The 57098-nt window shown below is 57.4% G+C and carries 51 protein-coding genes (2 of these 51 running past the window's edge); 27 read left to right on the top strand and 24 right to left on the bottom strand.

What is annotated here, in order from left to right; genetic code table 11:
* The 6 genes from bcsB to BFV67_RS20965 all read left to right on the top strand — a co-directional run.
* On the top strand, nt 1-1744 hold the 3' portion of the coding sequence (gene bcsB / locus BFV67_RS20990; RefSeq protein ID WP_069598867.1) for a cellulose biosynthesis cyclic di-GMP-binding regulatory protein BcsB. 677 nt of this gene lie to the left of the window's left edge; the window shows 1744 of its 2421 coding nt (coding positions 678-2421); its start codon lies beyond the left edge, outside the window; its stop codon occupies nt 1742-1744.
* A 6-nt stretch (nt 1745-1750) separates the two neighbouring features.
* The gene (gene bcsZ / locus BFV67_RS20985) at nt 1751-2857 is read left to right on the top strand and encodes a cellulose synthase complex periplasmic endoglucanase BcsZ (protein WP_069598866.1); all 1107 of its coding nucleotides are present in this window, start codon (nt 1751-1753) and stop codon (nt 2855-2857) included.
* On the top strand, nt 2839-6321 hold the full coding sequence (gene bcsC / locus BFV67_RS20980) for a cellulose synthase complex outer membrane protein BcsC (RefSeq protein ID WP_069598865.1): 3483 nt from the start codon (nt 2839-2841) through the stop codon (nt 6319-6321). The genes bcsZ and bcsC overlap by 19 nt, the downstream gene beginning before the upstream one ends.
* 119 nt (nt 6322-6440) lie before the next feature.
* Nucleotides 6441-8447 (top strand): biofilm formation regulator HmsP, encoded by a 2007-nt coding sequence (gene hmsP, locus BFV67_RS20975; RefSeq protein ID WP_023294766.1) that lies wholly within the window; start codon nt 6441-6443, stop codon nt 8445-8447.
* Nucleotides 8448-8606: 159 nt separating this feature from the next.
* On the top strand, nt 8607-9893 hold the full coding sequence (locus BFV67_RS20970) for a dicarboxylate/amino acid:cation symporter (RefSeq protein ID WP_021242141.1): 1287 nt from the start codon (nt 8607-8609) through the stop codon (nt 9891-9893).
* A 227-nt stretch (nt 9894-10120) separates the two neighbouring features.
* A complete protein-coding gene (locus BFV67_RS20965) occupies nt 10121-11614 on the top strand; it encodes a M16 family metallopeptidase (RefSeq protein ID WP_008503229.1) in 1494 nt (497 codons plus the stop codon).
* 57 nt (nt 11615-11671) lie between these two features.
* Here the strand turns inward: BFV67_RS20965 and kdgK are convergent, their stop codons facing one another.
* Nucleotides 11672-12601 carry a 2-dehydro-3-deoxygluconokinase gene (gene kdgK / locus BFV67_RS20960; protein ID WP_044597503.1) on the bottom strand — a complete coding sequence of 310 codons (930 nt, stop codon included), beginning with the start codon at nt 12599-12601 and terminating at the stop codon, nt 11672-11674.
* Between the two features lie 229 nt (nt 12602-12830).
* Between kdgK and pdeH the strand changes: the two genes are divergently transcribed.
* Entirely contained in the window at nt 12831-13604 is a 774-nt protein-coding gene (gene pdeH / locus BFV67_RS20955) for a cyclic-guanylate-specific phosphodiesterase (RefSeq protein ID WP_008503227.1), read from the top strand.
* Nucleotides 13605-13669: 65 nt separating this feature from the next.
* Nucleotides 13670-15712 (top strand): AsmA family protein, encoded by a 2043-nt coding sequence (locus BFV67_RS20950; RefSeq protein ID WP_069598864.1) that lies wholly within the window; start codon nt 13670-13672, stop codon nt 15710-15712.
* 93 nt (nt 15713-15805) lie between these two features.
* Here BFV67_RS20950 and BFV67_RS20945 read toward each other — a convergent pair whose 3' ends face one another.
* The 3 genes from BFV67_RS20945 to BFV67_RS20935 form a co-directional block, all read right to left on the bottom strand.
* Nucleotides 15806-17128, bottom strand: a complete 1323-nt coding sequence (locus BFV67_RS20945) for an MFS transporter (RefSeq protein ID WP_008503129.1) — start codon at nt 17126-17128, stop codon at nt 15806-15808.
* A 260-nt stretch (nt 17129-17388) separates the two neighbouring features.
* Nucleotides 17389-18414 carry an inner membrane protein YhjD gene (gene yhjD / locus BFV67_RS20940; protein WP_023345067.1) on the bottom strand — a complete coding sequence of 342 codons (1026 nt, stop codon included), beginning with the start codon at nt 18412-18414 and terminating at the stop codon, nt 17389-17391.
* 50 nt (nt 18415-18464) lie between these two features.
* Nucleotides 18465-19364 (bottom strand): LysR family transcriptional regulator, encoded by a 900-nt coding sequence (locus BFV67_RS20935; RefSeq protein ID WP_008503127.1) that lies wholly within the window; start codon nt 19362-19364, stop codon nt 18465-18467.
* 119 nt (nt 19365-19483) lie between these two features.
* On the opposite strand from BFV67_RS20935, the gene BFV67_RS20930 reads away from it, so the two are divergent.
* Nucleotides 19484-20242: an SDR family NAD(P)-dependent oxidoreductase gene (locus BFV67_RS20930; RefSeq protein ID WP_069598863.1), complete on the top strand. Its 759-nt coding sequence runs from the start codon at nt 19484-19486 to the stop codon at nt 20240-20242.
* 154 nt (nt 20243-20396) lie between these two features.
* Nucleotides 20397-20999: a response regulator transcription factor gene (locus BFV67_RS20925; protein WP_023294761.1), complete on the top strand. Its 603-nt coding sequence runs from the start codon at nt 20397-20399 to the stop codon at nt 20997-20999.
* Here BFV67_RS20925 and BFV67_RS20920 read toward each other — a convergent pair.
* Together BFV67_RS20920 and BFV67_RS20915 are read right to left on the bottom strand one after the other, a co-directional pair.
* Nucleotides 20978-21316, bottom strand: a complete 339-nt coding sequence (locus tag BFV67_RS20920) for a lysozyme (protein WP_008503124.1) — start codon at nt 21314-21316, stop codon at nt 20978-20980. The genes BFV67_RS20925 and BFV67_RS20920 overlap by 22 nt on opposite strands.
* 71 nt (nt 21317-21387) lie before the next feature.
* Nucleotides 21388-21927, bottom strand: a complete 540-nt coding sequence (locus tag BFV67_RS20915; protein WP_069598862.1) for a GNAT family N-acetyltransferase — start codon at nt 21925-21927, stop codon at nt 21388-21390.
* 147 nt (nt 21928-22074) lie between these two features.
* Between BFV67_RS20915 and BFV67_RS20910 the strand changes: the two genes are divergently transcribed.
* A complete protein-coding gene (locus tag BFV67_RS20910; RefSeq protein WP_069598861.1) occupies nt 22075-23664 on the top strand; it encodes an STY4199 family HEPN domain-containing protein in 1590 nt (529 codons plus the stop codon).
* Between the two features lie 59 nt (nt 23665-23723).
* Here the strand turns inward: BFV67_RS20910 and BFV67_RS20905 are convergent, their stop codons facing one another.
* The 3 genes from BFV67_RS20905 to BFV67_RS20895 form a co-directional block, all read right to left on the bottom strand.
* Nucleotides 23724-25373 carry an alpha,alpha-trehalase gene (locus tag BFV67_RS20905; protein ID WP_008503121.1) on the bottom strand — a complete coding sequence of 550 codons (1650 nt, stop codon included), beginning with the start codon at nt 25371-25373 and terminating at the stop codon, nt 23724-23726.
* A 183-nt stretch (nt 25374-25556) separates the two neighbouring features.
* The gene (gorA, locus tag BFV67_RS20900) at nt 25557-26909 is read right to left on the bottom strand and encodes a glutathione-disulfide reductase (RefSeq protein ID WP_046092611.1); all 1353 of its coding nucleotides are present in this window, start codon (nt 26907-26909) and stop codon (nt 25557-25559) included.
* A gap of 71 nt (nt 26910-26980) precedes the next feature.
* Nucleotides 26981-27823 (bottom strand): 23S rRNA (adenine(2030)-N(6))-methyltransferase RlmJ, encoded by an 843-nt coding sequence (locus BFV67_RS20895; RefSeq protein WP_008503119.1) that lies wholly within the window; start codon nt 27821-27823, stop codon nt 26981-26983.
* 207 nt (nt 27824-28030) lie between these two features.
* On the opposite strand from BFV67_RS20895, the gene prlC reads away from it, so the two are divergent.
* On the top strand, nt 28031-30073 hold the full coding sequence (gene prlC, locus BFV67_RS20890) for an oligopeptidase A (RefSeq protein ID WP_046092612.1): 2043 nt from the start codon (nt 28031-28033) through the stop codon (nt 30071-30073).
* Between the two features lie 7 nt (nt 30074-30080).
* The gene (rsmJ, locus tag BFV67_RS20885; protein ID WP_025910206.1) at nt 30081-30833 is read left to right on the top strand and encodes a 16S rRNA (guanine(1516)-N(2))-methyltransferase RsmJ; all 753 of its coding nucleotides are present in this window, start codon (nt 30081-30083) and stop codon (nt 30831-30833) included.
* A gap of 92 nt (nt 30834-30925) precedes the next feature.
* On the opposite strand, the gene uspA is transcribed toward rsmJ, so the two are convergent.
* Nucleotides 30926-31363, bottom strand: coding sequence for a universal stress protein UspA (gene uspA / locus BFV67_RS20880; RefSeq protein WP_003861223.1), 438 nt, complete (start codon nt 31361-31363; stop codon nt 30926-30928).
* Nucleotides 31364-31645: 282 nt separating this feature from the next.
* On the opposite strand from uspA, the gene uspB reads away from it, so the two are divergent.
* Nucleotides 31646-31981 carry a universal stress protein UspB gene (gene uspB, locus BFV67_RS20875; RefSeq protein WP_003861224.1) on the top strand — a complete coding sequence of 112 codons (336 nt, stop codon included), beginning with the start codon at nt 31646-31648 and terminating at the stop codon, nt 31979-31981.
* Between the two features lie 43 nt (nt 31982-32024).
* Here the strand turns inward: uspB and BFV67_RS20870 are convergent, their stop codons facing one another.
* Together BFV67_RS20870 and pitA are read right to left on the bottom strand one after the other, a co-directional pair.
* Nucleotides 32025-32432 (bottom strand): hypothetical protein, encoded by a 408-nt coding sequence (locus tag BFV67_RS20870; RefSeq protein ID WP_069598860.1) that lies wholly within the window; start codon nt 32430-32432, stop codon nt 32025-32027.
* Nucleotides 32433-32611: 179 nt separating this feature from the next.
* A complete protein-coding gene (gene pitA / locus BFV67_RS20865) occupies nt 32612-34111 on the bottom strand; it encodes an inorganic phosphate transporter PitA (RefSeq protein ID WP_008503116.1) in 1500 nt (499 codons plus the stop codon).
* A 228-nt stretch (nt 34112-34339) separates the two neighbouring features.
* Here pitA and BFV67_RS20860 point away from each other — a divergent pair, with 228 nt between their 5' ends.
* On the top strand, nt 34340-35536 hold the full coding sequence (locus BFV67_RS20860; protein WP_023345061.1) for a BaiN/RdsA family NAD(P)/FAD-dependent oxidoreductase: 1197 nt from the start codon (nt 34340-34342) through the stop codon (nt 35534-35536).
* Nucleotides 35537-35568: 32 nt separating this feature from the next.
* Here the strand turns inward: BFV67_RS20860 and BFV67_RS20855 are convergent, their stop codons facing one another.
* Both BFV67_RS20855 and BFV67_RS20850 read right to left on the bottom strand, forming a co-directional pair.
* On the bottom strand, nt 35569-36507 hold the full coding sequence (locus tag BFV67_RS20855) for an NAD(P)-dependent oxidoreductase (protein WP_069598859.1): 939 nt from the start codon (nt 36505-36507) through the stop codon (nt 35569-35571).
* A complete protein-coding gene (locus tag BFV67_RS20850; protein ID WP_023345059.1) occupies nt 36507-37199 on the bottom strand; it encodes an RraA family protein in 693 nt (230 codons plus the stop codon). The genes BFV67_RS20855 and BFV67_RS20850 overlap by 1 nt, the downstream gene beginning before the upstream one ends.
* A 169-nt stretch (nt 37200-37368) precedes the next feature.
* On the opposite strand from BFV67_RS20850, the gene BFV67_RS20845 reads away from it, so the two are divergent.
* Nucleotides 37369-38106: an IclR family transcriptional regulator gene (locus BFV67_RS20845; RefSeq protein ID WP_023294748.1), complete on the top strand. Its 738-nt coding sequence runs from the start codon at nt 37369-37371 to the stop codon at nt 38104-38106.
* A gap of 34 nt (nt 38107-38140) precedes the next feature.
* Here BFV67_RS20845 and BFV67_RS20840 read toward each other — a convergent pair whose 3' ends face one another.
* The gene (locus BFV67_RS20840; RefSeq protein ID WP_045336746.1) at nt 38141-39478 is read right to left on the bottom strand and encodes an MFS transporter; all 1338 of its coding nucleotides are present in this window, start codon (nt 39476-39478) and stop codon (nt 38141-38143) included.
* A 315-nt stretch (nt 39479-39793) separates the two neighbouring features.
* Here BFV67_RS20840 and BFV67_RS20835 point away from each other — a divergent pair, with 315 nt between their 5' ends.
* Nucleotides 39794-40192, top strand: a complete 399-nt coding sequence (locus BFV67_RS20835; protein ID WP_008503110.1) for a potassium channel family protein — start codon at nt 39794-39796, stop codon at nt 40190-40192.
* A 163-nt stretch (nt 40193-40355) separates the two neighbouring features.
* The gene (locus BFV67_RS20830) at nt 40356-41381 is read left to right on the top strand and encodes a TerC/Alx family metal homeostasis membrane protein (RefSeq protein ID WP_008503109.1); all 1026 of its coding nucleotides are present in this window, start codon (nt 40356-40358) and stop codon (nt 41379-41381) included.
* A gap of 84 nt (nt 41382-41465) precedes the next feature.
* Here BFV67_RS20830 and BFV67_RS20825 read toward each other — a convergent pair whose 3' ends face one another.
* Nucleotides 41466-42125 carry an HAD family hydrolase gene (locus BFV67_RS20825; RefSeq protein ID WP_084833302.1) on the bottom strand — a complete coding sequence of 220 codons (660 nt, stop codon included), beginning with the start codon at nt 42123-42125 and terminating at the stop codon, nt 41466-41468.
* A 320-nt stretch (nt 42126-42445) separates the two neighbouring features.
* Between BFV67_RS20825 and BFV67_RS20820 the strand changes: the two genes are divergently transcribed.
* Entirely contained in the window at nt 42446-42892 is a 447-nt protein-coding gene (locus tag BFV67_RS20820; RefSeq protein WP_008503106.1) for an NlpC/P60 family protein, read from the top strand.
* 5 nt (nt 42893-42897) lie between these two features.
* Here the strand turns inward: BFV67_RS20820 and BFV67_RS20815 are convergent, their stop codons facing one another.
* Together BFV67_RS20815 and BFV67_RS20810 are read right to left on the bottom strand one after the other, a co-directional pair.
* The gene (locus BFV67_RS20815; RefSeq protein ID WP_021242161.1) at nt 42898-43692 is read right to left on the bottom strand and encodes an SDR family NAD(P)-dependent oxidoreductase; all 795 of its coding nucleotides are present in this window, start codon (nt 43690-43692) and stop codon (nt 42898-42900) included.
* 32 nt (nt 43693-43724) lie between these two features.
* On the bottom strand, nt 43725-44606 hold the full coding sequence (locus BFV67_RS20810; protein WP_069598858.1) for a LysR family transcriptional regulator: 882 nt from the start codon (nt 44604-44606) through the stop codon (nt 43725-43727).
* Nucleotides 44607-44705: 99 nt separating this feature from the next.
* Here BFV67_RS20810 and BFV67_RS20805 point away from each other — a divergent pair, with 99 nt between their 5' ends.
* The 8 genes from BFV67_RS20805 to arnF all read left to right on the top strand — a co-directional run bounded on the left by BFV67_RS20805 (nt 44706) and on the right by arnF (nt 52902).
* Nucleotides 44706-45209, top strand: a complete 504-nt coding sequence (locus BFV67_RS20805; RefSeq protein ID WP_008503103.1) for a phenolic acid decarboxylase — start codon at nt 44706-44708, stop codon at nt 45207-45209.
* 326 nt (nt 45210-45535) lie between these two features.
* On the top strand, nt 45536-46675 hold the full coding sequence (gene arnB / locus BFV67_RS20800) for a UDP-4-amino-4-deoxy-L-arabinose aminotransferase (protein ID WP_059362387.1): 1140 nt from the start codon (nt 45536-45538) through the stop codon (nt 46673-46675).
* A gap of 1 nt (nt 46676) precedes the next feature.
* Nucleotides 46677-47660, top strand: coding sequence for an undecaprenyl-phosphate 4-deoxy-4-formamido-L-arabinose transferase (gene arnC, locus BFV67_RS20795; RefSeq protein WP_069598857.1), 984 nt, complete (start codon nt 46677-46679; stop codon nt 47658-47660).
* Nucleotides 47657-49639 carry a bifunctional UDP-4-amino-4-deoxy-L-arabinose formyltransferase/UDP-glucuronic acid oxidase ArnA gene (arnA, locus tag BFV67_RS20790; RefSeq protein WP_008503100.1) on the top strand — a complete coding sequence of 661 codons (1983 nt, stop codon included), beginning with the start codon at nt 47657-47659 and terminating at the stop codon, nt 49637-49639. Before arnC ends, arnA begins: the two co-directional genes overlap by 4 nt.
* Nucleotides 49636-50538 carry a 4-deoxy-4-formamido-L-arabinose-phosphoundecaprenol deformylase gene (gene arnD / locus BFV67_RS20785; RefSeq protein WP_023294743.1) on the top strand — a complete coding sequence of 301 codons (903 nt, stop codon included), beginning with the start codon at nt 49636-49638 and terminating at the stop codon, nt 50536-50538. The genes arnA and arnD overlap by 4 nt, the downstream gene beginning before the upstream one ends.
* Entirely contained in the window at nt 50535-52190 is a 1656-nt protein-coding gene (arnT, locus tag BFV67_RS20780; protein ID WP_069598856.1) for a lipid IV(A) 4-amino-4-deoxy-L-arabinosyltransferase, read from the top strand. The genes arnD and arnT overlap by 4 nt, the downstream gene beginning before the upstream one ends.
* Nucleotides 52190-52525, top strand: coding sequence for a 4-amino-4-deoxy-L-arabinose-phosphoundecaprenol flippase subunit ArnE (gene arnE / locus BFV67_RS20775; protein WP_069598855.1), 336 nt, complete (start codon nt 52190-52192; stop codon nt 52523-52525). The genes arnT and arnE overlap by 1 nt, the downstream gene beginning before the upstream one ends.
* Complete coding sequence (gene arnF, locus BFV67_RS20770; protein WP_032675597.1) at nt 52522-52902, top strand: 4-amino-4-deoxy-L-arabinose-phosphoundecaprenol flippase subunit ArnF; 381 nt, start codon at nt 52522-52524, stop codon at nt 52900-52902. The genes arnE and arnF overlap by 4 nt, the downstream gene beginning before the upstream one ends.
* On the opposite strand, the gene acpT is transcribed toward arnF, so the two are convergent.
* The 6 genes in view from acpT to BFV67_RS20740 are tightly spaced (at most 2 nt apart) and all read right to left on the bottom strand, a layout consistent with a single transcriptional unit that may run on beyond the window.
* On the bottom strand, nt 52859-53467 hold the full coding sequence (gene acpT / locus BFV67_RS20765) for a 4'-phosphopantetheinyl transferase AcpT (RefSeq protein ID WP_021242167.1): 609 nt from the start codon (nt 53465-53467) through the stop codon (nt 52859-52861). The two genes, arnF and acpT, sit on opposite strands and share 44 nt — an antisense overlap.
* 2 nt (nt 53468-53469) lie before the next feature.
* Nucleotides 53470-54699, bottom strand: coding sequence for a beta-ketoacyl-ACP synthase (locus BFV67_RS20760; protein WP_058654976.1), 1230 nt, complete (start codon nt 54697-54699; stop codon nt 53470-53472).
* The gene (locus BFV67_RS20755) at nt 54696-55427 is read right to left on the bottom strand and encodes a 3-ketoacyl-ACP reductase FabG2 (protein ID WP_008503093.1); all 732 of its coding nucleotides are present in this window, start codon (nt 55425-55427) and stop codon (nt 54696-54698) included. The genes BFV67_RS20760 and BFV67_RS20755 overlap by 4 nt, the downstream gene beginning before the upstream one ends.
* Nucleotides 55424-55897 carry a hotdog family protein gene (locus BFV67_RS20750; protein ID WP_069598854.1) on the bottom strand — a complete coding sequence of 158 codons (474 nt, stop codon included), beginning with the start codon at nt 55895-55897 and terminating at the stop codon, nt 55424-55426. The genes BFV67_RS20755 and BFV67_RS20750 overlap by 4 nt, the downstream gene beginning before the upstream one ends.
* The gene (locus BFV67_RS20745) at nt 55894-57063 is read right to left on the bottom strand and encodes a beta-ketoacyl-[acyl-carrier-protein] synthase family protein (RefSeq protein ID WP_063618186.1); all 1170 of its coding nucleotides are present in this window, start codon (nt 57061-57063) and stop codon (nt 55894-55896) included. The genes BFV67_RS20750 and BFV67_RS20745 overlap by 4 nt, the downstream gene beginning before the upstream one ends.
* A 1-nt stretch (nt 57064) precedes the next feature.
* On the bottom strand, nt 57065-57098 hold the final stretch of the coding sequence (locus BFV67_RS20740; protein WP_008503090.1) for a DUF3261 domain-containing protein. It continues 545 nt past the right edge of the window; only the last 34 of its 579 coding nucleotides appear in the window; the start codon falls outside the window, past its right edge — the gene reads right to left on this strand; its stop codon occupies nt 57065-57067.

Raw genomic sequence — 57098 nt, 5'->3', positions numbered from 1 at the left:
CTCGCTGCAGATGACCTACCAGTCGCTGGCGCTGAAAAACGATCTCTCAGCCTTCCCGGTTCCGTTCTTCGATCCGCGTGATAACCGCCCGCTCACGCTGCCGATGGTATTTGCCTCGTCCCCGGACGTGACCGAGCAGCTGGCGGCGACCATTGTGGCCTCCTGGTTTGGTTCACGAGCGGGCTGGCGCGGCCAGAGCTTCCCGGCGATGTATGACAAACTGCCGGACAGAAATGCCATTGTGTTTGCCACCAATGCGAAACGTCCGGCCTTCCTGCGCGATCATCCGGACGTCAACGCGCCGACCGTTGAGATGATAAGCCACCCGGAAAACCCGTACGTGAAGCTGCTGGTGGTCTTTGGTCGTGATGATAAAGATCTGGTTCAGGCAGCAAAAGCCATTGCCCAGGGCAACGTCCTTTTCCGCGGCAACAGCGTCGTGATAGATGAGGTCAAACCGCTGCTGGCGCGGAAACCTTATGATGCGCCAAACTGGGTACGTACCGACCGTGCGGTCACCTTTGGCGAGCTGAAAACCTATGAAGAACAGCTGCAGGCGACGGGGCTTGAGCCAGCGCCGATTAGCCTGTCGCTGAATCTGCCGCCGGATCTGTACCTGCTGCGTACCAACGGCATTGATATCAATCTGAACTACCGCTATACCGCGCCAGCCACCAAAGACAGCTCGCGCATGGATATCAGCCTGAACAACCAGTTCCTGCAATCCTTCAGCCTGCAAAGCACGCAGGATACGAACCGCCTGATGCTTCGCCTGCCGGTGCTGCAGGGGCTGCTGGACGGTAAAACGGATGTCTCTATTCCGGCACTGAAGCTGGGTGCGATAAACCAGCTGCGCTTTGATTTCCAGTACATGAACCCAATGCCTGGCGGCTCGGCGGAAAACTGCATCACCTTCCAGCCGGTGCAGAACCACGTGGTGATTGGCGATGAGTCGACCATCGACTTCTCGAAGTACTATCACTTCCTGGCGATGCCGGACCTGCGCGCCTTTGCTAACGCGGGCTTCCCGTTCAGCCGTATGGCCGATCTCTCTGAGTCCATTGTGGTAATGCCAAAAGCGCCAAACGAAGGTCAGGTTACGACCCTGCTCGACACCATGGCGACCGTTGGAGGACAAACAGGATTACCGGCCATTAACGTCACGTTGACGGACGATGGCAGCCAGATTCAGAACAAAGATGCTGACATCATGGTGATCGGGACCATCCCGGATAAGCTGAAGGATGACAAACGTATCGATCTGCTGGTGAAAGCGGCCCAGTCCTGGGTTAATACGCCGCTGCGACAGACCGAGTTCCCGAGCATTATGCCGGATGTGAACGATCGTCAGGCCAGCGCGCAGACGACGGTAACGTCTCAGGGGGCGATGGCCGCGGTGGTGGGCTTCCAGTCGCCTTACAACGAACAGCGCAGCGTGGTGGCTCTCCTCGCTGACAGCCCGCGCGGCTATGAACTGCTCAATACGGCCATGAACGACAGCGGTAAACGTGCCGCGATGTTTGGTTCCGTGTCGGTGATCCGTGAGTCCGGCGTCAATAGCCTGCGCGTGGGGGATGTGTACTACGTGGGCCATCTGCCGTGGTTCGAACGCCTGTGGTATGCGCTGGCTAACCATCCGGTTCTGCTCGCTATCCTGGCTGCGGTCAGCGTGGTCTTGCTGGCATGGGTGCTGTGGCGTCTGCTGCGAATCATCAGCCGTCGTCGTCTGAACCCGGATGAGTAAGATGTGATGAAAGCCTTTCGCTGGTGTGTATTAGCAGCGGTGATGCTGGCGGCGCTTCCTCTTCGCGCCGCCTGTACCTGGCCTGCCTGGGAGCAGTTTAAAAAGGACTACATCAGCGAGGGCGGGCGCGTCATTGATCCCAGTGACACGCGCAAAATTACGACCTCGGAAGGGCAAAGCTATGCCCTGTTCTTTGCCCTGGCGGCGAACGATCGCAAATCCTTTGACCTGCTACTGACGTGGACGCGCGATAATCTCGCCAGCGGCGATCTCAACGCCCATCTGCCTGCCTGGCTATGGGGTCAGAAAGATAAAGACGCCTGGGCGGTGATTGATACCAACTCTGCCTCTGATGCCGATGTCTGGATCGCCTGGTCACTGCTCGAAGCGGGTCGGCTGTGGAAAGATCGGGACTATACCCGCACGGGTAAGGCGCTGCTGAAACGCATTGTCAGCGAGGAAGTGGTCAACGTCCCGGGGCTCGGCGCAATGCTGCTTCCTGGTAGAGTCGGTTTTGCCGATGAGAACGCCTGGCGTTTTAACCCCAGCTATCTTCCTCCGCAGCTAGCGGCTTATTTCACGCGCTTTGGTTCCCCGTGGACCCAGCTTCGTGAAACTAACCTGCGCCTGCTGCTTGAGAGTGCGCCGAAAGGTTTTTCGCCGGACTGGGTGCAGTATCAGAAAAACAAAGGCTGGCGGTTACAGCAGGAGAAAGCGCTGGTGGGCGGCTACGACGCCATCCGCGTCTATCTCTGGGTGGGCATGATGAGTGATAAAGATCCTCAGAAAGCCCGGCTCCTGACGCGCTTCCAGCCGATGGCGGCAAAGACCATAAAACGGGGTGTGCCGCCGGAGAAAGTGGATGTGGCGACGGGGAAACGTACCGGTGACGGCCCGGTCGGGTTCTCTGCTGCTATGCTGCCGTTTTTACAACAACGTGATGCCCAGGCGGTTCAGCGCCAGCGCGTTGCAGACCATTTTCCCGATAACAATGCCTATTACAGCTATGTGCTGACGCTTTTTGGGCAAGGATGGGATCAGCATCGTTTTCGCTTCACCGCAAAAGGTGAATTAATACCGGATTGGGGCCAGGAATGCGCAAGTTCACAGTAAATCTACTCAGTTTATCGCTTGGCCTGGCGCTTATGCCGTGGGCACAGGCCGCCAACTCTCCGCAGCAGAAACAGCTGCTGGAGCAGGTCAGGCTGGGCGAATCGACACAGCGAGAGGATTTGGTTCGTCAGTCGCTCTATCGCCTTGAGCTGATTGACCCCAACAACCCTGACGTCATTGCCGCCCGCTTTCGCTACCTGCTGCGTCAGGGCGATAACGCCGGCGCGCAAAAAGAGCTGGATCGTCTGAAAGGGATCGCCCCGGGTTCGAGCGCTTACCAGTCCTCACGCAACACCATGCTGCTTTCTACTCCGGATGGCCGACAGCAGCTCCAGCAGGCGCGACTGCTCGCCACTACGGGGCACACGCAGGAAGCGATTGCCGCCTATGACAAGCTGTTTGACGGCAACCCTCCGGGTGGCGATGTGGCGACGGAATACTGGAACGTCGTGGCGAAAGATCCAGCTCGCCGCGGTGCGGCCATTAACCAGCTGAAAAAAATTAACAGCAGCAGCCCCGGGAATACGCAGCTGCAGACAACGCTGGCCCAGCTTCTGTTCCAGAGCGGACGACGTGATGAAGGCTTTGCGGTACTGCAGGAGATGGCCAAATCCACCAATGGCCGCAGCCAGGCGTCTGATATGTGGTACGACCAAATCAAAGACCTGCCTGCCAGCAGCGCCAGCGTCAGCGCGCTGCAAAAATATCTGAGCGTATTCAGCGACGGGGATAGCGTCGCTGCGGCGCGTGCCCAGCTTGAAGCGCAGCAAAAACAGCTCGCCGATCCGGCGTTCCGCGCGAAAGCGGAAGGTCTCGCGGCGGTGGATGCCGGGCAGGGCAGTAAGGCGGTGGCCGAGCTGCAAAAAGCCGTCAGCGCCAACCATGCCGACAGTGAAGCGGTGGGTGCCCTGGGGCAGGCGTATTCCCAGAAAGGCGACCGTGCCCGCGCGGTAGCCCAGTTTGAAAAGGCGATTGCCCTCGATCCGCAGAGCGATAACCGGGGTAAATGGGACAGTCTTCTGAAGGTTAACCGCTACTGGCTGCTGATCCAGCAGGGCGATGCGGCGCTGAAGGCGAATAACCCGGCGCAGGCAGAGCGTTACTATCAGCAGGCGCGTAACATCGACAATACCGACAGCTACGCGGTGCTGGGGCTGGGCGACGCCGCCGCGGCGCGTAAAGATAACGACGCGGCGGAGCGTTATTACCGTCAGGCGCTGCGAATGGACAGCGGCAACAGCAACGCGGTTCGCGGCCTGGCCAATATTTACCGCGCGCAGTCCCCGGAGAAAGCCTCGCAGTTTATCCAGTCGCTCTCCGCCAGCCAGCGTCGGAGCATTGATGATATCGAGCGTAGTCTGACCAACGAGCAGCTCTCCGCCCAGGCCGAACAGCTTGAGAACCAGGGGAAATACGCGCAGGCAGCAGACATTCAGCGTCGTCGTCTGGCGCTCTCTCCCGGCGACGTGTGGATAACCTATCGTCTTTCGCGCGATCTCTACAGCGCGGGTCAGCGCAGCCAGGCGGATACCCTCATGCGTCAGCTTGCTCACCAGAAACCGTCCGACCCGGATCAGGTGTATGCCAACGGGCTCTACCTTTCCGGAAACGATCAGGACCGGGCCGCGCTGGCGCATCTGGAGACGCTGCCGCGCAGCCAGTGGAACGGCAATATTCAGGAGCTTGCCGACCGCCTGCAAAGCAACCAGGTGCTGGAAACCGCCAACCGCCTGCGCGACAGCGGCAAAGAGCAGGACGCAGAGAATCTTCTTCGCCAGCAGCCGACCTCCACCCGTATCGACCTCACGCTGGCGGACTGGGCACAGCAGCGTGGCGATCTGGACTCGGCGAAAACGACGTACAACGCCGTCCTGCAGCGTGAGCCGCAGAATGAAGACGCGCTTCTCGGCCTGACCGAGATTTACAGCGCCCAGGGTAGCAAAGATGCCGCGCGCGCGGAGCTGGCGAAGCTGCCCGCCGCGCAAAACGGCCAGCCGCTGTCGCTCAATATGCAGCGCCGCATCGCGATGGCGCAGGCGGGTCTGGGCGATGCCGCTGCCGCAGAGCAGACCTTCAATAAAATTATTCCGCAGGCTAAATCGAAGCCTGGCTCCATGGAAAACGCGCTGGTGCTGCGTGATGCCGCACGTTTCCAGGCGCAGAACGGCCAGCCTCAGCAGGCGCTGGAAACCTACAAAGATGCGATGGTATCGACGGGTATCACCACGACGCGTCCGGCTGACAACGACAGTTTCACCCGTCTGACGCGTAACGATGAAAAAGACGACTGGCTGAAGCGCGGCGTGCGCAGTGATGCCGGTGAGTTGTACCGTCAGCAGGATGTTAACGTCACGCTGCAGCACGATTACTGGGGTTCGAGCGGTACGGGCGGTTATTCCGATTTGAAAGCGCATACCACCATGCTGCAGGTGGATGCGCCGCTCTCTGACGGGCGCATGTTCTTCAGAAGCGATCTGGTCAATATGGATGCCGGGTCATTTGATACCAGGAACGGGACTTACGATCCTAAATGGGGAACCTGCTACGAAACGCCGTGTAGCGGCAACACCCATCAGTCAGACAATGGCGCGAGCGTTGCCGTCGGCTGGCAGAATAAAACCTGGGCGATGGATATTGGCACCACGCCAATGGGCTTTGACGTCGTCGACGTGGTGGGCGGCATCAGCTACAGCAGCGATCTGGGGCCCATCGGCTATACCGTTAACGCCCATCGTCGGCCAATCTCCAGCTCTCTGCTGGCCTTCGGCGGGCAAAAAGATACCAATACCGGCACCACCTGGGGCGGCGTACGCGCCACCGGTGGCGGCGTAAGTATGAGCTATGACAAAGGGGAAGCGAACGGCGTCTGGTCAAGCCTGAACGCGGAAACGCTGACGGGTAAAAATGTGGAGGATAACTGGCGCGTCCGCTGGATGACGGGTTACTACTACAAGCTCATTAATAAAAACAACGAGCGCCTGACGGTCGGCGTGTCCAACATGATCTGGCACTACGACAAAGACCTGAGCGGTTATACCCTGGGCCAGGGCGGCTATTACAGCCCGCAGGAGTATGTCTCCTTCGCCTTGCCGGTGACATGGCGTAAGCGCACGGAAAACTGGTCCTGGGAGCTGGGGGGCTCGGTCTCCTGGTCCCACTCCAAAACCAAAGACGAGCTGCGCTACCCGATCCAGAATCTGATCCCGACCGATGAGCCAGACCGCTATACCGACCGGGGCGCGATGGAAACCGGCAGCAGCTCCTCCGGTACGGGTTATACCGCACGGGCCATAATCGAGCGGCGGGTCACGTCCAACTGGTTTGTTGGCATGGGCGTGGACATTCAGGAAGCGAAAGACTATACCCCAAGCCATGCGCTGATCTATGTGCGCTACTCTGCTGCAGGCTGGCAGGGCGATATGGACTTACCGCCGCAACCGCTCATCCCTTACGCGGACTGGTAATCGGATTTTCCTTAATCCATTTGTAAGTCTCTCTTAACAGCGCAGCAATCGGGTATACTCAGGCGCGCCAGGTTTACACCCTGGCGCGCCCTGCGCTTCGAGTTTTGTGGAGAGTCATTTTGCGTGTCAGCCGTTCCTTAACAATCAAACAGATGGCGATGGTCTCTGCCGTCACCATGCTGTTTGTCCTGCTCTTCTGCGTAATTTTGCTGTTTCATTCCGTACAGCAGAATCGCTATAACACGGCTTCGCAATTAGAAAGTATCGCCCGCTCGGTACGCGGCCCGCTGTCTGCCTCTATCCTGAAAGGAGATATCCCCGAAGCGGAAACCATTCTGAAACGTATTCAGCCAGCCGGTGTTGTGAGCCGGGCGGACGTCGTGCTACCCAATCAGTTTCAGGCGCTGCGGATGAGCTTTATCCCGGAGCGTCCCGTCCCGATGATGGTGATGCGCCTGTTTGAGCTGCCGGTGCAAATTTCGCTACCCGTCTATTCGCTTGAGCGCCCTGCCAATCCGCAGCCGCTGGCCTACCTGGTGTTACAGGCAGACTCCTACCGCATGTATAAATTCGTCATGAGTTGGGTGGTTACGTTAGTGACCACTTGCTTACTTATGACACTTATTCTCAGCGTGGCGCTGACCTGGTGCATTAACCGGCTGATTGTCCATCCCCTGCGCCGTATCGCCCGCGAGCTGAACACGCTTGCGCCGCAGGATCAGATGGGACACCAGCTTGAGCTGCCGCGTCTGCATCATGACGATGAGATCGGCATGCTGGTGCGCAGCTACAACCTCAACCAGCAGCGCATCCAGCGTCAGCAGGATGAGATGAACAGTAGCGCCACCCGTTTTCCGGTATCGGAGCTTCCCAATAAAGCGTTCCTGATGGCGATGCTGGAGCAAACCGTTGAGCGCCAGCAAACCACCGCGCTGATGGTCATTGCCTGTGAAACCCTGCAGGACACGGCTGGCGTGCTTCAGGAGAGTCAGCGCGAAATGCTGCTGCTCACCCTGGTGGAAAAGATCAAATCTGTCCTTGCCCCGCGCATGGTGCTGACCCAGGTCAGCGGTTACGACCTGGTGGTGATTGCCAACGGCGTAAAAGAACCCTGGCATGCGATCACGTTAGGTCAGCAAGTACTCACTGTCATTAATGAGCGGCTGCCGATTCAGGGTATCCAGCTTCGCCCGAGTGCCAGTATAGGGATTGCCATGTTCTATGGCGACCTGACCGCGGAACAGCTTTATCGCCGCGCCTTCTCGGCGGCCTTTACCGCCCGGCGCAAAGGGAAAAACCAAATCCAGTTCTTCGACCCGGCGCAGATGGAAAAGGCGCAGCAGCGCCTGACGGAAGAGAGTGACATCCTGACCGCGCTGGATAACCGCCAGTTTGCCCTCTGGCTGCAGCCGCAGGTGGATCTGCGGACGGGAGAGGTAAAAAGCGCCGAGGCCCTGCTGCGTCTGCAGCAGCCGGATGGCACATGGGAGCTGCCGGAAGGGCTGATTGAGCGCATCGAGTCCTGCGGCCTGATGGTCACCGTCGGCTACTGGGTGCTCGAAGAGTCCTGTCGTCAGCTTGCCGCCTGGCAGGAGCGCGGCGTAACGCTGCCGCTGTCGGTCAATTTGTCTGCCATGCAGCTTATGCACCCGACCATGGTTTCTGAGATGCTGGAGCTGATCCATCGTTACCGCATCAAACCGGATACCTTGACCCTGGAAGTGACGGAGAGTCGACGCATTGACGACCCCAATGAGGCGGTCGCGATTCTTAAGCCGCTGCGTAATGCCGGCATTCGCATTGCCCTGGACGATTTTGGCATGGGCTACGCCGGGCTGCGCCAGCTTCAGCACATGAAGACGCTTCCGGTGGATGTGCTGAAAATTGACAAAGCGTTTGTCGACGGTCTGCCGGACGACAGCAGCATGGTGCAGGCGATTATCCAGATGGCGCGCAGCCTCAACCTGCATCTTATTGCCGAGGGAATTGAAACCGACGCGCAACGCGCCTGGCTGGCAGAGGCGGGCGTGGAGAGCGGGCAGGGTTTCCTGTTTGCCCCCGCAGTGCCTTCGGATGTCTTTGAAGAACGATACCTTTCTGGTGCTGACAATAACGCAAAAGTGTAATTTTGTTGCTGGCTTGTGCGAGCCAGCTCAAATTTCTTAACATTTGTGTTTCAAATTTGAACTGAGTTTATTTCTGTCCTGTTATGCGGGTGTTATTTTAAAGCCGCAGGTTAACCATAACCTTACAAAGCCTGTGGTTTTTCTTCCCAAGGACACCCTATGAAAACCTCACTCTTCAAAAGTCTTTATTTCCAGGTCCTGACAGCCATCGCCATCGGTATTCTGCTGGGTCACTATTACCCTGAACTGGGCGCGCAAATGAAACCGCTTGGCGACGCGTTCGTTAAGCTCATCAAAATGGTCATCGCTCCGGTGATCTTCTGTACGGTCGTCACGGGCATCGCTGGCATGGAAAGCATGAAGGCGGTTGGCCGTACCGGTGCAGTGGCGCTTCTCTATTTTGAAGTGGTCAGTACCCTTGCGCTGATTATTGGTCTGGTCATCGTTAACGTGGTGCAGCCAGGTGCGGGGATGAACGTCGATCCCTCGACGCTGGATGCCAAAGCGGTTGCGGTCTATGCCGAACAGGCGAAGGATCAGGGCGTGGTGGCCTTCCTGCTGGACGTCATTCCTGGCAGCGTCATTGGCGCGTTCGCCAGCGGAAACATCCTCCAGGTGCTGCTGTTCGCCGTGATGTTTGGCTTTGCCCTGCACCGCCTGGGGAGCAAAGGCCAGCTTATCTTTAACGTGATCGAAAGCTTCTCGCAGGTCATCTTCGGCATCATCAATATGATCATGCGCCTGGCGCCCATCGGTGCTTTCGGTGCGATGGCCTTCACCATCGGTAAGTATGGCGTCGGTACGCTGGTCCAGTTGGGTCAGCTGATTATCTGTTTCTATATCACCTGTATTCTTTTCGTGGTGGTGGTGCTGGGCTCCATCGCCCGCGCGACCGGTTTCAGCATCTTCAAATTTATCCGTTACATCCGCGAAGAGCTGCTGATTGTTCTGGGAACCTCCTCGTCAGAATCGGCGCTGCCGCGCATGCTCGATAAGATGGAGAAACTCGGGTGTCGTAAATCGGTGGTGGGGCTGGTGATCCCGACGGGCTACTCCTTCAACCTGGACGGCACCTCGATATACCTGACGATGGCGGCGGTGTTTATCGCACAGGCGACCAACAGCCATATGGATATTTTCCATCAGATCACTCTGCTGGTGGTTCTCCTGCTCTCCTCTAAAGGCGCGGCGGGCGTAACGGGCAGCGGCTTTATCGTGCTGGCAGCCACTATCTCTGCAGTGGGGCACCTGCCGGTGGCGGGCCTGGCATTGATTCTCGGTATTGACCGCTTTATGTCAGAGGCGCGTGCGTTAACCAACCTGGTGGGTAACGGCGTGGCAACGGTAGTGGTCGCGAAATGGGTGAAAGAGCTGGATCACAAAAAGCTCGACGATACTCTGAATAATCGTTCAACTGACAGCAAAAATCCTGGCTTATCCTCTTAATCTTGTCACAAAAGCCCGTATTCCCTTGTGGGGATGCGGGCTCCTGCGCATAATAACTGTTCATACCTGTCATAATTCGACAAGATTTTTTTTGGGTATATTTCACTTCGGACCGTGACGTTTTGCCGAACGCGCGGTCTAATCGACGTGTTTTCATCGTCATCTTTAAGAGTGAAGCGCGTCGCGAGGCACTCTTTTTTAACCAGGAATGTTGATCAGGGGTTCACATGCAGGGCACAAAAATTCGACTCTTAACCGGCGGTTTGCTGATGATGGCAGCAGCCAGTTATGTGCAGGCAGATGCGCTCCAGCCAGACCCGGCCTGGCAACAAGGGACACTAGCGAACGGTTTTCAGTGGCAGGTGTTAGCCACGCCGCAACGTCCCAGTGACCGTATTGAAATCCGTCTGTCTGTTAATACCGGTTCCCTCACGGAAAGCACCCAGCAAACCGGTTTCAGCCACTTTATTCCCCGGCTGGCGCTCACGCAGAGCGGCAGCCTGCAAGCGGTTCAGGTGCGTTCGCTCTGGCAACAGGCCATCGATCCGAAACGCCCGCTTCCTCCGGCTGTGGTCTCGTATGACTACACCATGTTTAACCTGAGCCTGCCTAATAACCGCAACGATCTGCTTAAAGAAGCCCTGACGTATCTCTCCGATGCCTCCGGCAATCTGGCAATTACGCCGGACACCGTCAACTATGCGTTGAGCAACAGCGACATGGTGGCGACCTGGCCTGGTGATACCAAAGAGGGCTGGTGGCGTTACCGCCTGAAAGGCTCGACGTTGCTGGGACATGACCCTGCCGAGCCGCTAAAACAGCCGGTGGACGCCGAACAGGTGAAATCGTTCTACCAGAAGTGGTACACCCCGGACGCGATGACGCTGATCGTGGTGGGTAACGTGGACAGCCGCGCGGTGGTGGAGCAGATCAACAAAGCGTTTGGCGATCTGAAAGGCAAGCGTGAATCGCCTGCCCCTGTTCCGACACTCTCCCCGCTGCGTGCAGAGCCTGTCAGCATTATGACGGACACCGTGCGTCAGGACCGACTCTCCGTGATGTGGGATAACGCCTGGCAGCCCATCCGTGAGTCCGCGGCGCTGTTGCGATACTGGCGTGCCGACCTGGCGCGTGAAGCGCTGTTCTGGCACGTTCAGCAGACGCTCAGTAAGAATAACGTGAAGAATATCGGTCTTGGCTTTGACTGCCGCGTGCTGTTCCAGCGTGCGCAATGCGCCATTAACGTTGAATCACCGGGCGATAAGCTGAATGCCAATCTGGGTGTCGTCGCGAAAGAGTTGGCAAAAGTGCGTAAAGAGGGGCTTTCCGAAGAGGAATTCAACGCGCTTGTGGCGCAGAAAAAACTCGAGCTGCAGAAGCTGTTTGCGACCTACGCGCGCGCCGATACCGATATTCTGATCAGCCAGCGTATTCGTTCCCTGCAGAATCAGGTGGTGGATATTGCGCCGGAACAGTACCAGAAGCTTCGTCAGGATTTCCTGAACGGTCTGACCGTCGAAATGCTCAACCAGGATCTCCGACAGCAGCTGTCGCAGGAGATGGCGTTGATCCTTCTGCAGCCGAAGGGCGAGCCGGAATATGACATGAAGGAACTTCAGAAGACCTGGGATTCCATCATGGCGACCGCGCCGCAGCCGACGCAGGCCGCGACGGCTGATGATTTACACCCGGACGCGACGGATATCCCGCAAGGGCAGTAATATGTAGACTAACCCTCTCCCTGTGGGAGAGGGTTAGGGCATCAGCCCGCACCCTACTTAAACAGGCATCGCCTCACGCGGAATAATCGCCCCGCGATACTGAATCACCGTGCTGGCCGTCAGATGTCCACGCTGTGCCGCCGCTTCCGGCGTTCCGCCCGTCAGGCGTACTGCCAGATAGCCCGCGCTGAATGAATCACCCGCCGCCGTGGTATCAATCACTTTCTCTTTGGCAAGCTTCACCGCCGGAACCTCAATCGCCGCTTCACCCGTAATCGCGACCAGGCACGACTCCGCACCGCGCTTAATCACCACTTCGCTCACGCCAGCCGCTTGCGTGCGTGCAATCACGTCCTCTACCGGTTTCTCCCCCCAGAGGGCGTCTTCATCGTCGAGCGTCAGGAAGGCGATGTCGGTGGATTGCAGCATCTGCTGATAGACCTGCTGCGTCTCTTCACGGCTGGCCCACAGGCGCGGGCGGTAGTTGTTATCGAAAATGACCTTGCCGCCGTTAGCACGGCATTCGCGCAGCAGCGAGAGCAGCTTTTCACGGCTGGTGGGGCTCAGGATCGCCAGGCTGATCCCGCTCAGATAGAGATAGTCGAAGGTCGCCAGCGCTTCGCAGATGGCCGCGGCATCCTCGCTCTCCAGCCAGAATTTGGCCGCGGCTTCGTTACGCCAGTAATAAAACGTGCGTTCGCCGGTGTCGTCGGTCTCAATGTAATACAAACCCGGCAGGCGGTTTTCCATACGCTGGATCAGCGAGGTATCAATATGTTCACTTTGCCAGGCCTCAAGCATCTGCTGGCTGAAGCTGTCCGTCCCCAGGGCGGTAACGTAGTTCACGGTGAGCGCCTCAGGCGCAACCTGGCGGGCAATATAAACGGAGGTGTTTAACGTATCGCCACCAAATCCGCGGCTCACTTCCGCGCCTTTTTGTGACAGCTCAATCATGCATTCGCCAATCACGGCAATTTTTTTAGACATAATCGTGAACCTGAACAGAAGAATGATCAGCAGTGTGCGCTGAGTGAATTAACAGGTCAACTATATTAAAACAACGTTCCATTATTTTATTTGAGCCAGCGCGTGTTCCTGCGCATTTCTGTCATCTTAATTTCATTTTCCCGGTGAATTGAACATAAAGTTCTCAATTGTCGCGCCGATAATCCTGTGACGAGTCCAGAAAGGCCATCCCAACAACAGGACATCTGAAATGAAGTCAGAGCAGGTTATCCAGCGGCTGAGCACCACGCCTGAGGCAAGTATTGAGAACTTGCAGGAGCATCGCTACTGGCTGCAATGTGAGCGTGCGTATACCTATCAGCCGATATACCGAACAGACGGTCGACTGATGGCCATTGAAATTTTGACCGTCGTGACGCATCCCTCAAACCCTACCCAGCGCATCGCACCGGATCGCTATTTTGCCGAAGTGGCCGTTCGCCAGCGTCTTGACGTGCTGGAAGAGCAGCTCCGTATGCTTGCAACGAAGCAGCCCTTTTTCGAACAGCACGATATCCTCGCCTCGGTGAATGTTGATGGCCCCACTCTGCTGGCGCTGCGTCAGAACGCGAAATTGCAGGCGCTGATCGCCACCCTGCCGTGGGTGCGCTTTGAGCTGGTGGAGCATGTCCGCCTGCCGCAGGACTCCTCGTTCGCCTCCATATGCGAATACGGCCCGCTATGGCTGGATGACTTTGGCACCGGCATGGCAAACTTTTCGGCCCTGAGTGAAGTGCGTTATGACTACATTAAAGTGGCCCGCGATCTGTTCATTATGCTGCGTCAGACCCCGGAAGGGCGGAACCTGTTTACGCTGTTATTACAGCTGATGAACCGCTATTGCCAGGGCGTGATTGTTGAAGGTGTGGAAACGCTGGAAGAGTGGCGTGATGTGCAAAGCTCGCCTGCCGCGGCGGCGCAAGGCTATTTCCTCTCCCGACCGGTACCCATGGATCGCCTCGATAGCGTGATAACAACCCTCTGATAAGCCCGCTTCCCTTTGTCTGGACTATAGTTTTACAGGACAGGTCATCAGGAAAGGGGACAAAAATGACAAGAACAACCAGGGTGATCTCCTGGACAGCAGGGATTTTCTTGTTGTTGATCGTGGTCGTCGCCATCATTATTGCGACGTTTGACTGGAACCGTCTTAAGCCGACCATCAACCAGAAAGTCTCAACCGAACTGAACCGCCCCTTCGCCATACGCGGTGATTTAGGGGTCGTGTGGGAGCGTCAGAAAGAGGAGCCCGGCTGGCGAAGCTGGATCCCCTGGCCGCACGTCCACGCCGACGACATCATTCTCGGTAACCCGCCGGATATCCCCGAAGTGACCATGGTGCATCTGCCGCGCGTGGAAGCCACGCTGGCGCCGCTCGCGCTCCTGACCAAAACCGTCTATCTACCGTGGATCAAGCTCCAGCAGCCCGATGCGCGCCTGATTCGCCTCTCTGAAAAAAACAATAACTGGACGTTTAACCTTGCCAGCGACGGCGAAAAAGATCCGAATGCCCAGCCCTCTTCGTGGTCATTCCGTCTGGACAATATTCTTTTCGATCGCGGGCGGATCGCCATCGACGATAAGGTCAGCAAGGCCGACGTGGAGATCCTGGTCGATCCGCTGGGCAAGCCGCTGCCGTTTAGCGAGGTCACGGGGACGAAAGCCAAAGGTGAAACGGCAAGCGTGGGCGACTATGTCTTCGGCCTGACGGCAAAAGGACGCTACAACGACCAGCCGCTCAGCGGTAAAGGGAAAATAGGCGGCATGCTGGCGCTCCGGAGCGAAGGCACGCCGTTCCCGGTGCAGGCGGACTTCCGCTCCGGTAACACCCGCGTGGCGTTCGTGGGAACGGTTAACGACCCGATGAACATGGGCGGCGTCGATCTTCAGCTTAAATTTGCCGGTGATTCGCTGGGCGAGCTGTATGAACTGACCGGCGTGCTGCTGCCGGATACCCCGCCGTTCGAAACGGACGGGCATCTGGTCGCCAAAATCGACAGCGAAAAATCGTCGGTTTTTGACTACCGTGATTTTAACGGCCGCATCGGCGACAGCGATATCCACGGCTCGCTGACCTACACCACCGGAAAACCGAGACCGAAGCTGGAAGGGGACGTTGAGTCCCGCCAGCTGCGTCTGGCCGATCTCGGCCCGCTGATCGGCGTGGATTCCGGTAAAGGTACGAAGTCAAAAGAGGTGAAAAAGGACATTCAACCTGCGGGAAAAGTGCTGCCTTACGATCGCTTTGAAACCGATAAGTGGAACGTGATGGATGCGGATGTGCGCTTCAAAGGGCGTAAGATTGAGCATGGCAGCACGTTGCCGTTGAGCGATCTCTCGACGCATATCATCCTCAAAAACGCCGACCTGCGCCTGCAGCCGCTGAAGTTTGGCATGGCGGGCGGGACGATTTCCTCCAACATTCACCTGGAAGGCGATAAAAAGCCGATGCAGGGGCGCGCGGAGATTCAGGCGCGCAGGCTTAAGCTGAAAGCGCTGATGCCGAACGTCGAGCTGATGCAGAAGACGCTCGGCGAGATGAACGGCGATGCCGACATCCGCGGCGTGGGGAACTCCGTGGCGGCGCTGCTGGGCAGCGGTAATGGCAACCTGAAGCTGCTGATGAACGACGGGCTGGTGAGCCGCAACCTGATGGAAATCCTGGGCCTGAACGTCGGGAACTATATCATCGGGCAAATCTTCGGTGATGATGAGGTGCGGGTGAACTGCGCGGCGGCCAATCTGGATCTGGTTAACGGCGTGGCGCGTCCGCAGATTTTTGCCTTCGACACGGAAAATGCGGTGATTAACGTGACCGGTACCGCCAGTATGGCGTCCGAACAGCTGGATTTGACCATCGATCCGGAAAGTAAGGGGATCCGTATCATCACCCTGCGCTCGCCGCTGTACGTGCGCGGAACCTTCCAAAATCCGCAGGCGGGCGTGAAGCCCGGACCGCTGATTGCGCGTGGCGCGGTGGCCGCAGCCCTCGCGACGCTGGTTACCCCCGCCGCAGCGCTGCTGGCGTTGATTTCGCCGTCAGAAGGCGAGGCGAATCAGTGCCGGAACATTTTGTCACAGATGAAGAAGTAAGGAGCGGCCTGTTTTTGCCGGGTGGCGCTGCGCTTACCCGGCCTACATTTGAATCGCAGGCCGGGTAAGGCGTAGCCGCCACCCGGCATTAGCTTACAGAGCCTGGTGCTTCGTCTCGTGCGTCAGCAGCAGCGCAATCAGCGTCAGCGCCGCCATGGCCGCCAGATAAACGCCCACATAGAACAGGCCATAGTTTGCCTGCAGCCAGGTGGCGATATACGGCGCAACGGAGGCGCCCAGAATAGACGAGACGTTGTAGGAGAACGACGCGCCGGTATAACGCACTTCCGTCGGGAACAGCTCCGGCAGCAGCGCACCCATCGGGCCGAAGGTCAACCCCATCAGGCTCAGGCCAATCAGCAGATAGGCCATCACCAGCGCCGGGCTGCCTGAACCCAGCAGCGGCGGGAAGACGAACAGAGCAAACAGAACGATCAGCGTGGTGATGGTGATCATGCTTGCGCGACGACCGAACTTATCCGCGAGCAGGCCCGCAATCGGAACCATCACGCCAAACCCGATCACCGCCATCATCAGCATCCACAGCACTTCGTTACGCGGCAAACCCAGCCCAACCGGCGCGGCGGCGGTACTGAAGGTCATGGAGTAAACGGTCATGATGTAGAACAGCGTGTAGGTGGCCAGCATGATGAACGTGCCCAGTACGGTCACGCGGACGTGTTTGGTCAGCAGCGTGCCCAGCGGCACTTTCACCTGCTTGTTCGCCGCGGCCACTTTTGCGAAAACAGGGGTCTCATGCAGAGAAACTCGCACGTACAGGCCAATCAGCACCAGCACGGCTGAGAAGACAAACGGGATACGCCAGCCCCAGCTCATGAACTGTTCATCCGTCAGCAGCCAGGAGAGCAGCAGGAACGTCCCGTTGGCGAAGAAGAAGCCAATCGGTGCGCCAAGCTGCGGGAAGGAACCATACAGCGCGCGCTTGCGCGCCGGGGCGTTCTCGGTGGCCAGCAGCGCCGCGCCACCCCATTCACCACCCAGGCCCAGACCCTGACCAAAACGCGCCAGTGCCAGCAGGACCGGCGCCAGAATGCCGATGGTCTCATACGTCGGCAGCAGGCCGATGGCCACGGTGGAGATCCCCATCGTCAGCAGCGAGGCCACCAGCGTCACTTTACGTCCGATGCGATCGCCAAAGTGTCCAAACAGCGCAGAGCCAATCGGACGCGCAACAAACGCGATAGCAAAGGTCGCCAGGGACTGCAGCGTGGCCGCCGTCGGATCGCCCTGCGGGAAGAAAATGTGCGGGAAGACGATGACCGCCGCGGTGGCGTAAATGTAAAAGTCGAAGAACTCGATGGCGGTGCCAATCAGCGAGGCGACGACAACTTTATTGCGCGAATTTACCGGAACGTTTTCCGTTTCTGAGTCGAGTGTGGTGGCGGTTGCTTGCATAATATTTTCTTATTTTTGTCGAACGAAAGGCCATATTACGCACAGCAAAAGCGACATTTCAATCTGTAACAAAGCCGCGACCTGGTGATAAAAGCAACAAAAAGCGGATAATTTTCAGGCCAGCCAAAACACGTCTATGAAATGCTTCACAGATTTTAAATATCAGTCAATAAAACTGGTTTTCGGTTAAATAAAAGTTACGGACTGGATTTATATGCTGAAATGATGAATCGGGCTGAAATTTCAGCCCGGGAGAGGCGTTAACGGTGCGTTTTGCCCGGCATTCGCGGGTCGTCTTTGTACTCGGCAGTGGCGATCCACGCGGCGCAGAACAGGGTTAAACGTGCAAAGAAGTAGAAGAACGCCATTAACCCCAGCACCGAGCCGAACGCCGCGCCGGAAGGGGATTTCACCAGCGACGGCAGGGTGTAGGTCATCACGATTTTAATCACCTCAAAGCCTATCGCCGCGATCAGTGTCCCTCTGATCAGCGCCTTCTTGCGCGGGCGATGGCGCGGCAAGCGCCAGAAGATCCAGAAGAACAGCAGGTAGTTGGCGAAGATGGAAATGGCCAGCCCAATGCTGCGCCAGGCGGGCTTCAGCCATTCGATGTAATCAAGGTAGAGCGCGGAGATGATCATCTGCTGCGCCGAGCCCGCCACGGAGGTAATGGACAGCGTCACGATGAGCGCGACGAGCAGGCCAATCAGCGAAACAAAGTCGCGGAGATACTTCACCCAAATCTTCTCCTGATCCTGCGGCTTACGCTCCCAGACATCGCGCGACTGGGCGCGAATGGCCTCGCGCAGGTTGCCCATCCAGTTAACGCCGGAGTAAAGGGCAATCAGCAAACCGACGATACCGACGGTGGTGCGCTGCTGGACGGCGGTATTGATGGTGCTTTTGAGCGTGCTGGCAAGGGTTGGATCACTGACGTTATTCAGGATTTTGTTAAAGATATCCTGCAACAGCGTCGGGTGCGACGCGAGCACAAAACCGGCCGCCGCAAACGACACCATCAGGATCGGGATCATCGACAGGAAGGAAAAATAGGTGATGGCGGCACCAAACTGGTTTCCCATGCGGTCATTAAAGCGTTCGGTCGCACGTATCAGATGCGCAATCATGGGAAACTGCTGAATTCTGGCGATAATACCGGTGACGGTCCCCAGCGCTTTGCTGGCGGTACCTGTAGACCTGGTCTCTTCCGGCTCGGTCTCCATCTTCTTGATGGGTTCATACTCTAAATGTTGGGTGGGTCGTTGCGGGTTATTTTCCGGCGTCACGCGTCTTTTCCTTTTCGTTTGGCTGGATGTTACTGAATTATAGCTTGCGACTAGTCCACGTAAGCTTTTGTGAGTTCGGTCAGCCACTCCATGAACAGATGTACCCGGCGGGAGAGGTTGCGCCGGTGGGGATAAATCAGGGAGACAGGCATTGGTTCGGCCCGGTATTGCGGGAGAATTTCAATCAGTTTCTTCGCGCGCAGTAAATCTCGCACCCCAACCCGCGGAACCTGAATGATGCCCAGCCCGGCGAGGCAGGCAGCCTGGTAAGTTTCGGTGCTGTTAACAGTTAACACCCCTCCCGTTTTTATCCACTGCGTCGTACTGCCGTTATAAAACTCAAAGCCCTGTGGGCGAGTTCCCAGCGTAGCGGTGTAGTGAATGACGGCGTGGGAGCCTAAATCGTCCAGCGTTTCCGGGTAGCCAAAACGCGCCAGATAATCCGGGCTGGCGCAGTTAATCACCGACAGCTTGCCCAACGGTCGGGCAATAAGCCCTGAATCTTTCAGCGTGCCGACGCGTACCACGCAGTCAAACCCTTCGCGGATCACATCCACCAGACGATCGCTGCTGCTGAGCTCCAGCTCGATGCCCGGATAATGCTGCAGAAAAGCAGGCAGTTTGGGGATGACTAAATTTCGAGCTACGGCGACGGGCATATCCACGCGGAGCCGTCCGCTGATGCTGGAGGGATCGTGCAGAAACATACCGTCCAGCTCATCGAGGTTTGCCAGCAGATCTTTTGCCCGTTCGTAATAGACCATACCGTCCTGCGTCAGGCTGACGCGGCGGGTGGTGCGGTGCAATAGCTGGGTGCCAAGCCGGTTTTCGAGGGCCTGAATCTGTCGTGACACGCTGCCTTTCGGCAACGTTAATGTTTCTGCCGCGCGGGAAAAACTCTCCAGTTCCGCGACGCGAACAAACAGCTGCATTGCGTGAATTTTATCCATAGATGTAGCTCATTGTTGTTTGTGATGAAACAGTGAAGCGTTTTAACTCATCTTTATTGATTTTCTATCACCTAATAAGCTCTTACTCAATCTCCATAACAGCCAAAACGAGGTTTATGATGACTGAACGTATCGCATTAGTGACGGGTGGTAGCCGTGGTTTGGGTAAAAACGCTGCCTTAAAGCTGGCGGCAGACGGCACGGGAATTGTGCTGACCTACAACCGCAGCCAGCAGGAAGCGCTGGACGTTGTGCATGAAATTCAGGAAAAAGGCGTCAACGCGGCGGCATTGCAGCTCAACGTCGGGGTTATCACGAGTTTTGAGCATTTTGCCCAACAGCTTCAGGAGACCCTTAAGAGCGTCTGGCAGCGTGAAACGTTCGACTATTTATTGAACAATGCCGGGACGGGTTTATATGCGCCTTATACCGACACGACGGAAGCCCAGTTTGACGAGGCGCTGAACGTTCATTTCAAAGGACCTTTCTTCCTGACGCAGCGCCTGCTGCCGCTGCTTAGCGACGGCGGACGGATCCTCAACGTCTCCAGCGGGCTGGCCCGTTTTACCCAGCCGGGATCGGCGACCTACGCGGCGATGAAAGGAGCAATGGAAGTCTTGACGCGTTATCAGGCGAAAGAGCTGGGCGCGCGCGGCATTTCCGTCAATATCATTGCGCCTGGCGCGATAGAAACCGACTTTGGCGGCGGACACGTGCGCGACAACGCGGAGCTCAACCAGATGCTGGCGTCCCAGACGGCGCTGGGACGGGTGGGGCTGCCTGACGATATCGGCGATGCCATTGCGGCACTGCTCAGCGACAAACTGGGCTGGATGAATGCGCAACGTATTGAAGTATCAGGCGGTATGTTCCTGTGAGGTATGCGCTTGAGTAAATCCTTAAGATAAATGTGTCTAAATACTGACAGATATAAAGAACCCCGGGGATTTGTAACGTATCCATTCGTTGAGTTTTTTCTTAAATAATGCCTCTGTAGAATCCCCCTTCGCTATTCTCAGAGGGGAAAAAACGATGCGAGTAATCATGTTTGACAGGCAGTCACTCTTTATTCACGGAGCGATACACAGTCTTCAGAGGTTGATTCCGGAAATAAATATAACTGGGACCTGTCAGGCAGAAGATTTATGGACTCAGATTTCTGCTTCACCGTCGGCTATCGTCATGATTGATGGGAATTTAATTCAGGACGAAGGGAGCACTTTGCTGGAAGCGATCCTGCATCGCTTTCCGGCGATACGAGTGATTCTGATTTTGGCGAAAAAAGAGGCCAAATGTGCTGAGCAGCTGCGGCAGCGAAACGTCATGGCCATTGTTCCCCGAAACGCCAATCCCGAACGGTTTTCCGCCGTACTGGATTCGGTATCCAGAGGGATGGTCTGTTTTCCCGGAGAGTGGGTCAGAGAGCCGACGTCGCCTCAGGCATTATTATCCTTGAGCGAGCGCCAGCGCGAAGTCTTGAAATTGCTGGCGGCGGGGGAGTCGAATAAAGAGATTGGCCGCAATCTGAACATCAGTGCGGCCACGGTAAAAGCGCACCTCGAGGCGCTTTTCCGGCGGCTGGACGTGAAAAACAGAACGCAGGCAGCCATGTATTATACCCGGGCGACGGCCTGAAAAAGCGCGTTTGGGAGCGACGTTATCTCTCCGAAACTGAATATCATCATCACCAGCGCATCATGCTGCTGTTGGGTTAATGGACGTGTCATATTTTCCCGCAGCAGCGCTTCACACAACCGGATATCTTCGCGCAACAAAGTCTCAGCCTCCAGAGGTGTGACAGGGCCGTGAAAATGCTCCTGATCGCGGATAACGTGGCCATAGCCGATAACCCATAATCCTTTTTCGTCACGATATTTTTCCAGAGAAAGACCCTGATGTTTCTTTATTAACGCGATGGCGGCAGAAGATATTTTCAGCGCATGCTCTTTCATATTCATTTCCTCTTAATGGCGACACTGTAGTGGAAATGAGGTACGAGAAATATCCGCCAAATGGCTATTGATCAGGGATTGTTATTCAGATATTCCTGCCGCAATAAACCAAATAACCAGTCATTATGCCAACGTCCCGCAAGGTAATAGCTCTCGCGTAATTCGCCCTCCAGGCAAAAGCGGGCTTTTTCCAGCAGACGTCGTGAGGCGACATTCCCGGCGGTGACGGTGGCGGTAAGTCGACGTATACCGCCCTGATGAAAAGCGTAATCGCAAAGCGCTTTCAGGGATTCAAAGCCGTAACCTTTCCCCTGCGCCTCGGGAGCGAAAAGAAAACCGACCTCAGCGCAATCCTCCTCCCGATGAATATACCCGGTGACGCCCAACGGAGCCCTGGAAGCGGCGTCACGCACGACGAGGCACAGCCAGTGCGCGCTGCCTGGCGTCCAGGGCGTCAGGCGCGAATCAAACGCCTCGCGGATCGCCGCGACGGGGCGGTCTTCCGCCACAAAGCGCATGACGTCGGGATGCTGCTGTAGCGTCAGAAAAAAGGGCCAGTCTTCTTCTCGTAAAGGCGAGCAGTTCAGGCGAGGGGTAATTAAAACTGGCATTCAGATTCTCCTGAAACATTTTAAATGATTTTAGGGTTGTCACTTTATTTCAACAGAAAGTCAGGTATGGTTAACCGCGTATAAATAAAAAGAAAAAAGGCCGTTACGTGCCAATCCGGATGTCTTCGTTGTCGCTTAAGGAAAACAATGACTCTCAGCACATCACATCATATTCGCGAACAGTTCGAACACTGTCTGGCGGTCATTCGCCATGCGTCGGTGGAAATTTTGCTTCTTCTGAATGTACATGCTTCTGAGGGCAAAGATCCACGCTGGTTTCTGGAACAACTGGACAGCGCGCGATTAGCCCTGGGCGGCTGGGGAGCCGTAGCGAAAAAACTCAACCTGAATGATGCCGAGATGTCGGAATTTACGCTCCAGCTGCGCCTGCTGCAGCAGCGCGTGCCGCAGTATGAAAGCGGACAGGATGTGAGTGAAAACCAGCTGATTGCGGCGATGCGCTTTGTCACCGCGCTGGAGCACCTTCGCCTGCAGCAGCCGCTGTTGACCTACAGCACGGAGCTGGCTCCGGGCAGCGAACTCCAGCAGCAGCAGGCGCATAAGCAGGTGCGGGCGATAGAGCTCATGATAAAAGGGCTCATCCAGCAGGCCTGGCCCGATCAGGTAAGGCTGAATAACCATCTCAAGACTTTGTTTAACGCCGACCGCGTACGGCGCTGGCTGAAGTTGGGCGAGATCAACGATGTCCTGAGCGGCATGATGTTCAGCGAACTGGCGCAAATGCTGGTGGATAAAAAAGAGTTCAGCCGCTATTACGCTTCGCTGTTCAGCGACCCGTCCATGCTGACGCTGCTGGTTGAACCGCGTAAAACGCTGCAAACCTTCCTCGATGACATTCGGCAAATTCGCAACAACATCACCGTCCAGAAAACGTTAAGCTCGGCGCAAATCCAGCTGCTGGATAACTACTATGCGCAGATCGCGCGGCCCGTTCAACGCGCGTTTGAAGAGGGGAGAACGCGCGTCAATCCGGCGGGATTCATGGCGGTAGATGCCAGCGAACTGCATACCTTCTGGGAAAAGGCGCAGAAAATGGATCGGGTCACCGGTGGGGATCTGTTTGAAGTCCGTGACACCATTGAAAAGCCGACCCAGCGCGCGCCGCGCACCCCCGAACAACGCGAGCAGCTCATTTCCGGTGCGTTATGGGGGGCGGTTGGCGTTATGGTGATTGCCATCGTGGCGGGAGGCTTCTGGCTGGTGACCAGCAGTAAACCGCAGCCTGCGGCCGTCAGCGCGGCTGAAGCGGCGCCGCCACAGGAAATGCGTGAGACGCCTTCCTCGCGCGAAACGCTCACGCGCATGGGAGTGACCTGGGACGAGAATAATTTCCGCTCGGCCATTAACCGCAACGACACCCGCGTGACCCAGCTTTTTTTGCAAGGCGGTATGGACTGGAAGCTGTCCTGGACCGAAGAGGCGATGTCGGCAGGCTATGACGACGTGCTGGAGCTGATGCTACGCTACCGGCAAAACATGGTGGAGGAGAAGCCGTGTCGGCGCTTCATCAACACGCTCAGCCACGCGATGTCGAACGGCGAGTCTCTGACCTCGGTACGTAAAGAGTACCTCAAAGCTTTCTGCACCGTGCCAGCGGTGGTGAAACGCCAGCAGCACGATCTCGACATGGCCACACGCCGTGCGAAGTCACAGCCGGATGCCACCACCAAAAAATGGCAGTCTATTCAGAGCGCCATTTATGAGGTGATTCACTGATTTCTCCTCCCTCTCCCCGTGGGAGAGGGTCGGGGTGAGGGCACCAGACCGCACCCCACTCAAGGCTCCCCATACAACCCAATCAGCCGCCGCACCACGCCGTTCGTCCAGCCGAAACCATCCTGCAGCGGATACTCACCCCCGCCCCCTTCGCGCGGCGTGCTGCTGGCGATGTGGTACTTCTCAATCAGCTTATGATGCGTCTGATAAAAATGGTTCACCGTATGCAGCCAGCTCCAGGCGATTTCATCCCCCAGCGAGTCGTTGCCGTACTGCTTGAACCCCTGGATCGCCATCCACTGCAGCGGCGCCCAGCCGTTGGGTTTATCCCACTGCTCGCCGGTTTCGTACTCGGTCGCCAGAATCCCGCCCGGCGTCAGTAGTCGCGCTTTGACCGCATCCGACAGGCGCTCGGCCTGCTCATGGGTCGCCATGCCGACATACAGCGGCACAATGCTGGCGGCAGAAAACAGCGCCAGCTCTTCGCGTCGCCAGTCGTAGTCGCGGTAACAGCCGCTCTCCTCGTCCCACAGATAGCGGTTCACCGCCTCGCGGCGATCGCTGGCTTTCTGGCGGAACAGGTCTGCCGTCTCTTTATCCCCTTTCGACGCCGAGATGTTGGCGATGGCGCTTTCCAGCTTGTACAGGAAGGCGTTCAGATCGATGGGGATAAACTGCGTCGTGCGGATGCTGGCGAGCCGCGACGGATCGCGCAGCCAGCGGGAGGAATAGTCCCAGCCGGACGCCGCCCCGGCGCGCAGGTCGCGATACACCTCGTTTGGCGGACGGCCCGAATGGCGGGCAGTTTCCACGTCCTCAATCCACGATTCATCGCGCGGGGTATCACGGTCATCCCAGTAGCGGTTGAGCAACGAGCCGTCCGGCATACGCACGGCGCTGCGGTAGGCCTGGTTAAGCAGCAGCGACTCCGCGCCGTCCATCCAAAAGGCGTACTCCATTTTGAGGTGTTCCAGATAGCGTTTCGCACCGCGCACGCCGTCCTCCTCAAACAATTCCACCATCAGCGCAAAGACCGGCGGCTGGGAGCGGCTGAGATAATAGGTACGGTTGCCGTTGGGAATATGCCCGTAGCGTTCAATCAGCCAGGCGAAGTTATCCGCCATACATTTCAGCAGATCGTTACGACCGCTCTCCGCCAGCCCCAGCATGGAGAAATAGGAATCCCAGTAGTAGGTCTCGCTGAATCGTCCGCCGGGAACGATATAGGCTTGGGGCAGCGCCAGCAGGGAAGACCAGGGAATATGATCCTGCGGCTCGCGCGTCAGCACTGGCCACAGGCTGTCAATGTGCTCTTTGAGGGACAGACCGGGGTCGGAGACATATTCCGTACTGTAGGTCTCCGGCAGCCAGAAGTGGTTTTCCACAAACTGGCGCAGGTCGAAATCCCGGTGGCGTCTGACCTTGCGGTAGCGGATCAGGATATCCAGCGGATCCATCTTCGGCGCGCAGTCGGGAAAGGTTTTGCTGTCCGTGAACAGGCGCGAGGACTGCACGTGCTCAAACAGTTCAAGATAGCGGTCTGCGGGCGTCAGTGCATCGGAGGCGGGTAGCCCCTCGATCATCTCGGGTTCCGGCTCCGCCTCAATCATTTCATCCAGTTTCAACTCGCAGGGATCGGTCTCGTAGCGCAGCTCTTCTGCAATCTCGAATTCGATGTTCTCGGTAGCCTGTAGTTTCTGGTTGAACATGGTGATAGGGACCTCCGGTTGTGTGTTCAAAAGACAGGTTTATCCGGGCGTCTTATAAGCGTAGACATTCGCTTCGGTAGATGTGGAGGGATATGTGCGGTAGATCACTCTTTTCGGAGCATTCGTTTTGCAACGATTTATGAATGTGAATAAAAAAAGCCCCTCCGGAGAAGGGCTTATGCATTAACGCATGGTGACAAACTCTTCCGCCGCCGTAGGGTGGATCGCCACGGTGTTGTCGAAGTCTTTCTTGGTCGCGCCCATCTTCAGCGCTACCGCAAAGCCCTGCAGGATTTCATCCATGCCGAAGCCAATGCCGTGGATACCGACAATCTTCTCGTCCGGGCCGACGCAGACCAGCTTCATGCGGCACGGCTGACGGTGGGAGGTAACGGCGGTATACATCGCGGTAAACGCGGATTTATACACTTTCACCTGGTCGTCGCCATACTGCTCGCGCGCCTGCGGCTCGGTTAAGCCGACGGTGCCGATTGGCGGGTGGCTGAAGACCACGGTCGGGATGTTGCTGTAGTCCAGATGCTCGTCCGGCTTGTTATTGAACAGGCGCTCGGAGAGACGGCGGCCCGCCGCAACGGCCACCGGGGTCAGCTCAACGGCACCGGTGTTATCGCCGACCGCATAAATGCCCGGTACGCTGGTGTTCTGGAATTTATCGACGACGATATAGCCTTTTTCGTCGATTTTCACGCCGGTCACGCCCAGGTTGAAGTTATCGTTCGCCGGTTCACGGCCAATCGCCCAGATCAGGCAATCGACGGTCTGGCTGCGGCCATCCTCCAGCTCCAGGGTCAGGCTGCCGTCTGCATTTTTCACGACCGCTTTCGGCACGGCGTTGGTATGCAGGGTTGGGCCTTCGGTGTTCATCACTTCAACCAGCGTATCAACGATCAGCGGATCGAAGCTGCGCAGCGGCGCGTGTTTACGCACGAACAGGTGCGCCTCAGCGCCCAGACCGTTAATCACGCCAGCCAGCTCCACCGCGATGTAACCCGCGCCCACCACGGCAACGCGCTTAGGCAGGGCAGGCAGTTCGAAGAAACCGTCAGAGTCGATGCCGTATTCCACGCCCGGGATGTTCGGGTGGCTCGGACGGCCGCCGGTGGCGATCAGGATGTGATCGGCGGTGATCGTCTCACCGTTCACTTCGATCGTTTTCGCGTCCACAAAGCGGGCGAAACCGTGGATAACGTCGACGTTATTTTTCCCCAGCACGTTGTCGTACGAGGTGTGAATACGGTCGATGTAGGCGGTACGGCTGGCGATCAGTTTGTCCCAGTCGAAGTGGTTGATGGTGGTGTCAAAGCCGTAGTCCGGGCCATACATATGGATAGCTTCACGGATTTGCGCCGCATGCCACATCACCTTTTTCGGTACACAACCCACGTTCACGCAGGTGCCGCCCAGCGCTTTGGCTTCAATCAGCGCACACTTCTGGCCGTACATGGCCGCGCGGTTGATGGAGGCGATGCCGCCGCTGCCACCGCCGATGGCGATGTAGTCATAATGCTTAGTCATAGCTTTTGTCCTTAATCGTGAATTGCCGCGATTGTATACCTGAAATCAATAGTTTCCACCGATGGCTGCGATTACTCCGGCACGATCCAACTGACGGAGGTATGACCCGTACCGGCTGGCACCAGCGTTTTGTGCAGCCACGGCAGCACGTTGTTCATCTGCGCTTCGAGCTTCCACGGCGGGTTAATGACGATCATGCCCGAGGCGGTCATGCCGCGCTGGTCGCTGTCCGGACGCACGGCCAGCTCGATCTGCAGGATTTTGCGGATGCCGGTGGCTTCCAGGTCTTTGATCATGCGTTTGATTTGCGCGCGCAGCACCACCGGATACCACAGGGCGTATGTCCCGGTGGCGAAGCGTTTGTAGCCTTCGTGAATACCCGTCACCACCGCCTGATAGTCGGTTTTGATTTCGTACGGCGGGTCGATCAGCACCAGGCCGCGACGGGAAACCGGCGGCAGCTTGGCTTTCAGCTGCTGATAGCCGTCGGCTTTTTCCACGCGGGCGCGGCTGTCTTTCTGGAATTCAGAACGCAGCAGCGGGAAGTCGCTCGGATGCAGCTCGGTCAGCTGGATGCTGTCCTGCTCGCGCAGCAGCTGGCGGGCAATCAGCGGGGACCCCGGGTAGTAACGCAGCTGGCCGTTGCGGTTGAAGTGGTTCACCACGCCGATGTACGGCTCCAGCTCGGCAGGCAGGTCGTCCTGCTGCCAGATGCGGGCGATCCCTTCCAGATATTCACCGGTACGCTCGGCATGCTCGCCGCTCAGCTGATAACGGCCCGCGCCCGCGTGCGTGTCCAGATAGAGAAACGGCTTTTCTTTCTCTTTGAGCGATTCGATGATCAGGCTCTGAACGGTGTGTTTAAGGACGTCGGCGTGGTTGCCTGCGTGGAAGCTGTGGCGATAACTGAGCATGGGTAATGATATTCCGCTGAATTGACGATTTGCCACAGTTTACAGCAGAACGGCGCAGATTACCCGCAGGCCCGGTAAGCGCAGCGCCACCGGGCTCTTTTCCGCCACGTCTGGCATTGAAATCCTCTACACTTAACCCCATTCTAGATCGCATATGCACAGCGCCGGATGCGCGCTTCATTCACCTCTTTCAACAGGACAGCGTTTATGACCAATCCATTACTGACGCCTTTTTCGTTGCCGCCGTTTTCTAAAATCCTCCCCGAGCATGTAGTCCCAGCCGTTACGCAATCGCTGGACAACTGCCGCGCGGCGGTAGAAAGCGTGGTCGCGCAGGGCGCGCCGTACACCTGGGAAAATCTGTGTCAGCCGCTGGCCGAAGTGGACGACGTGCTGGGGCGCATCTTCTCCCCGGTGAGCCACCTGAACTCGGTAAAAAACAGCCCGGAGCTGCGCGAAGCCTACGAGCAAACCCTGCCGCTGCTCTCTGAGTACAGCACCTGGGTCGGCCAGCACGAAGGGCTCTACAAAGCCTACCGCGACCTGCGCGACGGCGATCACTACGCCGAGCTGAATACCGCGCAGAAAAAATCGGTCGATAACGCCCTGCGTGATTTTGAGCTGTCCGGGATTGGCCTGCCAAAAGAGAAGCAGACCCGCTACGGTGAAATCGCCGCGCGCCTGTCCGAGCTGGGCAACCAGTACAGCAACAATGTGCTCGACGCCACCATGGGCTGGACGAAGCTGATTACCGACGAAGCAGAGCTGGCGGGTATGCCGGAAAGCGCCCTGGCGGCAGCAAAAGCGCAGGCCGAAGCGAAAGAGCAGGACGGCTACCTGCTAACCCTGGACATCCCAAGCTATCTGCCGGTGATGACCTACTGCGACAACCAGGCGCTTCGCGAAGAGATGTACCGCGCCTACAGCACCCGCGCTTCCGATCAGGGGCCGAATGCCGGTAAGTGGGACAACAGCCCGGTGATGGCGGAAATCCTCGCCCTGCGCCACGAGCTGGCCCAACTGCTGGGCTTTGAAAACTACGCCGACAAATCTCTCGCCACCAAAATGGCGGAAAACCCGCAGCAGGTGCTCGACTTCCTGACCGATCTGGCGAAACGCGCCCGTCCGCAGGGTGAAAAAGAGCTGGCCCAGCTGCGCGCCTTCGCGAAAGCGGAGTTCGGCGTGGACGAGCTGCAGCCGTGGGACATTGCTTACTACAGCGAAAAACAGAAGCAGCACCTCTACAGCATCAGCGACGAGCAGCTACGCCCGTACTTCCCGGAAAACAAAGCCGTTAACGGCCTGTTTGAAGTGGTGAAGCGCATCTATGGCATCACCGCCAAAGAGCGTACCGATATCGACGTCTGGCATCCGGACGTGCGCTTCTTCGAGCTGTATGACGAGAAAAACGAACTGCGCGGCAGCTTCTACCTCGATCTCTACGCGCGTGAGAACAAGCGCGGCGGGGCGTGGATGGACGACTGCGTGGGCCAGATGCGTAAAGCAGACGGTTCCCTGCAGAAGCCGGTCGCCTACCTGACCTGTAACTTCAACCGTCCGGTGAACGGCAAACCTGCGCTGTTCACCCACGATGAAGTGATCACCCTGTTCCACGAGTTCGGTCACGGCCTGCACCACATGCTGACCCGCATCGAAACCGCAGGCGTGGCAGGCATCAGCGGTGTACCGTGGGATGCGGTCGAGCTGCCAAGCCAGTTTATGGAAAACTGGTGCTGGGAGCCGGACGCGCTGGCGTTTATCTCCGGCCACTACGAGACCGGCGAACCGCTGCCGAAAGAACTGCTGGATAAAATGCTGGCGGCGAAGAACTACCAGGCGGCGATGTTTATCCTGCGCCAGCTGGAGTTCGGCCTGTTCGACTTCCGCCTGCACGCCGAGTTCAGCCCGGAGCAGGGGGCGAAAATCCTTGAAACCCTGGCCGAGATTAAAAAGCAGGTCGCGGTTATTCCAGGGCCAACCTGGGGCCGCTTCCCGCACGCGTTCAGCCACATCTTCGCGGGCGGCTATGCGGCAGGGTACTACAGCTACCTGTGGGCCGACGTGCTGGCGGCGGATGCCTTCTCTCGTTTCGAAGAAGAGGGGATTTTCAACCGCGAAACCGGCCAGTCGTTCCTCGACAACATCCTGACCCGCGGCGGTTCCGAAGAGCCAATGGTGCTGTTCAAACGCTTCCGTGGGCGCGAGCCGCAGCTGGACGCGATGCTTGAGCATTACGGGATCAAAGGCTGATTGTTACGTGAAGATCTGCTTAGTGGATGAAACAGGCGCCGGAGACGGCGCCTTATCTGTCCTGGCCGCCCGCTGGGGGCTGGAACATGATGAAGATAACCTGATGGCGCTGGTGATGACACCAGAACATCTCGAATTACGTAAGCGCGACGAACCGAAGCTCGGCGGGATTTTTGTCGATTTTGTCGGCGGGGCCATGGCGCACCGGCGCAAGTTCGGCGGCGGTCGCGGCGAAGCGGTGGCGAAAGCGGTTGGGATTAAAGGAAGCTATCTGCCGGACGTGGTGGATGCCACGGCGGGGCTGGGGCGCGATGCGTTTGTGCTGGCGTCTGTCGGCTGTCATGTGCGGATGCTGGAGCGTAATCCGGTGGTGGCCGCGTTGCTGGACGATGGTCTGACGCGTGGCTACGCGGACCCGGAAATCGGGCCGTGGTTGCAGGTACGATTGCAGCTGATCCATGCCTCGAGCCTGACGGCGCTGACCGATATCACCCCGCGCCCGCAGGTCGTCTATCTCGACCCGATGTTCCCGCACAAGCAGAAAAGCGCGCTGGTGAAGAAAGAGATGCGGGTGTTTCAGTCTCTGGTGGGGCCTGATCTGGATGCGGATGGCCTGCTGGAACCGGCTCGTCAGCTCGCGACGAAGCGGGTGGTGGTGAAGCGCCCTGACTATGCGCCGCCCCTGGCGGACGTTGCCACGACCAATGCGGTGACCACCAAAGGGCACCGGTTTGATATTTATTCGGGGACACCGGAATAAAAAAAGCCGGGTGGCGGCTTCGCCTTACCCGGCCTACATTTCGGGCCGCCTGTAGGCCCGGTAAGCGTTAGCGCCACCGGGCTTTTTTGCGCTTACTCGTCTTCTTCGTCACGCAGCGGAACAATCAGCATATCCACGTGAACGGTATTAATCAGCTGGCGAGCGGAAGACATCAGCTTGCTCCAGAAGTCCTGATGGTGACCGCACACCACCAGATCCATGTCGTATTTCTTGATCGCATCAACCAATACCTGGCCCAGGTCGCCGCTGCCGCTCAGGGTTTCGGTAATCGGGTAGCCCGCGTTGGTGGACAGTTCGCTCAGGGCGTGGTGCGTCTCTTCAGAGATACGCTTCTGCATATCGCCCAGATTGACGTCGATCAGACCGGTGTAGAGGTCGGAGTAATTCACATCAACGTGAATCAGCGAAACTTTCGCGTTGTAGGGACGTGCCATGGATACCGCTTTATCAACCAGCACTTTGCTCTCCGGGGAGAGGTCTACCGCGATGAGAATGTGTTTGTAAGCCATAGTGTTACTCCTTCCTTAAGTTATCGATGACTAAATGGAAAAGCCGTCGTCTGATGCTTTCATTACGGCCCAGTTAAACATATTTTTCAAGCTTTGGTGTTGATAACGATTAACCTTGTGGCAAAAAAATTAACGGATCTCCTACACTATTAAATGAGCCGTTCGGATATTAAAACGCGAACCGGATCGACTTTTGGTCATTCTTTCACTGAACTGTCTGTCAGGCATTGGGGTGCGGTAGCTCAGAAGCCTTGCTTCGTGGGCGGACGCCGGGGAGGATGTATGATTAGCACCGTCGCATTGTTTTGGGCGTTATGCGTAGTTTGCATAGTGAATATGGCGCGCTACTTCTCATCGTTACGTGCGCTGTTAGTGGTACTTCGTGGTTGCGATCCGTTGCTTTATCAGTATGTGGACGGTGGAGGGTTCTTCACCTCGCATGGACAGCCCAGCAAACAGATGCGTCTGGTGGGATATATCTACTACCAGCGCTACCGCGATCATCACGATGAAGAATTTATCCGTCGCTGCGAGCGCCTGCGTCGTCAGTTCATTTTGACCAGTGCCCTGTGCGGGCTGGTCGTCGTCAGCATGATTGCATTGATGATTTGGCACTGATTACCACAGCAGGCGGGGTCAGCCCCGCCTTCTTTCCTCTGGTTCAGGGCTTCACTGAGAACCGCAGATTGGAGATATTGGTCTCAATCGAAGTAACCTTCCCGCTATAGGCGATGTTAACGTCTCCGTTTGTATCAATGCTGGCCGCAGTAATTGTACCCGTACCTTCAATGACAGGATGCTTCTTAGCCAACTGATGGATAATGTCGGTGTCTTTCCCTGTTATCTTTGCCGAAAGATAGTAACGGTAGATTGTGGGTACGGTGGCGTCACCCTGATTGTTCACGGTCATATAGAGCCAGACGCTGTCAGATAATTTATAAACGTGTTGTAATTCATCGCTCCCTTGCCGGTTGGGCTGGTGGTTGAGCCACAAAAATCCAATGACCAGCGCCAGAAGCGAAACGGTAACAAGGCGATGAATCCATTTAGTCGCCGTTTTGAATGGCATAGTTTTTTCCGTCATGAGGGGAACTGAGATCATTCGCGGGGATAATAGTTATTTGTGCAGTAAAAATCTGAACAGATTGTGTTCAGATTTTCCTAATCACAGTAATGGATTAAGTAGCACAACAGCCATAAAAAAAGCGGGTCAGTTTCCTGACCCGCTTTTTTGTCGCCTTTAACCGATTAAATCAGCTTCAGCGAAATCCAGTACAGCCCGCCAGACAGCAGGATGGACGCCGGAAGGGTGAACACCCAGGCCATCAGAATGTTGGTTACGGTTTTGCGCTGCAGGCCGCCACCGTCAACAATCATGGTACCTGCCACGGACGAGGAGAGTACGTGGGTGGTGGATACCGGCATACCGGTGTAGCTCGCCAGACCGATAGACACTGCTGCCGTCATCTGCGCGGACATACCCTGCGCATAGGTCATGCCTTTCTTACCGATCTTCTCGCCGATGGTGGTCGCCACGCGGCGCCAGCCAATCATCGTACCGATACCGAGTGCCAGCGCGACCGCCATGATGATCCAGATTGGCGCGTACTCGATGGTGTTGAGCATATCGCCTTTCAGTTTCTTCAGGAGACGCTGGTCGTCAGCATTCACGTCTGGCAGCTTCGCCACTTTATCCGTCACATCAGAGATGCACAGCATAATGCGACGCAGCTGGCCACGCTGCTCAACGGTCAGTTTGTCATAGCTTTCGATATTGCCCAGCATGCCTTTGGCACGTTCCAGCGCGTTAATCGCGTTAGCCGGATGGCAGTGGAATTCGCCAGGCGCAGTCGTGGCACCGGCTTCCGGAGACGGGATTAACTGGTCAACGCCGGTCGCTTTTTTCAGCAGTTCAGGGTGCTGCTGGAAATAAGTTTCAACGTTGTTGACCGCATCGCGGGTACGGGTGATTTCGTAGCCGGAGGCGTTCATGTTAACCACGAAGCCTGCCGGAGCAACACCGATCAGTACCAGCATCACCAGACCAATGCCTTTCTGACCATCGTTCGCGCCGTGTGAGAAAGCCACGCCGATAGCGGAAATGATCAGGGCAATACGCGTCCAGAATGGCGGCTTTTTCTTGCCGTCTTTCTTTTCACGCTCTGCCGGCGTCAGGTGTATACGGGAGCGTTTTTTGGTATTGCTCCAGTAACGACGCAGGATGAAGATCAGCCCGCCCGCCACCACCAGACCCACGATAGGGGAGACGATGAGAGAGGCAAAGATCCCCAGTACTTTCGGGATATTTAACGCATCAACAACCGATGTACCGGTCATGAGGGCGTTGGTTAACCCGATACCGATAATCGCGCCGATGAGGGTGTGAGAACTGGATGCAGGCAGGCCGAAATACCAGGTACCGAGGTTCCAGATAATTGCAGCAAGCAGCATTGAGAACACCATAGCGAGGCCATGGCCAGAACTTACGTTAAGCAGCAGATCTGTTGGCAGCATATGCACAATCGCATACGCAACGCTCAGTCCGCCCAGGAGGACACCAAAAAAGTTAAATACCGCCGCCATAACAACCGCAAGCTGCGATCGCATTGCGCGAGTGTAGATAACCGTCGCTACTGCGTTTGCAGTGTCGTGGAAGCCGTTGATCGCTTCGTAAAACAGTACAAAAACCAGAGCAAGCAAGAGTAAAAGCCCGGTATGTAAATCCAGGCCGGCAAACAAATGTAGCATAGGACGTTACGCCATTTTGAGGACATGAACGCGGCGCATTATCCAGGACAAATGCGCAACGGGCAAAGTGAAATATAGACTTTTTTTGACATACCACCTGAATTGAGAAAAGTGCCTGAAAGGATATTCTTTAAATTTCAATGGAATGGCTTTGTAATATCTTTTTACGCTGGTGTGACCACAGAGGAAACTTTACAATCCGCGGCAGTTAACAAAGAGGGTTTTGACGTGGAAAGGTTTGATGCCGTGGTAATTGGCGCCGGTGCGGCGGGTATGTTTTGTGCGGCAATGGCCGGACAGGCGGGTCGTCGCGTGCTGCTGCTGGATAACGGTAAAAAGCCAGGCCGTAAGATCCTGATGTCCGGCGGCGGGCGCTGCAACTTTACTAACCTGTATGTTGAACCCGCGGCCTATTTGAGCCAAAACCGTCATTTTTGTAAATCTGCGCTGGCGCGTTATACCCAGTGGGACTTTATCGACCTGGTAGGAAAGCACGGTATCGCATGGCATGAGAAGACGCTGGGCCAGCTGTTCTGCGACGACTCCGCCCAGCAGATTGTCGATATGCTGGTGGCCGAGTGCGAGAAGGGCGGCGTGGTCATGCGCCTGCGCACCGAAGTGCTGGACGTTTCCCGCGATGACCAGGGCTACACGCTGCAGCTCAACGGTGAAACCGTCAGCGCCGATAATCTGGTGATTGCCAGCGGCGGCCTGTCTATGCCTGGGCTGGGCGCTTCCCCGTTCGGCTATAAAATCGCCGAGCAGTTTGGCCTGAAAGTCCTGCCTACGCGCGCCGGGCTGGTGCCGTTCACGCTGCATAAACCGCTTCTGGAACAGCTTCAGACGCTGTCTGGCGTGTCCGTTCCCGCCGTTATCACCGCCGAAGACGGCACGGTGTTTCGCGAAAACCTGCTCTTTACCCATCGCGGCCTCTCCGGCCCGGCGGTCCTGCAAATCTCCAGCTACTGGCAGCCGGGGGAGTTTGTCACGGTTAACCTGCTCCCCGATTGCGATCTGGATGCCTTCCTCAACGAGCAGCGTGCGGCGCACCCGAATCAGAGCCTGAAAAACACCCTGGCAATGCAGCTGCCGAAGCGTCTGGTAGAATGTTTGCAGGTGCTGGGGCAGATCCCCGACGTGTCGCTCAAGCAGCTTAACAGCCGCGAGCAGGAAACGCTGGTCGAGACGCTAACAAACTGGCGCGTGCAGCCAAACGGCACGGAAGGCTACCGCACGGCGGAAGTCACGCTGGGCGGAGTCGACACGAATGAACTCTCTTCCCGTACCATGGAAGCGCGGAACGTGCCGGGGCTCTACTTCATCGGTGAAGTGATGGACGTCACCGGCTGGCTCGGCGGGTACAACTTCCAGTGGGCCTGGGCAAGTGCCTGGGCGTGTGCTCAGGCGCTGGCAGAAGACAAGTGACATCAGCGTGCTGCCACTCGTCACGCTTGGCTTTACGAGCTGACGGAGGTGGCATCCGTCACGGCCAGAATATTGCCCGCGGCCACGGTCCCCATCTTGATGTATGACGCGGCGGTAACGCCGCCAATATGCGGTGAAATCACCACGTTTTCTACGGACTGCCAGAGGTGCGGCGCCGTCAGCGGCTCCTGGGTAAAGCTGTCCAGCGCTGCGCTGTGCAGCGTGCCATCCCGGAGCGCCGCCAGTAACGATTCACTGTGGATCAGTCCACCGCGTGCCGTATTGACCAGAATGGCGTTCCGCTTGCAGTGTGCGAGCGCCTCGCTATTGATCATTCCCCGATTCTCATCGGTTAGCGGACAGTGCAAAGAGATGACATCGGAACGGGAAAGAAGTCCGGTCAGCGTCTCTGCACGTTCGCACAGGGCAGGCATCGATTTAGCATAGGGATCGTAAGCCAGCACCTTCATGCCGAAGGCATGACCAATAGTTGCCACGCGCGAGCCGATAGCGCCCAATCCGATTAGCCCCAGGGTTAATCCCTCCAGCTCAATGGATTTATGCGTCGCCTTATCCCAGTGCCCGTCCCGCAGCCGCTTGTCCAGAGGCACCACGGACTTTGCGCAGGCGAGGATCAGCGCCCATGTATGTTCAGCCACTGCCGCCGCGTTTGCGCCTGGGGCCGCGCGGACGGCGATATTGCGCTCGACCGCTGCCGTCTGGTCTATCACATCGATCCCGCTTCCGTGCTTGGAAATAACCTGCAGAGCCGGGGCGGCATCCATGACTTTCGCGGTGATCCGGCCGTAACGAACCAGAATCGCCACGGGATTGTGTCGTTCACACAGCGCGATCAGGTCATCTTCTGTCGGCTGGCGGCCCGCAAACACCACCTCAAAGCCCTGCAGCATCACCATGGCCTGCTCCGCCAGGTCGCTTCCGGTAACCAGAATTACGTCTTTGCCCCCCATCACAGCGTCTCCCCGTCAGCTAACATACCTGCCTTACGAAGCGCGTCATCAAGCCAGTGTGGACGCAAATCGCCTTCACGGATGGCGGCAAGACGCCGGGTCTCCATCTCCAGCTTTTCTTTTGCCAGCGCGATAACCTGCTGAACCTCATCGCGCGGGATGACGACCACGCCGTCGATATCCGCGACAACCAGATCCCCTGCCTGAACCGTCGCCCCGGCGACTGAAATGGGATGATTAACCCGGCCAGAAATTAACTTTGTCGGGCCGCAGGGGTTCAGACCGGCAGAAAAGACAGGGTAGTGACCTTTGCTCAGGGAATCGGCGTCACGTACAGCACCGTCAATAATGATGCCCGCAATGCCGCTCGCCTGAGCCTGAGTGGCCATGATTTCGCCCAGCAGCGCGCAGCTCAGGTCGCCTTTGCCATCGACGACCAGGACATCGCCGGGTTGCGCAACCGCCATCGCGGCATGAATCGCCAGATTATCACCCGGACGGACTTCCACGGTGATGGCCGGACCCGCAACGGACATGTGAGGAGCCAGCGGTTTGATGCGGCCGTGAAGCGTACCGCGGCGACCGGCCACGTCGGCCAGAATGGCTGCCTGATACTCGGCAGCCCGACGAACGTCCTCGGCAGAAACGCGTTCGAACTGGCGATTAATCGGTTTTTTTTCAGAAACGGACATGAATGCCTCCATATTGTTTTACTAAGTACAACGCAGGTGTACAGAACAAAACAACTATAGCGGTGTTGCTTTCCTTTTAGCCAGACCCGAGGTGGCGTTTGTGATGTAAACACGAAGTGACTCACAAAATTTGAGGTACACTCACTGCCGGGCTAACAAGGAGATAATGATGGGGAATGAAGGCGTTGTAGCGGTTGAAAAAGCGCTGGCTTTACTGGATTGCTTCCGTCCTGGAGAGGAGAGCCTGACGCTGACCGCGCTGGCACAGCTGTCGGGTTATCACAAAACCACGGTTTACCGCTTGATGAATTCTCTTGAACGGATGAATTACGTCGTCAGGCATGAAGACGGCAATTATGCGCTTGGCCCACGTCTGCTTTACCTCGGCAAGCTGTATGAACAATCTTTCCATCTTTCGCGGGTGGTTCAGCCAGAGCTTCAGGCCTTATCCCTGGCGTCTCAGGAGAGCGCCAGCTGGTATGTGCTGGAGGGCGGGCAGCGCCTTTGCCTGTTTCGCGCGGAAGCGTCGCACGGCCTGCGACACAGCAATCTTCCCGGCAGCCAGTTCCCGCTCGATAATTCGGCCATCAGTAAGGTCTTGCGCCACTGGGGGCTCAATGAGAGCCTGCCGGAGGGCGACGCTGAACTCCCTTTCTACACGTCAGGCGCACGCGATCCCCACACCGCGGCGTTTGCGATGCCTGTCTTCGGCGTTCACGACAAGCTGGTTGCGGCGTTAGCCCTGACCGGCCCCATCTCACGGCTGACGGAAGATCGTCGTGAGAAGGAGATAGGCCCGTTGATGAAGGCGGCGGCCAGCCGTCTGTCGCAGAAAATGGGAGCCAGTAAGTCCTTCTGTCAGCAGTTCTTTGGTGAAACGAGCGACGCGGCGGAAGAAAATCTTTAAACGCAGAAGCGGGACATGTGTCCCGCTTCTGTCATCATGAATGTGTGACCTGTTTTTCGTGTAGCTGAGCGTTGCGGGCCTGCCGTCCCATAATGAGTACCGCGATACCCCCGGCCAGGCACAGCACGGCCAGCGGAAGCATAGCCAGCGTGTGGCTGCCCGTTTGCTCGCTGATCATGCCGTAGGCATTTACCATGACCGCCCCGCCAATCAGGTTCGCGATGGCGCCAATCGCGGCCAGCCCTGCCGCCGCCGAGGAGCTGCTCATCCAGCCGGACGCCAGCGCCCAGAAAGGCCCTTTCATCGAATACGCGCCCGTCAGGATAATGCTCAGGATCGCGAGAGTGGCAAAGAGCGAGACGCTGACAAAGGCAGCGAACACGCCGGCGGCAATCATGAACAGCGTCAGCGCAGTATGCCAGCGGCGTTCATTGGTGCGATCGGAGTGTCGTCCCCAGACAATCATCAGAACCGATGCCAGACCGTAAGGAATGGCGTTAAACAGACCGGTTTGCAGATTATCAAGATGGAAGGATTTCAGCAGCTGAGGAGACCAGACGCTAATAGTGGTGCCCGCGGACGATGCGCCCGCGTAAATCAGCGCCATCAGCCATATTTGACGATGCTTCAGCAGCTGCCACGTCGTCTGGTGTCCAATGTTCTTTTGCTGGCTACGCTCGGTCTCAAGGGTGGTTTCCAGCCACTTTTTCTGTTCATCGCTGAGCCATTTCGCCTGATGAGGGCGATCCCGGAGAATAAACCAGGCCGCAATACCCAGCAGCACCGCAGGTAAGCCTTCAATAATGAACAGCAGATGCCAGCCGCGAAGACCCAGCCAGCCATCCAGCGACAGTATCAATCCGGAAAGCGGGGAGCCGATGAAGTTAGCGAGCGGGATGGCAACCATAAAGGACGCAATAATGCGCGCGCGGTAGCGGGCAGGGATCCACCAGGTCAGATACAGCACGACGCCGGGGAAGAAGCCTGCTTCCGCTGCTCCGAGAAGAAAACGGACGATATAGAGCGACGTGGTGTTTTGAACCAGCGCCATGCCCATGGAGACGATGCCCCAGCTGATCATAATGCGCGGGATCCACAGCCGGGCGCCGACTTTCTGCATGGCCAGGTTGCTCGGCACCTCAAACAGGAAATAGGCCACGAAGTAGAGGCTGCTGGCGAAGCCAAACGCCGCTTTGCTGAGGCCAAGGTCCTCATTCATCTGCAGCGAAGCCATGCCGATATTCCCGCGATCGATAATGGAGACCAGGTAACTGACAATCAGAAACGGAAGAATACGCCAGATCACCTTCCGCATCGTCTCTCTTTCTATGTCCTCGGTGGCGGTCGCGCCGTTACGTAAATGTTCTGTCATTGTATCCTCGCAGGGTGTGTTCTTTGTTTTATTATGTACAACTTAGTTTTATTAAACAAAACCACTATAGCGACGGCGCGTTCTTTTTATCCAGTTAATGGAAGGTTTAAATGATGTAAATAAGAGGTGACTCACAGATAGTGCGCTGCGGATATCGCTCAAGGCTGCTGACCAGCCGCAAGCAGGACGTGCTGGCAGAGAAATAATCACGTAACGCAATTATTGCACCAACTTTTCCTCTCCCTTCGACTAAGCTTCGACCAGATGCCCCGCCGCGCTCGCGGGGCCATACTCCTTTTGGTCAGAGCACGTACCATGCAGCTACTCAGCATTATTATTTTGCTTACCCTAACCGTGGTCATTCATTCGCTGTGGATGTTTGGCGTTTTAAAATTCATCACGTTAGACGTCGATTCTGCGGTACGCATTGTTTTACGCAATGTCGGTATCGTGATCTCTATGATTTTCGCCCATCTTCTGGAGGCCGGGCTGTTTGCTGCCTTTTATTTTGTCATCGACGCGTTTAATGACTGGAACACCAGCTTCTACTTTTCGCTGGTCAGCTACGCGACGGTAGGGTACGGCGACGTCACGTTACCCCAGCACTGGCGGCTCATCGGCGGGGTGGAAGGACTGGTGGGCGCATTGATGGTAGGCTGGTCTGTGGCGGTTCTGGTCGCAGTGCTGCAGCGTTTGCGTGGCATGAGCGCCTAAACGGTAGATGTGCAATCCCCATCTGGTAAGGTAAAGTACACCCCTTACGCGGCCGTCGCGCTGCGGTTTTGAGGGTGGATGTGATAAACAGCCCACCCTTTTTCTCTGCTGGTTTACGCCAGCCTGCATGGTGCTGTGCTTTGCCTCTATAAAAGGGTTTTGTATGTCTGCTGCTCATCTCGGTTTCCCGACGGAAACCGTTGTTGTCTTTGTAGTGATGGCCGTTGGGGCGATGTTTATCGACCTCTTTATGCACCGTCACGATAAACCGATCTCGCTGAAAAGCGCCGCAATGTGGTCCCTCTTCTGGGTCATGATGGCGATGGCCTTCGCCGGGTTCCTGTACGTTCACCACGGCGCCGAGATGGCGAGCCTGTTCCTCACCGGTTATGCGCTGGAGGAGGTGCTCTCCGTCGATAACCTGTTTGTGATGATGGCGATCTTCGCCTGGTTCGGCGTGCCGGATAAGTACCGTCACCGCGTGCTCTACTGGGGCGTGCTGGGGGCGATTGTCTTCCGCGGTATTTTCGTGGCTATCGGCACCAGCCTGTTAAGTCTGGGGCCCTACGTCGAAGTGATTTTCGCGCTGGTCGTCGGCTGGACGGCGGTGATGATGCTGAGGCGCAATGAAGAGAGTGACGAAGTGGAAGATTACTCGGGTCATCTCGCCTATCGCCTGGTGAAACGCTTCTATCCGGTCTGGCCGAAAATCAGCAGCAACGCCTTTATTCTGACGCAGAAAGAGGTGGATGCGGAGCTTGAAAAGCCGGAAAACCAGGACGTGATGGTTGGGCGCGTGAAGAAGGCGAAGCGCTATGCGACCCCGCTGCTGCTCTGCGTGGCGGTGGTGGAACTCTCAGACGTGATGTTCGCGTTTGACTCCGTGCCGGCCATTATCGCCGTCAGCCGCGAGCCGCTGATTATCTACAGCGCCATGATGTTCGCTATTCTCGGCCTGCGTACCCTTTACTTCGTGCTGGAAGCGCTGAAGCAGTATCTGGTGCATCTCGAGAAAGCGGTGGTGCTGCTGCTGTTCTTCGTGGCGTTCAAGCTGGGGTTAAATGCCACCGATCACTTCTGGCATCACGGTTACAGCATTGGCGCGACCGCCAGCCTGTTTGTGGTATTGGGCGTGCTGGCGCTGGGAATTATTGCGAGCGTGATGTTCCCGGGGAAACGAGAAGCCTGATGTACCGCCCGGTGGCGCTTCGCTTACCGGGCCTACAGTTCGAATGTAGGCCGGGTAAGGCGCAGCCGCCACCCGGCAAAAAAGCTACTTGATGGGTGAATTGCGGCGCTTGCGCGGCGGGTGGAAGTGCCGCCAGTGCGGATCCTGCGCCGCCGCCAGCAGCTCGTGGTCGCCGCGGGTGTCTCCCCAGGCGCGCAGGTGATAGGCGTTCAGATCGCCATACAATTTTTCCAGCCTGGCCACCTTCTGGGCGCAGCGGCAGTTGTGGCCCGTGATGCGCCCCGTCAGCTTGCCGTCTTTCACTTCCAGCTGCGTGCCAATCAGCTTAATGCCCAGTTTGTCAGCCCACGGCTGAAGCACCAGCGCCGGAGACGCGGAACAGATGGTCACCTCCGCACCGGAATTCACCTCTGCCGCCACGGCCAGAACCCCTTCGGGGCGCATCAGCTTGCTCCAGTATTTTTCGCAAAACGCTTCCGCCTGCTGGCGCAACCAGCGTTCATCCACGCCCGTCAGGAACGTTTTGATCAGCACTTCCTTTAGCTCATCGCGCGTCAGCTTGCGACGCACGCAGTGGAGCGTGGGCAGCGCCATACGCACCAGACGGCCCGCGAAGTAGCGTTTCCCGAAGGCAAAGCGCAGGAAAGGAATAAAGCTGTCGTGGTGTGTTAACGTCCCATCAAAGTCAAAGACAGAGAGCACGCTGGATTTCGCCACCGTCTCGTCGGCAATCATATTGGTCATAAATACGTCTTAGCTGAAATACACATTCTGTGGATCAGTTTACCTGCTTTACCAGGACAGTCCTTACATCACCACCATTTTTTTCTCGATCTTGCGATCTCAAAGTGAGTCCATTTTTGGCCTCAATAAGAATTGGTGAAAAAACGATCTGTCTATATTATCGCCACATCGCACGATATTCAGGGGAACCCTTTGGCCCCACAGGTAAGGAAAAACTCACTCACTACTGCTTTCTTGATATGACTCTTAGATCGTTTATTTCAATCCTGACGTTAAGTTTTGCTTCGTTTTCTGCATTCAGTTTTCAACTCCCCGCGTCGATGCTATCGATGAACAGTGACCTGGCCGTCTCGCCAGCGAAATCTGCACTGATGCAACAGGATACGGGCCCGCTGCGCGCGCGCATCCTTGATCAATACCAAAAGTGGAAGGGGACCCAGTATCAGTGGGGCGGAACCACGCGCCGCGGGGTGGATTGCTCCGCGCTCATGCAGCACCTGTTCAGCGATGTGGCGCATCTTAACTTACCGCGCACGACCGGCGAGCAGATCCACCGCGGGGTGCAGGTGACGCAATACCGCCTGAGGCCCGGAGATCTGGTGTTCTTCCAGACGGGTCCGAACCGCAGGCATGTCGGCGTGTATATTGGCAATAGCCAGTTCATTCATGCCTCAAGCAGCCAGGGCGTCACGGTCTCAACCCTGACGGATGCTTACTGGCAGGCGCACTACATTACTGCCCGTCGGGTTGCAGGCAGTGCAGCCTGACAGCCTCAGATGATGTCATCTACCACGCCGCCATCGACGCGCAGCGCCGCGCCCGAGGTGGCGGAAGCCTGGGGTGAACAGACATAAATCACCATATTGGCCACCTCTTCTACCGTGGCCGCGCGCTGGATCACCGAGCTGGGGCGGTTGGCCATCACAAACTCTTTCGCCAGCTGCTCCAGCGATTTACCGGTTTTTTCGATTTCATCCTTCATCATCTCTGCGAAACCGTCCGACATCGTTGGCCCCGGCAAGACGCTGTTGACCGTCACGCCGCTTCCCGCCACGAACTTCGCCAGCCCGCGCGCCAGGGAGAGCTGCGCCGTTTTGGTCACGCCGTAGTGGATCATATCCGCCGGGATATTGCAGGCCGACTCGGAGGAGATAAACACCACCCGTCCCCAGCCCTTTTGCACCATGCCCGGCAGGAGGGCGCGGGAAAGACGCACGCCGGACATCACGTTGGTCTGCCAGTAACGCTCCCAGGTCTCATCGTCGGTGGCATAGAAATCCTGCGGGCCGTAAATCCCGGCGTTGTTAACCAGAATATCGACGTTATTCGCCACCTTCAGCAGCGACTCGACCCCTTCCGCCGTGCTGAGATCGGCAATCGCGGCGCGCACCTGCACGCCCGGCACCACCTGCTGCAGCTGCTGAATGCCTTTATTCACCGATTCCGTGCTGCGGCCATTGACGATCACCTCGGCACCGCTTTCTGCCAGCCCTCTGGCAATGGCGAACCCGATCCCGCCGGTTGAGGCGGTCACCAGCGCCACTTTCCCCGTAAAGTCGATTTTCATCATCCGCTCCTTATCGTTTTAACGTTCGGACCTTAAAGCGTAGCAGGTGAGGATGACGGCTCCTGGCTAAAAAGGCGCAGCAGCGTCTCCACCTGCTCGTCAAGCGGGGCGAGGGAGCGCTTAACAATCAGGTGAAGCGGCGTCGCTCTGCGTGCACCGTGGCTCAGCGGCAGGCGTTTCAGGATGCCTTGATCCAGCTGGGTCTGGATGCGTTCCTCTGGCAGCCAGCCGTAGCCGACCTGAGAGAGGACGGCCTCAATGGCGGCATCGATGGTGGAGAAGGTCCATGCCTCACCGGCCGCGCGCGCGGCGGGCTGGCTGTCCGCAATCTGAATGAGCGGCCACGGGCGTAGCATGTCGTCGTTAAGCGGCGCGTCGAGGTGAAAGAGAGGATGCTGATGGTGGGCCACGGCAACAAAGTCGATATTCATCAGCCATTCGCCGAGCCCGGTCATGTCCTGGCGGCGGGTGAGGACCATCACATCGGCTTCGTCGTTAATGGCATCGTCCCGGGTGTTTTCCAGCACCTCGGTGAGGCGTACCTGGGTTTGCGGATACTGCTGCTGGAACTGGCGCAGAATGGCAAACAGGCGGCGGCGAGGGAAAATGGAATCCACCACCAGATCCAGCCGCGTGCGCATTCCGTTGCGAAGGGTCGCTGCGCGCGTCTCAACGTACGAAAAGGCTTTCAGCAGCGGTTTCACCTGGTTGAGCAGCAGTTCTCCTGCCGGCGTTAACACCGCCCGTCGTCCTTCCGGCACCAGGAGGGTCACGCCCAGCCGCTCCTGCAGCAGCGACAGGTTATAGCTCACCGAAGACTGGCTGCGGTGGGTTTCTTCTGCGGCTTTGGCAAAGCTGCCCGCCTCAACCACTCTTTCCAGTAAAGACCATTGTTCCAGCGTCGTCTTATGCATAATTTATCTAAAATTTGGATGAATTTGATTAAAACATAGCGTTATTCATTCAATTTTTGAAGGGGTACGATCGTCTCATCAAAACAAAGGAGACATCTTATGAACACCTTCGACAAACACGACTTAAGCGGCTTCGTTGGCAAACACCTTGTTTATACCTACGACAACGGCTGGAACTACGAGATTTACGTCAAAAACGAGACGACCCTGGATTACCGTATTCACAGCGGTCTGGTGGCCAACCGTTGGGTGAAAGATCAGCAGGCTTACATCGTGCGGGTAGGGGAGAGCATCTATAAAATTTCCTGGACCGAGCCAACCGGCACCGACGTCAGCCTGATTGTGAACCTGGGCGACAAACTGTTCCACGGCACCATCTTCTTCCCGCGCTGGGTCATGAACAACCCGGAAAAAACCGTCTGCTTCCAGAACGATCATATTCCGCTGATGAACAGCTACCGAGATGCGGGCCCGGCGTATCCAACGGAAGTGATTGATGAATTTGCCACAATCACCTTTGTACGCGACTGCGGTGCCAATAATGAAAGCGTGATCGCCTGTGCGGCCAGTGAATTACCGAAAAACTTTCCAGATAACCTGTAATAAGCGCGACAATTAACTAAATAGAAAAGTTCCCGGCTATTTCATATTATTTTGAAATAGCCGGGATTTTTTTTGTTTGTTGAGGATTGGTTTAAATGTTTCCATTTCAAAATGTTGCGGAAGATCACATCAAAAATATTTAATATAAAATTAACTTGTTGTTTTTCAATTGGCTGCTAGTTGTCTTATAACGTTGTAAACGTTGTCTTAATTTTTCCCTAAGGAAAGAGAGCTACTTTGATATGAGTTTATGGTTCGTTGAAATAAGCGGGCTGGCATTTGGTTAATATCAAAAACATGCCATTTTGATTGCAAGGAAATTAATAATGAGTGATTTTCTGCCTTTTTCGCGGCCGTCGATGGGCGCTGAGGAAATTGCGGCGCTTCAGGACGTTTTGATGTCGGGCTGGATCACCACAGGGCCTAAGAATCAGCAACTTGAAGAGGCATTCTGTCAACTTACCGGGAATCAGCATGCGATTGCCCTCTGTTCCGCCACCGCGGGCATGCACGTTACGCTGATGGCGCTGGATATTGGCCCGGGCGATGAAGTTATTACCCCTTCCCAGACCTGGGTCTCCACGCTGAATATGATCGTATTGCTGGGCGCCACGCCGGTCATGATTGATGTGGATAAAGACACATTAATGGTGACGCCAGAAGCCGTGGAAGCCGCTATTACCCCGCGAACCAAAGCCATTATTCCCGTTCACTATGCCGGCGCGCCGTGTGATATCGACGCAATTCATGCCATCGGTGAACGTCACGGTATTCCGGTGATTGAAGATGCGGCCCATGCCGCCGGAACGTATTACAAAAACCGTCACGTGGGCTGGAAAGGAACGGCAATTTTCTCCTTCCACGCCATTAAAAACATGACCTGCGCGGAAGGCGGCCTGGTGGTTACCGATAACGCGCAGCTGGCACAGCGGATCCGCAGTCTGAAATTCCATGGCCTGGGCGTAGATGCCTATGATCGCCAGACGCACGGTCGCGCGCCGCAGGCGGAAGTGATCGCGCCGGGCTATAAATACAACCTGGCGGACATCAACGCCGCGCTGGCGCTGGTGCAGCTAGGCAAACTGAAAGAGGCCAACAGGCGCCGTGAGGAAATAGCGCAACGCTACCTGCGGGAGCTTGCCGATACGCCGTTCCAGCCGCTCACCATTCCATCATGGCCGCACGTGCACGCCTGGCACCTGTTTATTATTCGCGTGGATGAAGCGCGCTGCGGGATCTCACGCGACAACCTGATGGCGGCGCTGAAAGAGAAAGGCATCGGTACCGGCCTCCATTTCCGCGCGGCCCACACGCAAAAATACTACCGCGAGCGTTTTCCTGATGTATCGCTCCCGAATTCTGAATGGAATAGCGCACGTATTTGTTCTCTCCCTCTTTTCCCGGACATGACTCATGACGACACAACCCGCGTCATTACCGCACTCCATCAGCTTGCAGGACATTGATATGTTCAGTGCACCGCCTGTACAAAAAGTATCCGTGGTCATCCCGGTTTATAACGAGCAGGAGAGCCTGCCCGAACTGATCCGCCGCACAACGGCCGCCTGCGACACGATGGGCAAGGCCTACGAAATTCTGCTGGTGGATGATGGCAGTAGCGATAATTCCGCGATGATGATGACCGACGCCGCGCAGGCCGAAGGCAGCCACATCGTTGCCGTGCTGCTCAACCGTAACTACGGCCAGCACTCGGCGATTATGGCGGGGTTTAGCCACGTCACGGGCGATCTGATTATCACCCTGGACGCGGACCTGCAAAACCCGCCGGAAGAGATCCCGCGCCTGGTGGCCAAAGCCGACGAAGGCTATGACGTGGTCGGCACGGTCCGTCAGAATCGTCAGGACAGCCTGTTCCGCAAGCTGGCCTCGCGTACCATCAACCGTCTTATCCAGCGCACGACCGGTAAAGCGATGGGCGATTACGGCTGCATGCTGCGCGCCTACCGCCGCCATATTGTCGACGCCATGCTGCATTGCCATGAGCGCAGCACCTTCATTCCGATTCTGGCGAATACCTTTGCCCGTAAGGCAACGGAAATCCCGGTCCTGCACGCCGAGCGCGAGCACGGGGAGTCGAAGTACAGCTTTATGCGCCTCATCAACCTGATGTACGACCTCATCACCTGCCTGACCACCACGCCGCTGCGTCTGCTGAGCGTGTTCGGCAGCATCATCGCCGTGGCCGGTTTCGCGCTGTCCGTTCTGCTGGTGGTACTGCGCCTGGTCTTTGGCCCGCAGTGGGCGGCGGAAGGGGTCTTTATGCTCTTTGCCGTGCTGTTTATGTTCATCGGCGCCCAGTTTGTCGGGATGGGTCTCCTCGGTGAATACATTGGCCGTATCTATAACGACGTTCGCGCGCGTCCGCGCTACTTTATTCAACGTGTTGTCCGTCAGGAACACAAAGCATCTCAAGAGGAAATTCACCCATGAAAGCTGTTGTATTTGCCTATCACGATATGGGGTGCACGGGCACGCAGGCCCTGCTGGAAGCGGGCTATGACATTGCGGCAATTTTTACCCATCCGGACACGGCTGGAGAGAATAACTTTTTCGGCTCCGTTGCGCGTATCGCCGCCGAGCGTGGTATTCCGGTTTATGCGCCAGACGACGTCAACCACCCGCTGTGGGTGGAGCGCATCCGCGCCCTCGCGCCTGACGTCATCTTCTCGTTTTACTATCGCAACCTGCTCTCCGACGAGATCTTAGGCCTGGCTGCAAAAGGCGCCTTTAATCTTCATGGTTCTCTGCTGCCTGCCTACCGTGGCCGCGCCCCGCTGAACTGGGTGCTGGTGAACGGTGAAACGGAAACGGGCGTGACGCTGCACCGCATGGTACGCCGTGCGGATGCGGGCGCTATCGTGGCGCAGCAGAAGGTCGCTATTGATGCGGACGACACCGCGCTGCAGCTGCATCAAAAGCTGAACGCGACGGCACAGACGCTGCTGCGCGATGCGCTGCCGGGCATCCTTAACGGCACCTTCAGCGAGACCGCGCAGGACGAGAGCAAGGCAAGCTGCTTTGGCCGCCGCGCGCCGGAAGATGGTCGTCTGGACTGGAACAAACCGGCCCGCCAGCTGCACAACCTGGTGCGCGCCGTGACCGACCCGTGGCCGGGCGCCTACAGCTTTGCGGGCGTCAGCAAGTTCATCGTCTGGAAATCCCGCGTGCGTGACGACATTCCGGCGGCAAAACCGGGCACCGTCGTCTCCGTCTCCCCGCTGATTGTGAGCTGCGGCGAGCAGGCGCTGGAGATCGTTACCGGCCAAACCGACAACGGTCTGTACGTTCAGGGCACCCAGCTGGCGCAGTCGCTGGGGCTGGTGGCCGGGGCGCTGATCACCAGCGCGCCGGTGGTGGCCATCAAACGCCGTACCCGCGTGCTGATCCTCGGCGTGAACGGTTTTATCGGTAACCACCTGACCGAACGTCTGCTCAAAGACGATAACTACGAAATCTACGGCCTGGATATTGGCGCGGATGCGATCAGCCGTTTCCTCGACAACCCGCGCTTCCACTTCGTGGAAGGGGACATCAGCATCCACTCCGAGTGGATTGAATACCACATTAAGAAATGCGACGTGGTGCTGCCGCTGGTCGCCATTGCCACGCCAATCGAGTACACCCGTAACCCGCTGCGCGTGTTTGAGCTGGACTTCGAAGAGAACTTGAAGATCATCCGCGACTGCGTGAAATACGACAAGCGCATCATCTTCCCGTCCACCTCTGAAGTGTACGGCATGTGTACCGATAAGAACTTCGATGAAGACACCTCCAACCTGGTGGTCGGGCCGATCAATAAGCAGCGCTGGATTTACTCCGTCTCCAAACAGCTGCTGGACCGCGTGATTTGGGCCTACGGTGAGAAAGAGGGCCTGCGCTTTACCCTGTTCCGTCCGTTCAACTGGATGGGGCCACGTCTGGACAACCTGAACGCGGCGCGTATCGGCAGCTCCCGTGCGATCACCCAGCTGATCCTGAACCTGGTGGAAGGCTCGCCAATCAAGCTTATCGAAGGCGGGAAACAGAAACGCTGCTTTACGGATATCAGCGACGGTATCGAAGCGCTGTTCCGCATCATCGAAAACAAAGATAATCGCTGCAACGGTGAAATCATCAACATCGGCAACCCGGACAACGAAGCGAGCATTCGCGAGCTGGCCGAGATGCTGCTGGCCAGCTTTGAGCGCCACCCGCTGCGCGATAAATTCCCGCCGTTTGCCGGTTTCCGCGAAGTGGAAAGCAGCAGCTACTACGGTAAAGGGTATCAGGACGTTGAGCACCGTAAGCCAAGCATTCGCAATGCGAAGCGCTGCCTGAACTGGACGCCGACGGTGAAGATGGAACAGACCATTGATGAAACGCTTGATTTCTTCCTGCGCACCGTGGAGCTGTCGGAACAGGTCTCATGAAAAAAGTCGGTTTACGCATTGATGTCGACACCTTCAGGGGAACGCGTGACGGCGTACCCAAACTGCTGGAACTGCTGAGCAAGCACGGCGTGCGCTCCAGCATTTTCTTCAGCGTGGGGCCTGACAACATGGGACGCCATTTATGGCGTCTGGTTAAACCGGCATTTCTGTTCAAAATGCTGCGCTCGCGCGCAGCATCCCTCTACGGCTGGGATATTTTGCTGGCCGGCACCGCCTGGCCCGGCAGACGCATCGGCGCGGGTAATGAAGCGGTTATCCGTGAGGCGGCGCAACATCATGAGGTGGGTCTGCACGCCTGGGATCACCATGCATGGCAAGCCTGGGCGGGCGTCTGGGATATCCCGCGCCTGTCCCGTGAGGTCGAGCGTGGGATGCTGGAGCTGGAGGCCATTATCGGTCAGCCCGTGCGCTGCTCCGCCGTGGCGGGATGGCGTGCGGATCAGCGCGTCGTGAAGGCCAAAGAAGCCTTTGCGTTTCGCTACAACAGCGATTGCCGCGGAACCGGGCCCTTTTTGCCGCTGTTGGGCGAAAATCGCTACGGTACGGTGCAAATTCCGGTCACGCTTCCCACCTGGGATGAAGTGGTCGGGCGCGAGGTGAAAGCTGATGAGTTCAATCGCTACATCCTGGACCGCATTCATCGTGACGCCGGTACGCCGGTGTATACCATCCATGCCGAAGTGGAAGGGATTGCGTATCAGCATGATTTCGACGAACTGCTGACGATGGCCGCTCAGGAAGGCATTGCGTTTTGCCCGTTAAGCGAGCTGCTGCCAGACGACCTCAGCACCCTGCCCGTGGGCAAAGTGGTCCGTAATGAACTGGCTGGCCGGGAAGGCTGGCTTGGCTATCAACAAACCGTGAGTCCGGTCCAATGAAAACAGCCCGTTATGGCTTAGCGCTTCTCGCACTGTTTATCGTTTACTACCTCATCCCGGTTGATATCCGCCTGCTTTGGCAGCCTGATGAAACGCGCTATGCGGAAATCAGCCGCGAAATGCTGGCCTCCGGAGACTGGGTTGTCCCGCATTTTTTGGGGCTGCGTTACTTTGAAAAGCCGATTGCCGGCTACTGGATCAACAGCATCGGGCAGATGCTGTTCGGGCACACGAACCTCGCCGTGCGCGCCGGGTCTATCTTCTCCACCGGTGTAGCGGCGCTGCTGGTCATCTGGATGGCCTGGCGTCTCTGGCGGGATAAGCGGACAGCCATTTTCTCCGGCCTGATCTTCCTGACCCTGTTCCTGGTGTATGGCATCGGCACGTATGCGGTGCTGGATCCCATCATCACCCTGTGGCTGGTGGCGGCGATGTGCAGCTTCTGGCTGGCGTCACAGGCCCAGACCGTTGCCGGAAAAGCGGGGGGCTATGTGCTGCTTGGGCTGGCCTGCGGGATGGGGGTGATGACCAAAGGCTTCCTGGCGCTGGCGGTACCGGTGATTGGCGTGCTGCCGTGGGTGATCGCCCAGAAGCGCTGGAAAGAGGTGCTGATTTTTGGCTGGCTCGCGATCCTGAGCTGCGTGCTGATTGTTCTGCCATGGGGGCTGGCGATTGCGCAGCGTGAGCCTGACTTCTGGCGTTACTTCTTCTGGGTTGAGCATATTCAGCGTTTTGCCCAGAGCGACGCGCAGCACAAAGCCCCGTTCTGGTACTACGTGCCGTTCCTGATCGCGGGTAGCCTGCCGTGGCTGGCGCTGCTGCCCGGTGCGTTTCGTCTCGGATGGAATGACAGACAAAACGCGGGCGGCGGGTTCTATCTGCTGGGTTGGGTGATAATGCCGCTGCTGTTCTTCAGCATCGCCAAAGGCAAGCTGCCGACCTATATCCTGCCGTGCTTTGCCCCGCTGGCGATCCTGATGGCGCGCTATGCCTGCCTCGCGGCGGAGAAGGGCGCCAGAGCGTTACGCATTAATGGCGGGATCAACCTGGCGTTTGGCGTTATCGGCATGGTGGCGGCGCTGGTGGTCTCCCCGTGGGGGTTCGCTAAGCATCCGGTCTGGTCCTCGGTTGAACTGTATAAAGTGTTCTGCGCGGTGGTCGCGTTCCTCATCTGGGCCGCGGTCGGCTGGTTTACGTTCAGGCAGAGTCAGCAGCGCTGGTGGCTTGCGGCGCTCTGCCCTGCGGGCCTGGCGCTGCTGATCGGTTTTGCCATTCCTAACCTGGTGGTGGATTCCAAACAGCCGCAGTCGCTGGTCGACACCGTGCGCGAGCCGCTTCAGGACAGCCGATTTGTCTTGGCCAATAACGTGGGCCTGGCCGCTGGCCTGGCGTGGGAGCTGAAGCGCAATGACATCACGCTGTTTGGTCAGAGTGGCGAACTGCGCTACGGGCTGGATTATCCTGATGTGAAAGATCGTTTTGTCGGTAAAGATGACTTCGCGCAGTGGCTGGCTGAGCACCGTCAGCAGGGACGCGTATCGCTGGTGATTCTGCTATCAAAACGCGATGACCTTTCGCGGGCGAATTTGCCAGAACCGGACAGCCTGTATATCCAGGGCCGTCTGGCCTACCTGCAGTATCTGCCGAAGTGATGACCTGGATCTGGCTGATACTGGCAAGCCTGCTCAGCTGTGCAGGACAGCTGTGCCAGAAACAGGCTACCCGTCCGGCGAAAGCCGGGCGGCGTGGCGTGCATATCGCGCTGTGGCTTGGCCTGGCTCTGCTGGCGCTGGGCAGCGGGATGCTGGTCTGGGTGGTGGTGCTGCAGCGCCTGCCTGTCGGCATTGCCTACCCTATGCTGAGCCTCAATTTTGTCTGGGTGACGCTGGCGGCGAAGGTATTCTGGCGTGAAAACGTCGCCTTGCATCACTGGCTGGGGGTGGGGTTGATCATCATTGGGATTGTTATCCTGGGAGGGAGCCTGTGAAAGGGGCGTTCTGGGCCTTATGCAGCGTGCTGTTAGTCAGCGCCGCGCAGCTGCTGCTGCGCGAGGCCATGCAGGCTCTGCCTCCGGTCAGCGAGATTCTGACGTTTATTTCCGCGCTGTGGCACGTCTCGTCCGGCACGGGCGCGCTGCTGCTGGGGTTGATGGGGTATGTGGCTTCTATGGGCTGCTGGTACCTGGCGCTGCATCGCATGGCGCTCAGCAAAGCGTATGCCTTGCTGAGTCTTAGCTATATCCTGGTGTGGGGCGCCGCGATCCTGCTGCCGGGCTGGGGAGAAAGCTTCTCCTGGCACGGGCTGGTCGGCGTCGTGTTTATTATGTTGGGTGTACTGGTGATTTTCCTGCCCCGACGTGGATAATCGACTCGGTGGTCAGGGTGTAAGGGGTCGACGTACAAACGGCCAGGCTGAGTGAGCCGATCTGCACCTGGCTGACCGAGTGAGACGGCGCCGTGCTGTCGATGCTGACAATCTGCCATGCGCTACCGCCACGCTGTTTGATGATTGCCTCTTTTCGCGTCCAGATACGCCAGAAGGCGGCAAGCCGTTCCTCTGGCGCTTCGCGCTCAAGCTCATCATGCTCCGTCATGCTGAAGACGGCATTCGCTAACGCCTGCCAGTTCTTCCTGGGGCGAATCACTTCGATATCACAGCCGACTTCGCCTTCATCGCTCATCAGCAAGGCGATATCGTCACCGCTGTGGCTCAGGTTGAACCACAGCGGATGGCCCTCCGCAAAGGCCGGTTTCCCCTGCTCGCCGTAAATAATGTCGGGGAGCGGATGAGGGGATAACGCTCTGGCGAGCAGCATCCTGCCAGCCAGCCATGAGGCATTGCGAGCACCCTGAGGTGCGCTGTCTGCGAACGTTGACGCCAGCGGGTCCGCGCAAAGGGTGGATATTTTTCCCAGTACAAACTGGTACATAGTTACGCCCAGCGTTTAATGATAATCGAGGTGTTGATGCCGCCAAACGCGAAGTTATTGCTCTGCAGATACTCGCAATCGATCTGGCGGGCTTCTCCCATAATATAATCTAAAGCACCACATTGCTCATCCGGTTGCCTCAAATTGAGTGTCGGGGCAAACCAGCCTTCACGCATCATCTGTAAACTCATCCACGCTTCCAGCGCGCCGCAGGCTCCGAGCGTGTGGCCAAAATAGCTCTTCAGCGATGAAATCGGCACGTTGTCACCATAGATAGCGGCAGTGGCCTGGCTTTCAGCAATATCACCGCGATCGGTGGCAGTACCGTGTGCGGAGATATACCCCATATCCAGGGCGCTTAATCCCGCCATGGCCAGCGACTGCTCCATACAAATCTGCATGGTTTCACGCTGAGGCTGGGTGATATGGGCCGCATCACAGTTAGTGGCAAAGCCCACGATTTCGCCGTAGATAGTGGCTCCGCGCGCTTTGGCATGCTCCAGCTCTTCGAGTATCAGGGTGCCCGCGCCTTCCCCAATCACCAGACCATCGCGCTGCGTATCAAATGGCGAAGGGGTGGTTTTGGGTTCATCGTTACGCTGGCTGGTGGCAAACAGCGTGTCAAACACCGCCGCTTCAGACGGGCACAACTCCTCAGCGCCCCCCGCAACCATAACGGTCTGATAGCCGTGGCGAATCGCCTCCCAGGCGTAGCCAATTGCCTGGCTGCCTGACGTACAGGCGCTTGAGGTCGGGATGACGCGGCCACGTAATCCAAAGAACAGTCCGGTATTCACCGCGGTGGTGTGCGGCATCATCTGCACGTAGGTTGTGCCGGTGATGTTATTGGTGTGCTTTTCGGTGAGCATAGTGGCGAATTCGCTGACGGGCCCGGTACTGCCTGTGGATGAGCCATACGCGATACCCGTTTGCCCATTGGTGAGCACCGCCTCGCCAATCAGCCCCGCCTGCTCGAGCGCCAGCTCGGTGGCGCGGGTCGACATCAGCGACACGCGGCCCATGGCGCGGATCCGTTTGCGGGTATAATGTTCCGGCAGCGTGAAGTCATCAATCGGCGCGCCCAGCAGGGTGTGCAGGCCATCATAGATCTGCCACTCCGGCATTTTACGCACCGCGTTTTCATACGCCAGCAGCCTGCTGGACACGGATTGCCAGTTTTCGCCAAAGGCGGTCACGCCGCCCATGCCCGTAATCACCACGCGACGCGTCATAGCATTCCTCCGTTAATGGAAATGACCTGGCGGGTGACGTAACCCGCAATATCTGACATCAGATAGCTTGCCAGCCCGGCGACCTCCTCAGCCTGGCCCATGCGTTTCATTGGAATGATGGACATCGCTTCTTTCAGCGCGGCCTCTTCCATTTCAATCATTCCGGTATCAATCAGCCCCGGCGCAATGCAGTTCACGGTGATTTTGCGTTTTGCCAGCTCAATCGCCAGCGCTTTGGTGGCACCGATAATGCCCGCTTTTGCCGCGCTGTAGTTCACCTGCCCGCGGTTACCCATCACGCCGGACACGGACGATAAGGTGATAATGCGTCCCCCTTTACGGGTGCCAATCATCGGCATAATGCAGGGGTGAATGACGTTATAAAAACTGTCGAGATTGGTGTGGATCACGCTGTCCCAGTCGTCTTCACTCAATGCCGGAAAGGCGCCATCGCGGGTGATACCCGCGTTGCTGACCACGCCATACCATGCGCCATGGGCTTCAATGTCCTGTTCCAGCACCTCGCGGCACTGTTCGCGGTTGCCCACATCAAACGAGAGTAAACGGCCGTTGCCGCCCGCCTGCGTGATGGCGTCCAGCGTCTCCTGCGCGCCTGCGGCATCACGATGGTAATGCACGCCTACGGTAAACCCGTCGGCGGCAAGCTGGCGGGCGATGGCGCGCCCTATGCCTTTGCTGGCCCCGGTGACCAGTACGGAACGACTCATGCGTTAGATCCCTGATTAAAAAGCGAGGTTAATTCTTCTGCGCTTGGCTGGAAGGTGTTGACCCGGCCCGTGGCCAGCGTCTCTTCATTAGCGGAAATTGCGCATTCAAAACTGCCGAAGCGTTCGTCCTGCATCAGCAGCTTAACGGTGATGTCCAGCGTCAAGCCTGCGGCGAAACGCCCGCTGGCGCAGATCAGTTCACGCGCGCCGAGCACCATGCCCAGCGCAATATGCTCCTGCCCCTGCTGCTGGCGATGCCAGCCGGACCAGACGCCGACGGTCTGCGCCATCAGCTCGAGCGCGTACCAGCCCGGCAGGTCGCCATCGGCATTCAGAAAGGGTGCCAGCACGCTTTGTCTGTCTATCGCGACGCGGCATACCGCTATGTCGTCCGTCACATTCTCAACGGACTCCAGCAACATCATGGGCGCATCGTGCGGCAAATAGGCTTCGGGTGATAAGTAGCTCATGACGCTCTCCCCAGCAGAATGCTGGCGTTGTTGCCGCCAAACGCGAACGAGTTAGACAGAATGACCGGCTTTGTCAGCGCGGTGCGCTGGTGCAGCAGACCGCACGGCGCCAGCGTGTCGTCCGGTGCGTAGCGGGTGAAGTCCTGCGGCGGTAAGGGCAGATCGCGCGTCAGAATCAGCCAGCTCAGGGCCGCTTCGGTGATACCGGCAGCGCCCAGCGTATGGCCGGTAAGGTGTTTAGTAGAGCTACAGGGTACGCTTTCCCCAAAGAGATCGTGTACCACCTGCGATTCAATCTGATCGTTAAGCGGCGTGGCCGTGCCGTGCAGGTTGATGTAGCCGATATCTCCGGGCTGCATACCCGCTTCGTTGAGCGCCTGCGTGATGGCCCTGATCGCCCCTTCGCCCTGCGGATGCGGAGCGGAGATATGGTACGCATCGCTGGATTCCCCCGTCCCGAGCAGCGCCACGTCCGCGGGCTCACGGCTAAGCACCATCAGCGCGGCGGCTTCACCGATGGTGATCCCCCGACGGTCGCGACCAAAAGGCTCGCAGAGCGAAGGGGAGAAGGATTCAAGGCTGTTAAACCCGTTGACGGGCATCCGGCTCAGGGTATCTGCTCCGCCAACAATGGCGATGTCCACCAGCCCGGCTTCAATCAGACGTTTGCCGCCGATCATCGCTCGCGCGCTGGAAGAGCAGGCTGTCGAGATCGTATAGGCCGGGCCTTCGAGCTGAAGCCAGTTGGCGAGGAAGCGGGACGGATCGCCGAGCTCCTGCTGCGGGTACTGCCAGTGCGTGCTCGCTTCGCCATGGGTCATGCGCTGCACGTGCTCATCGCCTTCATCCAGCCCAGAGGTGCTGGTCCCCAGCACCACGGCCACCCGATCGCGGCCGACGCGGGCGATAGCCTCGTCGACGGTCGACTGAATCTGCGCCAGCGCGGCCAGCAGAAGCTGGTTGTTGCGGGTGCGGTGTGCGGACAGCGTTTCCGGGATGGGCGGCAGTTCGCCTTCCACACCGCCCAGCACGGCATCGGGTGAACCCTGTAACCAGCCGGTTCGGGCATGCATACCCGGCGCTACGCCCGTCACCAGGTTAGCAGCGATTTCATCATGCGAGTTGCCCAGCGCGTTGACCATGCCAACAGCGGAAATATAAATCATCTCAGTCACCCAGATATTGAATGGTGATGTGGTAT

Origin of the sequence: Enterobacter roggenkampii, assembly GCF_001729805.1 — a bacterium.
Classification (GTDB): domain Bacteria; phylum Pseudomonadota; class Gammaproteobacteria; order Enterobacterales; family Enterobacteriaceae; genus Enterobacter; species Enterobacter roggenkampii.
Note: the sequence above shows the minus strand (reverse complement) of the source record. Positions and strands in the feature narration are given on the sequence as shown.

What these genes read in the sequence shown, in the direction of transcription:
- arnE (WP_069598855.1), top strand. Translation starts at nt 52,190, where the DNA reads ATGACCTGGATCTGGCTGATACTGGCAAGCCTGCTCAGCTGTGCAGGA.
- BFV67_RS20930 (WP_069598863.1), top strand. Translation starts at nt 19,484, where the DNA reads ATGACTGAACGTATCGCATTAGTGACGGGTGGTAGCCGTGGTTTGGGT.
- BFV67_RS20970 (WP_021242141.1), top strand. Translation starts at nt 8,607, where the DNA reads ATGAAAACCTCACTCTTCAAAAGTCTTTATTTCCAGGTCCTGACAGCC.
- BFV67_RS20910 (WP_069598861.1), top strand. Translation starts at nt 22,075, where the DNA reads ATGACTCTCAGCACATCACATCATATTCGCGAACAGTTCGAACACTGT.
- BFV67_RS20825 (WP_084833302.1), bottom strand. Translation starts at nt 42,125, where the DNA reads ATGACCAATATGATTGCCGACGAGACGGTGGCGAAATCCAGCGTGCTC.
- bcsZ (WP_069598866.1), top strand. Translation starts at nt 1,751, where the DNA reads ATGAAAGCCTTTCGCTGGTGTGTATTAGCAGCGGTGATGCTGGCGGCG.
- uspA (WP_003861223.1), bottom strand. Translation starts at nt 31,363, where the DNA reads ATGGCTTACAAACACATTCTCATCGCGGTAGACCTCTCCCCGGAGAGC.
- gorA (WP_046092611.1), bottom strand. Translation starts at nt 26,909, where the DNA reads ATGACTAAGCATTATGACTACATCGCCATCGGCGGTGGCAGCGGCGGC.
- BFV67_RS20760 (WP_058654976.1), bottom strand. Translation starts at nt 54,699, where the DNA reads ATGACGCGTCGCGTGGTGATTACGGGCATGGGCGGCGTGACCGCCTTT.
- arnD (WP_023294743.1), top strand. Translation starts at nt 49,636, where the DNA reads ATGAAAAAAGTCGGTTTACGCATTGATGTCGACACCTTCAGGGGAACG.
- BFV67_RS20925 (WP_023294761.1), top strand. Translation starts at nt 20,397, where the DNA reads ATGCGAGTAATCATGTTTGACAGGCAGTCACTCTTTATTCACGGAGCG.
- pdeH (WP_008503227.1), top strand. Translation starts at nt 12,831, where the DNA reads ATGAAGTCAGAGCAGGTTATCCAGCGGCTGAGCACCACGCCTGAGGCA.
- BFV67_RS20915 (WP_069598862.1), bottom strand. Translation starts at nt 21,927, where the DNA reads ATGCCAGTTTTAATTACCCCTCGCCTGAACTGCTCGCCTTTACGAGAA.
- BFV67_RS20905 (WP_008503121.1), bottom strand. Translation starts at nt 25,373, where the DNA reads ATGTTCAACCAGAAACTACAGGCTACCGAGAACATCGAATTCGAGATT.
- BFV67_RS20745 (WP_063618186.1), bottom strand. Translation starts at nt 57,063, where the DNA reads ATGATTTATATTTCCGCTGTTGGCATGGTCAACGCGCTGGGCAACTCG.
- BFV67_RS20820 (WP_008503106.1), top strand. Translation starts at nt 42,446, where the DNA reads ATGCTATCGATGAACAGTGACCTGGCCGTCTCGCCAGCGAAATCTGCA.
- bcsC (WP_069598865.1), top strand. Translation starts at nt 2,839, where the DNA reads ATGCGCAAGTTCACAGTAAATCTACTCAGTTTATCGCTTGGCCTGGCG.
- BFV67_RS20965 (WP_008503229.1), top strand. Translation starts at nt 10,121, where the DNA reads ATGCAGGGCACAAAAATTCGACTCTTAACCGGCGGTTTGCTGATGATG.
- pitA (WP_008503116.1), bottom strand. Translation starts at nt 34,111, where the DNA reads ATGCTACATTTGTTTGCCGGCCTGGATTTACATACCGGGCTTTTACTC.
- arnC (WP_069598857.1), top strand. Translation starts at nt 46,677, where the DNA reads ATGTTCAGTGCACCGCCTGTACAAAAAGTATCCGTGGTCATCCCGGTT.
- acpT (WP_021242167.1), bottom strand. Translation starts at nt 53,467, where the DNA reads ATGTACCAGTTTGTACTGGGAAAAATATCCACCCTTTGCGCGGACCCG.
- BFV67_RS20895 (WP_008503119.1), bottom strand. Translation starts at nt 27,823, where the DNA reads ATGCTCAGTTATCGCCACAGCTTCCACGCAGGCAACCACGCCGACGTC.
- BFV67_RS20755 (WP_008503093.1), bottom strand. Translation starts at nt 55,427, where the DNA reads ATGAGTCGTTCCGTACTGGTCACCGGGGCCAGCAAAGGCATAGGGCGC.
- arnA (WP_008503100.1), top strand. Translation starts at nt 47,657, where the DNA reads ATGAAAGCTGTTGTATTTGCCTATCACGATATGGGGTGCACGGGCACG.
- prlC (WP_046092612.1), top strand. Translation starts at nt 28,031, where the DNA reads ATGACCAATCCATTACTGACGCCTTTTTCGTTGCCGCCGTTTTCTAAA.
- arnB (WP_059362387.1), top strand. Translation starts at nt 45,536, where the DNA reads ATGAGTGATTTTCTGCCTTTTTCGCGGCCGTCGATGGGCGCTGAGGAA.
- BFV67_RS20805 (WP_008503103.1), top strand. Translation starts at nt 44,706, where the DNA reads ATGAACACCTTCGACAAACACGACTTAAGCGGCTTCGTTGGCAAACAC.
- BFV67_RS20945 (WP_008503129.1), bottom strand. Translation starts at nt 17,128, where the DNA reads ATGCAAGCAACCGCCACCACACTCGACTCAGAAACGGAAAACGTTCCG.
- BFV67_RS20850 (WP_023345059.1), bottom strand. Translation starts at nt 37,199, where the DNA reads ATGTCCGTTTCTGAAAAAAAACCGATTAATCGCCAGTTCGAACGCGTT.
- BFV67_RS20950 (WP_069598864.1), top strand. Translation starts at nt 13,670, where the DNA reads ATGACAAGAACAACCAGGGTGATCTCCTGGACAGCAGGGATTTTCTTG.
- BFV67_RS20830 (WP_008503109.1), top strand. Translation starts at nt 40,356, where the DNA reads ATGTCTGCTGCTCATCTCGGTTTCCCGACGGAAACCGTTGTTGTCTTT.
- BFV67_RS20870 (WP_069598860.1), bottom strand. Translation starts at nt 32,432, where the DNA reads ATGCCATTCAAAACGGCGACTAAATGGATTCATCGCCTTGTTACCGTT.
- uspB (WP_003861224.1), top strand. Translation starts at nt 31,646, where the DNA reads ATGATTAGCACCGTCGCATTGTTTTGGGCGTTATGCGTAGTTTGCATA.
- BFV67_RS20750 (WP_069598854.1), bottom strand. Translation starts at nt 55,897, where the DNA reads ATGAGCTACTTATCACCCGAAGCCTATTTGCCGCACGATGCGCCCATG.
- BFV67_RS20845 (WP_023294748.1), top strand. Translation starts at nt 37,369, where the DNA reads ATGGGGAATGAAGGCGTTGTAGCGGTTGAAAAAGCGCTGGCTTTACTG.
- BFV67_RS20935 (WP_008503127.1), bottom strand. Translation starts at nt 19,364, where the DNA reads ATGGATAAAATTCACGCAATGCAGCTGTTTGTTCGCGTCGCGGAACTG.
- arnT (WP_069598856.1), top strand. Translation starts at nt 50,535, where the DNA reads ATGAAAACAGCCCGTTATGGCTTAGCGCTTCTCGCACTGTTTATCGTT.
- BFV67_RS20835 (WP_008503110.1), top strand. Translation starts at nt 39,794, where the DNA reads ATGCAGCTACTCAGCATTATTATTTTGCTTACCCTAACCGTGGTCATT.
- kdgK (WP_044597503.1), bottom strand. Translation starts at nt 12,601, where the DNA reads ATGTCTAAAAAAATTGCCGTGATTGGCGAATGCATGATTGAGCTGTCA.
- BFV67_RS20815 (WP_021242161.1), bottom strand. Translation starts at nt 43,692, where the DNA reads ATGAAAATCGACTTTACGGGGAAAGTGGCGCTGGTGACCGCCTCAACC.
- BFV67_RS20920 (WP_008503124.1), bottom strand. Translation starts at nt 21,316, where the DNA reads ATGAAAGAGCATGCGCTGAAAATATCTTCTGCCGCCATCGCGTTAATA.
- BFV67_RS20855 (WP_069598859.1), bottom strand. Translation starts at nt 36,507, where the DNA reads ATGGGGGGCAAAGACGTAATTCTGGTTACCGGAAGCGACCTGGCGGAG.
- BFV67_RS20840 (WP_045336746.1), bottom strand. Translation starts at nt 39,478, where the DNA reads ATGACAGAACATTTACGTAACGGCGCGACCGCCACCGAGGACATAGAA.
- BFV67_RS20810 (WP_069598858.1), bottom strand. Translation starts at nt 44,606, where the DNA reads ATGCATAAGACGACGCTGGAACAATGGTCTTTACTGGAAAGAGTGGTT.